Here is a 54,857-nt window from a genome sequence, read left to right on the forward strand (position 1 = left end):
CGAGACGACCCGCCGGTGCTCCAGCGCGGCGCCGTGGAACACCTCCAGGGTGTTGCCGGACGGGTCGTCGAACCTGATCAGCCCGTTCACCCGTCGTTCCGCCAGGTCCTCCGCCGTGCCCTCGACGTAGGTGACCCCGGCCGAGGCCAGGCGCTTCGCCACGTCCTCCAGCTCCGCCTCGGTGCCGGCCTCCCAGCCGGACACCTGCAGGCGGTCCCGGGTGCCGGGCACGATCACCAGCCGCGCCGGGAAGTCGTCCATGCGCAGGTGCAGTGCGCCCTCCGCCGAGCCCTTGCCCTCGACCATGCCGAGGACCTTCAGCCCGAACTCGCGCCACCGGGCCATGTCGGTGGCTTCGATCCTGAGGTAGCCCAGTGAACGGATGCCCATCACGCCTCCCCGAGGAAGTCGAGCGCCAGCCTGTTGAACTCGTCGAACTTCTCGAGCTGCGCCCAGTGCCCGCAGCCGCCGAACACGTGCAGCCGGGCGCGCGGGATCAGCTTCAGCGCCACCAGCGCGCCGTCCAGGGGGTTGACCCGGTCCTCGCGGCCCCACACGAGCAGCACGCGCTGACGCAGCCTGTACGCCTCGCGCCAGAGCATGCCCTGCTCGAAGTCCGCGCCGGAGAACGACTTGCCGAGCGCGGCCATGGCCCGCAACGACTCCGGCCTCGACGCGGCCTCGAACCGCTCGTCGACCAGCTCGTCGGTGATCAGCGACTGGTCGAAGACCATGATCCGCAGGAACTCCTCGATCTTCTCCCGCGTGGGTGTCCTGGCGAACGCGCCGAGCTTGCGCACCCCCTCGGTCGGATCCGGTGAGAAGACGTTCAACGACAGCCCGCCCGGCCCCATCAGCACGAGCCGCCCGGCGCGCTTGCCGTGGTCGAGGGCGAACCGGACCGCGGTCCCGCCGCCGAGCGAGTTGCCGAGGAGGTGGGCCCGCTCGACCTCCAGCGAGTCCAGCAGGTCCTTCAACGCCCTGGCGGCGAAGGAGAAGTACTGGTCGTGCTCGGCGGGCTTGTCCGACCGGCCGTAGCCGGGCAGGTCGACCGCCAACACCCGGAACGACTTCGCGAACACCGGGATGTTCGCGCGGAAGTTCGACATCGCCGACGCACCGGGCCCGCCGCCGTGCAGCAGGACCAGCGTCTCGGCGTTGTCCGCACCCGCCTCGTGGTAGTGCAACCGCACGCTCATCGACGCCCTCTCAGAACAACCCGTCGCGGACCTGGATGCCGAGCTCGTTCTTGCCGTACAGCACCAGCACGCGCTCCGGGTCGTTGGCCGCGTGCACCCGTGCGGCGTGCGCGTCGCGCCAGAACCGGGGCAGCGGCAGCCCCGCGTTGATCGCCTTGCCGCCCGCGCTCTCGAAGAGCCGGTCGATCGCGGAGATCGCCCGCGCGCTGCCCAGCACCTGGTCCCGCCGCGCCCGCAGGCGCAGCTCGACCGGGATCTTCGTGCCGGCGACGGCGTGCTCCCACTCCTCGGTGATGTCCTTCTCCAGCTGCCACCACGCGGTGTCGATGTCGGCGGCCGCCGTGGCGATGCGCACCTGCGCGAACGGGTCGTCCACCGACTTCTCGCCCAGGTAGGCGGCCCGGACGCGCTCGCGGGTCGCGGTGACGTGCAGCTCGTACGCGCCGGTCGCCATGCCGATCATCGGCGCGGTGATCGCGTACGGGTGGATCGTCCCGTACGGCATGCGGAACAGCGGGCCGGGGTTGACCTCCTGGCCGGGGCACCTGCACCGCGCGGTGTGCACCATGCTCAGCGCCCGGTGCTCCGGCACGAAGACGTCCTCCACGACGATGTCGTTGCTCCCGGTGCCCCGCAAGCCGACCGTGTCCCACACGTCGTTGATCAGGTAGTCGGAGATCGGCAGCAGGAACGTCCTGAAGTCGACCGGTTTGCCCTCGTCGTTCATCACCAGGCCGCCGAGCAGCACCCACGTGGCGTGGTCGCAGCCGGACGAGAAGCTCCACTTGCCGCTGAACCGGAAGCCGCCCTCGACCGGCGTCGCGCGGCCCGTCGGCGCGTAGGACGACGAGATCCGGGTGTCCTGGTCCTCGCCGAACACCTCGTCCTGCGCCTTCACGTCGAACAGCCCGACGTGCCACGGGTGCACGCCCAGCACGGACGCGACCCAGCCCGTCGACCCGCAGGCGCTGCCGATCAGCCTGACGGCGGTGTAGAAGTCCAGCGGGTGCGACTCGAAGCCGCCGTACCGGGCGGGCTGCAGCATCCGGAAGAAACCGGTCTCCTGCAACGCCTTCACCGACTCCGGCGGCACCCTGCGCAGCTCCTCCGCCTCCGCGGCGCGTTCCCTCAGGGAGGGCAGCAGCTCCCGCACCTTGCCGAGGATCTCCTCGCTCATCGGACGTTCTCCCTGCTCAGCTCCAGTGCGATGTCGATCAGCTGGTCCTCCTGCCCGCCGACGAGCTTGCGCTCGCCCGCGCGGACGAGGATCTGCGCGCCGGACACGCCGTAGCGCTCGGCCTGCGTGTACGCGTGTTTGAGGAAGCTGGAGTAGACGCCCGCGTACCCCATCATCAGCGCCATCCGGTCGAGCAGGCACTCCTCGGGCATGACGGGACGCACGACGTCCTCGGCCGCGTCCACGATCTCGAAGAAGTCGACGCCGGTGGTGAAACCCAGCTTGTCGCAGACGCCGACGAACGCCTCCAGCGGTGTGTTCCCCGCGCCCGCACCGAACCCGCGCACGCTGCCGTCGATCTGCCTCGCGCCCGCCCGTGCCGCGGCCACGGAGTTCGCGACGCTCAGCCCGAGGTTCTCGTGCCCGTGGAAGCCGACCTGGGCGTCGTCCCCCAGTTCCGCGACCAGCGCCTCGACGCGCTCGGAAACCTGTTCCAGGACGAGGGCTCCGGCCGAGTCGACCACGTAGACGCACTGGCAGCCGGCGTCGGCCATGACGCGCGCCTGCTTCGCCAGGGCCTCCGGTGGCCGCGAGTGCGCCATCATCAGGAAGCCGACGGTCTCCAGACCGCGGTCGCGGGCCAGCTGGAAGTGCTGCACGGACACGTCGGCCTCGGTGCAGTGCGTGGCGATCCGGACGATCGACGCGCCGTTGTCCTGCGACACCAGGATGTCGTCCTTCACCCCGACCCCGGGCAGCATCAGCACGGCGATCCTGGCCCGCGTGGCCGTCTCGGCCGCGACCTTGATGAGCTCCTGCTCCGGCGTGCGGCTGAAGCCGTAGTTGAACGACGACCCGCCCAGCCCGTCGCCGTGCGCCACCTCGATGACCGGCACGCCGGCACCGTCGAGCGCCGCCACGATCGAGCGCACGTCGTCGGCCGTGAACTGGTGCCGCTTGTGGTGCGAGCCGTCACGCAGTGACGTGTCGGTCAACCTGAGCTGCACGGGCGATCTCCTCCCCCACCTTCGTCGCGGCGGCGGTCATGATGTCGAGGTTCCCCGCGTACTCCGGCAGGAAGTCGCCCGCGCCCGCGACCTCCACGAAGATCGCGACGCGGCCGGGGTCGTACTGCGGTTCCCGCACCAGCCGGAATCCCGGGACGTACGACCGGATGTCGGTCTCCATCCGGGCGATCGAGTCGGTGATCGGGTCGGGGTCGGCGTTCTCCGGTACCGCGCAGAAGATCGTGTCGCGCATGATCATCGGTGGGTCGGCCGGGTTCAGGACGATGATCGCCTTGCCCTTCGCGGCACCGCCGATCGCCTCGATGCCGCGGCTGGTCGTGCGGGTGAACTCGTCGATGTTGGCCCGTGTCCCCGGTCCCGCCGACACCGACGCCACGCTCGCGACGATCTCCGCGTACGACACCGGGACCACCCGCGAGACCGCGTGCACCATCGGGATCGTGGCCTGGCCACCGCACGTGATCAGGTTGATGTTCGGCGCGTCCCGGTGCTCGCCGAGGTTCACCGGCGGGACGACGTACGGCCCGACCGCGGCCGGGGTCAGGTCGATCGCCCGGATGCCCGCCTCGGCGTAGCGCGGGGCGTTGGCCCGGTGCACCGCCGCGGAGGTCGCCTCGAACACGACGTCCGGCAGCTCGTCCTGGCGCAGCAACCAGTCCGCGCCGTCGACCGAGACCTCGAGCCCGAGGTCCGCCGCGCGCCGCAGCCCTTCGCTGGCCGGGTCGACGCCCACCATCCAGCGGGGTTCCAGCACGGACGAGCGCCGGAGCTTGTAGAGCAGGTCGGTGCCGATGTTGCCGGAGCCGACGATGGCCGCCTTCACCCAGTCACCCCTATTCGAACTTCAGGTCGACAGAACCGAGTCCGGCGAACTCGGCGTGGAACTCGTCACCGGGTCTCGCGTCGACGGCCCGCGTGCACGAGCCGGGCAGCACGACGTCGCCCGCGAGCAGCCGGACGCCGAAGCCCGCGACCTTCGCGGCGAGCCACGCCACCGCGATCGCCGGGTCGCCCAGCACGGCGTCACCCCGCCCCTCGGCGACGACCTCGCCGTTGCGCCGCAGGGTGGCGACGACCGCGCCGATGTCCACTTCGGACGGGCGAACGCGTTCGGAGCCGAGCACGAACCCGGCCGAGGAGGCGTTGTCGGCGATCGTGTCCTGCAACCCGATCCGCCAGTTCTCGATCCGGCTGTCGATCAGCTCGATGGCCGGTGCGACGAACTCCGTGGCCTCCAGGACGTCCTCGACCGTGCACCCCTCGCCGGGCAGGTCGCGGGCCAGCAGGAACGCGATCTCCACCTCGACGCGCGGGTACAGGTACGCCGACGCGTCCGCGGTGCCGGCGAGCTGCATGTCGTCGAGCAGGTGGCCGTAGTCCGGTTCGTCCACACCCATCATCTGCTGCATCGCGAGCGACGAGAGCCCGACCTTGTGGCCGATGACGTCCCGGTTGCGGTGGCGGACGTTGAGCAGCTGGATCTCGTACGCGTCGACCACGTCGATGTCCGGGTACAGCTCGACCAGCGGCTTGATCGGCACGCGGTCGCGTTCCGCGGCCCGCAGCAGCTCGGCGGCCGCCTCCCGGTTCTGGGTCGTCAGCACCTGACCTCCTTCACGACGTGGTGCCCGGCGCGGCGGCCCGAGAAGACGCAGTCGGCCAGCGCGAGACCGCTGACGTAGGACTCCGAGCAGACACCCACCGCGGACCGCCCGGCCGCGTACAGGCCGGGCACGCCCCGCACCTGACCGGTGTCCTCGTCCACGACGAGCCCGCCGAGCGTGAGCATCGGGCACGGGTAGCCGAACCCGGCGCGCACCGAGACGTTGATCAGCGAGTAGGGCGGCGTCCCGAACGGCTCGGGCGTCGCGATGCCCGCCTTCGCCGCGACCTCCTCGATCGTCGGCGCCGTGACCAGGCCGCGGCGGAGCAGGTGGCGGACCTGCCAGCGCTGGAACGGCGCGGTCTGGGTCTTCACCTGGGCGCGGGCGACCCGGAGGATCTCGTCGTCGACCAGCAGCCAGGCCCTGCCACCGCGTTCGACGATCTCGGTCCCGTTGGCCGCGCCGTACCGGGTCGCGTCGCCGAACCGCTGCCCGGCCGGGTCGACGAAGACGCCGCGCTGCAATGCGCTGGGCGGCGTGACGAACCGCCACACCGAGATCCTGTCCATCCGCGCGGTCTTCCCACCGGCCGCGACACCGAGCCGGATGCCGCTGCCGTCGTCGCCGGGCGTGCCCAGCGCGAGTCCGCCGCGGTATGCCGGAGCGTGCTCGTGCACCAGGGCGCGGTTCGCGATGAAGCCGCCGGCCGCGATGACCACGCCCTGCCCGGCGTGGACCACCAGCGGTCGGCTGAACCGTTCGAGCCGCGCTGCCAGCCCGAACAGCCTCCTGCCCAACGGCGGGTGGTAGAGCCACGGCTTGGCGCCCGCCCTGGACAGCGCCCGGTGCAGGACGCGCGGCAGTCCGGTCAGCGTCCGGCACCGCACGCCCGTGACCCGGCCGTCCTCGACCACCAGGTCGACGGCCCGCGTCTGCGGCATGATCCGCGCGCCCGCGCGCCGGGTCGCCTCGGCCAGCCGGGCGAAGAGGACCTTGCCCGAGGTGCCCTTCGCCCTGGTCCGGTGCCCGCGCGGCGCCGGGTCGGGCCAGGCGTCCTCGCTGCCGGACAGGTACAGGTAGTAGTCGTCCGTCGGGTACGAGGTCTTGAACGGCGACACGCGCGCGTCGAACGGGACGCCCTGGTCCTCCAGCCACGCCAGCGACTGGGCGCTGTCCTCGCAGAACCGCCGCAGGGTCTGCGGCGACACCGCGTCCCGGACCTCGTGCCGCAGGTACGCGACCATCGCGTCCACCGAGTCGCCGACCCCGGCCTCGACCTGCTGCCGCGTGCCGCCGCCCGCGTAGACGACCCCGCCGGACAACGCGGTCGCGCCGCCTCCGGCGAACCGGTCCAGCACCACCACCGACGCACCGGCCGTCGCGGCCTCGATCGCGGCACACGCACCCGCCGCACCGAACCCGACGACGACCACGTCAGCGGTGACCTCCACGCAACCCTCCTGGAACAGGTTCTTGCCAGAAACAGGTTCTTGGTGAGTCGACTTGCCTGGAACTCCTACACCATAGCGCCAAAGCGCCTCAGAACTATAACCTGTTCTAGTCCTGGCTTCGGGGAGGTGCGATGTACGACGTGATCGTCGTCGGCAGCGGCGCGGCGGGCATGACAGCCGCGCTCTGCACCGCTCGGCACGGCTTGCGGACCCTGGTCGTCGAGAAGGCCGCGCACTACGGCGGGTCCACCGCGCGGTCCGGCGGCGGCATCTGGGTGCCGAACAACGCCGTGGTCGCCGCCGGCGGCATCGCCGACTCGCCGGAGCGGGCCGCCACCTACCTGGCGCACATCGCTCCCGAGGTCCCGGCCGAACTGCGGCAGGCGTTCCTGGACGCCGGCCCGGCGATGCTCGCCTTCGTCCAGGACCACACGCCGCTGAGGTTCCGCTGGGTGCGCGACTACGCCGACTACTACCCCGAGGCGCCCGGCGGACAGCCGCGCGGCCGCTCCGTGGAACCGCTGCCGTTCAACGTGAAGCTGCTCGGCGAGGAGATCCGGGACCTCGAACCGCCGTACGTGCCGACCCCCGCGGGCATCGTGATCACCCAGACCGACTACCGCTGGCTGACGCTGATCGGCCGCCACCCGCGCGGCGTCCTCACCGCCGCCAAGGTGTTCGGCCGCCGGTTCCTGCCCGGCCGCCGCCTCACGATGGGCCAGGCGCTGGTCGCGGGCCTGCGCGCCGGGCTGAAGGCGCTCGGCGTCGAGGTCCGGCTCACCACCCCGATGACCGACCTGCACCACGAGAACGGCCGGGTGGCGGGGGTTCTGACCGGCGACCGGCTGGTCCTGGCCGAGCACGTGGTGCTGGCCTGCGGCGGGTTCGAGCACAACGAGCGGATGCGCAAGCGGCACCAGAACACCGGTACCGAGTGGACGGTCGGCGCGAAGGCCAACACCGGCGACGGCATCGAGGCCGGCCAGCGGGCCGGTGCCGCGGTCGGGCTGATGGACGAGGCCTGGTGGGGGCCGTCGGTCCCGTTGCCGCGCGGCCCGTTCTTCCTCCTCGCCGAGCGCTCCCTGCCCGGCTGCGTGCTCGTCGACGGGGCCGGGCGCCGGTTCGTGAACGAGGCGGCGCCCTACATCGACGTGGTCAACGCGATGACCGGCGACACCTGGCTCGTCTTCGACCACACCTACCGCGGCCGCTACCCGTTCTGCGGCATCCCGCCCCGCCGCCCACTTCCCCGGCGCTGGAAGGACTCCGTGCTGACGGCCCCCAGCCTGGAAGAGCTCGCCCGGCAGGCCGGACTCCCGGAGCTGACGGAAACCGTGCGGCGCTTCAACGCGATGGCGGTGGACGGCCGGGACACCGACTTCCGCCGCGGCGACAGCGCGTACGACCGCTACTACGGCGATCCCCGGAACAAGCCGAACCCGAACCTGGCACCGCTGACCACCGGCCCGTTCCACGCGGTCAGGATCGTACCCGGTGACCTCGGCACCAAGGGCGGCCTGCGCACCGACGCGCGGGCGCGGGTGCTGCGCGAGGACGGTTCGGTGATCGACGGCCTGTACGCGGCGGGCAACACGAGCGCCTCGGTCATGGGCCACACCTACGCGGGCGCGGGCGCCACCCTCGGACCGGCGATGACGTTCGGGTACCTCGCCGGCCTCGACATCTCTGGAGGAGAGCGATGACGCAGGACAGCGTGCGGACGATCGACGCGGGCACGCCGCCGGCACGGTTCGCGCGCGGCTGGCACTGCCTCGGGCTCGCGAACAGCTTCCGCGACGGCGAACCCCACGCCGTGGAGGCGTTCGGCACCAAGCTGGTGGTGTTCGCGACCGAGGACGGCAAGATCAACGTGCTCGACGGGTACTGCCGGCACATGGGCGGTGACCTCACCCAGGGCACGGTCAAGGGCGGCACCATCGCCTGCCCGTTCCACGACTGGCGCTGGGCGGGCAACGGCAGGTGCGTCGACATCCCCTACGCCAAAAGGGTTCCGCTGCGGGCGCGCACCCGGTCGTGGATCACGCTCGAGGAGAACAAGCAGCTCTTCGTGTGGAACGACCCGCAGGGCAACCCGCCGCCGGAGCACGTGACGATCCCGCGCATCGACGCCGCGTTCAGCGACGAGTGGAGCAACTGGACGTGGGACTCGGTGGTGATCGACGGCGCGAACTGCCGCGAGATCATCGACAACGTCGTCGACATGGCCCACTTCTTCTACATCCACTTCGCGTTCCCGACGTACTTCAAGAACGTGATGGAGGGCCACGTCGCCTCGCAGTACCTGACGACGCGCGGCCGTCCGGACGTGGCGATGGGCTCGAACTACACCGGGGACGTCGAGGTGCGGTCGGAAGCCGCCTACCACGGGCCGTCCTACATGATCGACTACCTGTGGAACGACTACAAGGGCCTCGAGATCGAGACGGTGCTGATCAACTGCCACTACCCGATCTCGCCGACGTCGTTCAAGCTCCAGTGGGGCGCGATCGTGAAGAAGCTGCCGGGCGTGGACGACGAGCACGCCGACAGGATCGCGGCCAAGTTCGCGCGCGGCATCGGCGTCGGGTTCCTGCAGGACGTCGAGATCTGGCGGAACAAGACCCGCGTCGACAACCCGCTGCTGTGCGAGGAGGACGGGCCGGTCTACCAGCTCCGGCGCTGGTACGAGCAGTTCTACGTCGACGTCGAGGACGTCACCGACGACATGGTGCGGCGCTTCGAGTTCGAGGTCGACACGAGCCGCGCGATCGAGGTGTGGGAGAAGGAGGTCGCGGAGAACCTCGCCCGGCAGCAGCCCCAGGAGCAGGCCACGTGAGCGAGCGCGACGAGTTCCTGGCCGGAGGCATGGTCCCCGTGGGCTGCGACTGCGGGAACCGGGTTCTGGTCAAGAAGAACAGCCCTCAGCACACGAGCGTGCAGTGGCTGTCCGACACCCGCGACTGCCCCGAGCTGTGCGGCGCGCGGGCCGCGCTGGTGCCGACCTGCCTGCGGCTGCGCGACAGCATCGAGAAGGCCGTGCGCGACGGGACGCTGGAGGTCGCCGATGGCTGAGGTGCACAGGCTCCGGGTGGACGCCGTGATCGAGGAGACCGCCGACGCCCGCTCGTTCGTGCTGTCCGGCGCGTCCTTCGACGTGAAGCCGGGGCAGTTCCTGACGGTGCGGGCGGGTCCTGTCGCGCGCTGCTACTCGCTGTCCAGCGCGCCCGGAGAGCCGTTGAAGATCACGGTGAAGCGGACGCCGGACGGGTGCGGCTCGGCGTGGATGTGCTCGTCGTTGAGGGCGGGCATGGAGCTCGACGTGCTGGCGCCGGCCGGGGTGTTCACGCCGTCGTCGCTGGACTCCTCGCTGCTGGCGTTCGCCGCGGGCAGCGGGATCACGCCGGTGATGTCGATCATCCGGGCCGTGCTGACCGGGGGCTCGGGGCGGGTGTTGTTGTGCTACGCCAACCGGGACGAGGCGTCGGTGATCTTCGCGCGCGAGCTCTCCGCGCTGGCCCGGTCCCACCCGGACCGGCTGACCGTCGTGCACTGGCTGGAGTCGGTGCAGGGGCTGCCTTCCGCGGCCGGGCTCCGTGCGTTCGTCCGGTCGTGCGACGAGGCGTTCGTGTGCGGCCCGGGGCCGTTCATGGAGGCCGCCCGCAAGGCGCTGCACGACGTCCCGGTCGTCCACGTCGAGAAGTTCGTGTCACTGTCCAGCGATCCGTTCGCCGAGGTGGTGCCGGTGACCGGCGACCGGCCGGACGCGGTGGTCGAGGTCTCCCTCGACGGCGAGGAGCACCGGCTGGCCTGGCCCGCGCGGATGAAGCTGCTCGACCTGTTGCTGGAGAACGGGATCGACGCGCCCTACTCGTGCCGGGAGGGCGCGTGCAGCGCGTGCGCGTGCCGGCTGGTCGAGGGCGAGGTGAAGATGCTCAACAACGACGTGCTCGACTCCGCGGACGTCGCCGAGGGCATCGTGCTGGCGTGCCAGTCGGTTCCGGTCACCGACACCGTGAAGATCACCTACGAGTGAGAGGCGCCTGATGCCGATCGATCCCGCCGTCGCGATCGGGGCGGAGCTGCCCGAGGTCGAGTTCGCCTGGACGCACTCGGACGTGCTGCTCTACCACCTGGCGCTGGGCGCCTCGGAACTCCGCTACGTCTACGAGGAAGGCCTGCGGGTGCTGCCGACGTTCGGCGTCGTCGCGCCCCGGTTCCACGAGACGGCGCCACCGGTCGTGTCGTTCCCCGGAGTCGACATCGACCTCGCGCGGGTGCTGCACGGAACGCAGGAGATCACCGTGCACACGCCTCTGCCCGCCTCCGGTGAGGCGGTCTTGCGGACGCGGATCGCGGACGTGTGGGACAAGGGGAAGGCCGCGGTCATCGTCCAGGAGGCCACGGCCGTGACCCCGGACGGGACTGCGCTGTTCACGACGCGGTCGAGCATCTTCGCCCGCGGTGAGGGCGGGTTCGGCGGCGACCGCGGGCCGTCGGGCAAAGTGGAAACGCCCTCCCGCGAGCCCGACTTCGTGATCGAGACCCCGACCCTGCCGCAGCAGGCCTACCTCTACCGGCTCTGCGGTGACCGCAACCCGCTGCACGCCGATCCCGCCTTCGCGCGGCGCGCGGGATTCGACCGGCCGATCCTGCACGGCCTGTGCACCTACGGCGTGGTGTGCCGGGCGGTGGTCGACGCGGTGCTCGGTGGGCCGGAGCGGGTGTCGTCGTTCGGGGCGAAGTTCGCCGGAGTGGTCTTCCCCGGCGAGACGCTGACGACGCGGGTGTGGAGGGACGGTTCGCGGCTCGTGCTGACCACGTCGGCCGGGGACCGTCCCGTTCTCGCGGACGCGGTGCTAACCCCGGCCGAGGACTAGGCCGCTCGTCGGGACACCGGTGCCGGCGGTGACGAGGACGTGGTCCACGCTCGCGACCTGGTTCACCGCGGTGCCCCTGATCTGGCGGACACCCTCGGCGATGCCGTTCATGCCGTGCAGGTAGGCCTCGCCGAGCTGGCCGCCGTGCGGGTTGAGCGGCAGGCTCCCGTCCAGTTCGAGCGCGCCCGTCCTGACGAAGTCCGCGGCTTCGCCCCTGCCGCAGAAACCCAGTTCTTCGAGCTGCACCAGCACGAACGGCGTGAAGTGGTCGTAGAGCACGGCGACGTCCACATCGGACGGACCGATGCCGGACCTCTCCCACAGACCCCGTGCGACGACGCCCATCTCGGGCAGCCCGGTCAGGTCGTCGCGGTAGTAGCTCGTCATCGTGAACTGGCCGGGGCCGCTGCCCTGGGTGGCGGCCTTGACGTGCGCGGGCTTGTTCGGCAGGTCCCCTGCCCGGTCGGCCGAGGTCACCACGAGCGCGACCCCGCCGTCGCTCTCCTGGCAGCAGTCGAGGAGCCGGAGCGGCTCGGCGATCCAGCGCGACGACTGGTGCTCCTCCAGGGTGATCGGCCGGTTGTGGAACCACGCGTGCGGGTTCGTGGCGGCGTGTTTGCGGTCTATCACCGCGATCCTGCCGAAGTCCTCGCTCGTGGCGCCGTACTCGTGCATGTACCTGCGGGCGAACATGGCGACCATCGCGGCCGGCGTGCCGAGGCCCATCGGGTACGACCAGCTGTTGTCGACGTTCGCGGCGGCCGCGGTCTGAACCTGCCCGAACCGGTGCCCGGAGCGTTCGTTGAACGCCCGGTAGCAGACGACGACCTTCGCGGCGCCGGTCTCGACGGCCATCGCGGCCTGCTGGACGGTCGCGCACGCCGCCCCGCCGCCGTAGTGGACCCGGCTGAAGAACGTCAGCTCCGGGATGCCCAGCTCGCGCGCGACCGCGATCTCGGCGTTGGTGTCCATGGTGAAGCTGACCAGGCCGTCCACATCGGACGGCTGGAGGCCGGCGTCCTCCAGCGCGGCTCTCACGGCCTCGGCGGCGAGCCGCAGTTCGCTGCGGCCGGAGTCCTTGGAGAAGTCGGTCGCGCCGATCCCGGCGATCGCGGCGTTCACGCGGGCACCTCGATCCTCACGGTGCCGGTGACGTGGTCGCCGTGGGCGGTCCGGCCGATGACCTCGATGGTCAGCTCTTGCTGCTCACGCCCGACGATCTGGCCGAAGAACTTCAGGGTGTCGTAGGCGAAGCAGGGCGTGCCGAGCCTGATGTCCACCTGGCGCACGAGCGCGTGCGGGCCCGCCCAATCCGTCACGTACCGCTGCACGAGGCCGGTGGTGGTGAGGATGTTGACGAAGATGTCCTTCGCACCGCGCCGGACCGCGAGGTCGCGGTCGTGGTGGACGTCCTGGAAGTCGCGCGTCGCCAGCGCGGTGCTGATCACGAACGTCGGCGTGGCCTCGACGTGCCACTCGGGCAGGGGATCACCGATCCGCACGGGGCCTCCAGCTCGGCATCGTCAGCTCGTCGTCGACCTTCGTGAACACGACCTCGACCCGCTGCCCGATGCCCGGTTCGCCGTCGAGCTCGCCCAGCATCCGCACGCCCTCGTCCAGCTCCACGAGGGCGATGACGAACGGCGTCTGCTTGCCGGGCACCTGCGGGTGGTGGTGCACGACGTAGCTGTAGACCACGCCGCGGCCGTCCGAGACGAGGTACGTCGGCTTGGTGGCGCCGCACTCCGGGCACATCGGGCCCGGCGGGTGGCGCAGGAGGCCGCAGCCGCCGCAGCGCTGGATGCGCAGCTCGCCCCGCCGCGTGCCCTCCCAGAAGTACTCGGTGTCGCGGTTGACGGTCGGTCTGATCGCCTGCGCCGCCGGCTCCTGCCTCCGCGGTCCGGGCTTCCGCTCGGGCCTGAACTTCAGCACCCGGAAGCGCATCTCCGCGACGGCCTCGTCACCGACCCACCACGTGCTCCGCGTCGTGACGAACCACCCCTCGCCGAGCCCGGTCCTCTTCGGCCCGGTCACGTCCTCCAGGCTCGTCGTCACCGACAGCTGCTCGCCCACCCCGAGGTACCGGTGGTAGGTCTGGTCGCTGTTGGTCGCGACCACGGACGTGTACCCGGCCTCGTCCAGGATCGCCATCATCTGCCCGAGCGGGTCGTCCGCCGACCGCTCGCCGTGCAGGCCGGCCATCGTCCACACCTGGACCATCGCGGGCGGCGCGACCTCGGTGTAGCCGGGGTGCTCGTCGCCGAGGGCCTCGAGCCAGTTGCGGATCATCGGCAGGTTGACCGGATCGCGCGCGAGGCGCGGTGCGCTCTCGCCCTGTTCGGCGACGCGTGCGGCTTCCTTCTCGACGTCGATCATCGCACCACCCGTGGCAGACCCAGTCCGATGTTCGCGATCAGCTCGCGCTGGATCTCCTGCACTCCCCCGCCGAAGGTCAGCACGAGGTTGCGCCGGGCCTGCACGTCGAGCCACCGCACCAGTTCCGCGTCGGCGCCGTGGCGTCCGACGAGCTCCTCCAGCAGCCGGCCGACGCGCTGGGTGCGGTCGGCGGCGAACACCTTGGTGGCGCTGGCGTCCGCGACCTCCAGCTCACCGCTCGCGACCTGCCAGTTGAGCAGCTCGTTCACCCTGACCACGGCCCGGGCCTCCGCCAGCGCCCGCCGCACGTCCGGTTCGTCGAGCAGCCCGCGCTCGCGGGCCCAGCCGTGCACGCGGTCGACCAGCGCACCGAGGCGGCCGGACGGGCCGAGCATCACGCGCTCGTGGTTGAGCTGCGTGGTGATGAGTCGCCAGCCGCTGTTCTCCTCGCCGACCCTGCGGTTCTCGGGCACCCGGACGTCGTTGTAGTAGGTGGCGTTGACGTGGTGCGCGCCGTCGCACGTGATGATCGGCGTCCACGAGTAGCCGGGGTCCTTCGTGTCGACGATCAGGATCGTGATGCCCTTGTGCCGCGAGTCCGGCGCTCCCGTGCGGCAGGCCAGCCAGACGTAGTCGGCGTCGTGGCCACCGGTGGTGAACGTCTTCTGGCCGTTGACGACGTAATGGTCACCGTCCCGAGCAGCCCTGGTGCGCAACGACGCCAGGTCGGTGCCCGCGTCCGGTTCGGTGTAGCCGATGGCGAAGTGCAGGTCGCCGCTCAGGATCTTCGGCAGGAAGAAGTCCTTCTGCTCCTGCGTTCCGTACGACTGCAGCGTCGGGCCGACGGTCTGCAGCGTCACGTACGGCAGCGGGACGTCGGCGCGCGCGGCCTCGTTGACGAAGATCTGCTGCTCGACCGGGCCGAAGCCGAGGCCGCCGTACTCGCGCGGCCAGCCGACGCCGAGCCGTCCGTCGCGGCCGAGCCTGCGCACCAGCGCGCGGTAGGTCTCGCCGTGCCGCTCGGTCAGCATCGCCTCGCGGTCGGCGGCGGTCATGACGCCCGCGAAGTACTCGCGCAGCTCGTCGCGGAGCTCGCGCTGGTCGTCGGTGAGGTCAATGAACATCGATGGCCCCCAAGCGGTGCTCCACCCCGCCGACGAACCGCGTCAGCTCCTTGGCCATGCCGTAGTAGCGGTGCAGCGGGTAGGTGATGTCGAGCCCGAGCCCGCCGTGCAGGTGGTGGCAGGTGTGCACGGCCGGGAGCGCCTCGGCCGCGAGCCAGTAGGCCGCGGTGCCGAGGTCGGCGTCGTCGAGGCTCCAGCAGGCGGTCACCGCGGCGAGGTGCAGTGTGCGGGAAGCGATGTGGACGTCGGCGACCAGGCAGGCGGCGGCCTGGAACGCCGCCAGCGGCTTGCCGAACTGGTGCCGGGTGCCGACGTGCCGGACGGTGAGGTCGAGGGCTCCGGCCAGCACCCCGTCCGCCACCGCGCAGGCCCCGGCGAGGGCGAACCGGCGGATCCCCTCCTCGGCGCCTTCCAGCAGCTCGCCCCGCGCGCCTTCGAAGCGCACCACATCGTCCGATGTGGACACCCCGGGTTGTGCCGGGTCGACGATGAACACGCCGCTGCCGGTGCTCACCAGGATCCGCCGCGCGTCGGCGGCGTGCGGCACGTTGATCTTCACGCCGAAGATGCCGTCCGGTCCCGCCGTGGTCAGCGGCGCGGCGGGCAGGGGACTCGACGGCTCGCTCAACGCCGCCGTGAACACCCCGTGCTGCTCCGTCACCAACGGCAGCAAGGCGTCCTGCTGCTCGGCCGTCCCGTACCGCGCGATCGGCAGCACCCCGAGCGCGAGCGTGGCCAGCGCCGGGACGTCCACCGCCCGCCGGCCGACCTCGGTGAGCAGCACGGCCGTCTCCAGCACGCCGAGCCCGTCACCGCCGAGCCGTTCCGGAACGGCCAGGGCCAGCAGCCCCGCCTCCCCCAGCGCCTTCCAGGGGGTGCCGCTCTCCCTGCCCAGCACGTCGGCCGCCAGGGCGGCGATCTCGCGCTGGGTCTCGTCGAGCTCGAAGTCCATCTAGGGCTCCCTCGGTAGGCCGAGAATCCGCTCTCCCGCCAGGTTCATCAGCACCTGCGTCGTCCCGCCCGCGATGCTCAGGCACCGCGACAGCAGGAACTCGTGGATCTCGCCGCCGTCCACGGCACCGTCCGGACCGAGCAGTTCGACGGCGAACTCCGCGACGTCCTGCCGTTGTCGCACACCGACGAGCTTGCGGACGCTCGACTCCGCGCCCGGCTCCTGCCCGCTCAGCACCCGCAGGCTCGCGCGCAGGTCGAGCACCGAGACGGCGAGTCCCTGCGCCACCAACGCCCCCAGCCGCTCCGCGTGGTCCGCGGCGGCCGGTGACCTCAGCACGTTCTCCAACGGCTCGCCGAGCGACGACCCCATCGCGACGCGCTCGTTGGCGAGGGTCGTGCGGGCCAGCCGCCAGCCGTCGCCCACCTCGCCGACCACGCAGTCGTCCGGCACGAACACGTCGTCCAGGAACACCTCGTTGAACCGCGCTTCCCCGGTGATCTCCCGCAACGGCCGCACTTCGACGCCGTCGGACCGCATGTCGACCAGGAAGTACGTGATGCCCTTGTGCTTGGGGACGCCGAAGTCCGTGCGGGCCAGGCAGATCGCCCAGTCGGCCTCGTGCGCGAGCGACGTCCACACCTTCTGCCCGGTGAGCCTCCAGCCGCCGTCGACCTCCACCGCCCTGGTGCGCAACGACGCGAGGTCCGAGCCCGCCTCGGGTTCGCTGAACAACTGGCACCAGGTCAGCTCGCCGCGCAACGTCGGCCGCACGAACCGTTCCTGCTGCTCGGGCGTGCCGTGGCGGAGGATCGTCGGCCCCGCCCAGCCGCCGATGACCAGGTCCGGCCTGCGCACCCCGGCGCGGGCGAACTCGGCGTCGAGAACCATCTGCCGCGCGGGACCGGCGTCCCGCCCGAACGGCTTCGGCCAGTGCGGCACCAGGTACCCGCTGTCCGCCAGGCGTTCCCGCTGGGCGGCCGGGTCGAGCCCGGTGATCTCCCGCGCGAACGCCGCCACGTCCGGGTCGGAGTCGAGCTGGACCGACAGCGAACGCCGCGCGCCGGCCAGGACCAGTTCCGCGACGCGCCGGCGCCACCGCGCGACACCGCCCGCGAGTTGCCGCAACGCGAGCGCCCGTCGCAGGTACCGGTGCGCGTCGTGCTCCCAGGTGAACCCGATGCCGCCCAGCACCTGGATGCAGTCCTTGGCGTTGCGCACGGCCGCGTCGAACGCCACCGCCCCGGCGACGGCGGCCGCCAGCGGGTGTTCGTCCTCCCCGAAGGAACGCGCCGCGTCCCACGCGACCGAGGACGCCTGTTCCGCGCGGCACAGCATCTCGACGCACAGGTGCTTGACGGCCTGGAACGACCCGATGGCACGTCCGAACTGCCGGCGCTGCTTCGCGTGCTCCACAGCGGTGTTCAGGCACCACGCGGCGACCCCGCTCGCCTCGGCGGCCATGAGCGTGATCGCGAGGTCGGCCGGATCCGCCGTCTCCTCACCGGACCCGGTGACCACCACCCGAGCGAGCGAACGTGAGTGGTCCACGGCTTCGAGGGGCGTGATCTCGGCCTGGGCGGCCGGCACGAGGAGCCACCTGTCCGTTCTGAGCAGCAGGTGCGTCGCTTCGGCCGCACCGACCACGTGCCGGGAGGTGAAGCCGAACCCGGCGACGCCCTCGAAGTCCGGGAACAGCACCGACACCAGCGCCGTCGGCAGCAGGGGCCCCGGCACGAGGTTCTCCGCCGCCCGCTCCAGCGCCACCGCGAGATCGGCGACCGTGCCGCCCTCCCGCGTGATCTCGAAGAACCCGACCCGGGCCAGATCGGCCCACTCGCCCCCGGCGGCGTCCACGCTGTCGCGCAACGCTCGCTGGTCCCCGGTCGTGGCGATCGGCATGCGGCCTCCTCCAGTACGTGAAGAAGTTTATAGAACGTGTTCTATTTCGGGCAACAGATCATGGCCGCGAAACCGATCGAGTACGATGAGCGCGCCGCTGCAACACGTTCCAGGAGGATCATCTCCGTGTCACCTTCGAAGTCGCGCGCGGACGCGCTGATGGCGGGCGAAGAGCTGAGCTCGGCCGCGCAGCGCGAACGTCGCAAGCGGATCGTCGACGCGACCATCGCGCTGGCGTCCAAGGGCGGGTTCGACGCCGTCCAGATGCGCGCCGTGGCGGACCGGGCGGACGTCGCGCTGGGCACGTTGTACCGCTACTTCCCGTCGAAGGTCCACCTGCTCGTGTCGAGCCTCGCCGTGGAGCTGGAGCGCGCCCAGGAGAAGATGGACCGCACCACCGTTCCCGGCGAGTCGCCGTACGAGCGCGTGCTGTTCGTCCTCGGCCGCATCACCCGCGGCCTGCAGCGCAACCCGCACCTCACCGAGGCGATGACGCGCGCGTTCACGTTCGCCGACGCCTCCGCGGGCGCCGAGATCGACCGCGTCTCGCTGCTGATGGAGAGCATGTTCACCAAGGCGATGAGCGACGACGAGCCGACCGACGAGCAGAAGGCGATCGCGCGGGTGATCGGCGACGTGTGGCTGTCCAACCTGGTCGCCTGGGTCACCCGCCGCGCCACCGCCACGGACGTCGCGAACCGCCTGGAGCTGACGGTCCGCCTGCTGCTGAAGTGACCCCGGTGCACCGGCCGGGTCACTAGGATCGGGGCATGGGTCTGCACGGCGACGCCGCCTTCCGGTTCCTCGTTCCCGACGCTCCCCGCCACCGGCGCACCGAGGGCGACGGCGCCCCGGCCCTGGCGCCGTCCCGCATCGGCACGCTGAACCAGCTGCGCACCACGCCCGGCATCGCGAACCCGAGCCTGGTCTCCTCCTGGGCAGGGTCGATCGACCGGGTGCTGCTCGCGTTCCCGTCCTACGGCGTGCACAGCCCGGAGCTGGCCGCGGGCTACCGCTCGGTGATCGGCGCGCTGCGGGCGGGCACCGGGTTCGTGGTGGTGCACCACGAGAGCGACCGCGAGACCGTCGAGGGCTGGTTCCGCGAGGCCGGGCACAGCGCCCAGCTCGTGCCGATGCCCGACTACGTCGACTTCACGGACTGGGCCGAGGACGGCTACCTCGCGCTCACCGACCAGGGCGAGACCGGGACGTACTTGTTGGAGCCGTGGTCGTTCCCGCGCTCCGGCGACTCGCTGATCGCCGACGCCGTGGAGGAGCACGGCCCCGTGCGCGCGACCCAGGCGCCGCTCGTGTTCCAGGGCGGCAACTGCCTGGTGGGTGACGACTTCTGGTTGCTCGGCACGGACTACTTCCTCGACACGCTCGAACTGGTGCAGAGCGGTGAGCTGCCGATCTCGGTGCCGCCGGGCCGGACCGCGGTGGAGTTCGTCGGCGAACTGTTCCGCCGGCACGTCGACAGCGCGCGTGACCTGGTTCTCGTCGGCACGAAGCGGCCGCTGGGGCTGAAGCCGTACTACGCGACCGCCGAGGCCGGCGAGTACCACCTCGACATCCCGGGCGGCGGTGTCGGTGACGTCCAGCCGATCTTCCACATCGACATGTTCGTGACGCTCGTGGGCCGGGAGGACGGGCGTTTCCGGGTGCTGGTCGGCAGTCCCGCGCTCGCCGACGCCGTTCTCGGCACCACCTCGCCGTTCGGGTTGCAGAACGCCTACGACGAGATCGCGGCGGACTTCGAGTCGCGCGGCTTCGAGGTCGTGCGCAACCCGTTGGTGCACCGGCCGCACATCTCCCAGCGGCTGTCGTTCGAAGCCCTGCGCGCGTTCGCCGACACGCCCGACGGTGCCGAACTGCGCGAGGTGGTCGGTGAGTTCGCCGCAGCGGGCGCGCAACCGGACACGACGATCAACGTGCGCGCGTGGCACCACATCACCTGGAACAACTGCCTCGTCGAGAACAGCGCCGAAGCAGGCAAGAACGTCTACCTGCCGACGTTCGGCCACGGCGAGAACGCCGACCTCGCCGCGATCGACGACGAGATGGAGCGGCTGTGGACGGGCCTGGGGTTCACGGTGCACCGGCTGGGCGACTTCAACGCCTTCGCGAGCCGCCAGGGAGTCGTGCACTGCATCAAGAAGTACCTGGAGCGCGGCGCCTAGGCCTGGTCACCAGCGCTCGTGCCGGCGCAGCATCACCGGCACCACGATGACGACGACCACCCCCATCACGACGTAGGTCCAGGGCGCCTCGACGCCCAGCAGCCCCATCGCCATCCCGAGGACCAACCCGAGCAGGACCAGGCCGAGCACTTCCCACACGCGGATCTTGCGCAGCACGGAGCCGCCCCTTCCCCCAAGGCCGGCCGCACCGGCCGACGACTCCCCAGGGGGTGCGCGACTGCGTGCCAGGTCAAACCTGACGGGTGAACGGGCGCCCCGGATTCCCGGGGCGCCCGCACGGTCAGACGTTGTCGACGTGCGTGACACCGGAGTTGCGGTAGTCCTGCACCGCCGTCCTCACCTGGGCCGGGCTCAGCACCTGGTCCTTGGCGAAGTAGACGTAGTCGACGTCCTGCTGGTAGGCGCGCTCGGCCGAGCTGCCCTGCAGGCCGCCCGAGATGAACCACAGGTTGAAGTTGATCGACATCGGCGTCTCGGGGTAGTACTTGTCGCCGTGGTCGGCGACGAGGGTGCCGTCGATGTAGTACTTCACGCGGCCGTTCGACACCTGGAACACGAGGTCGTGCCAGCCGTTGTAGCTCTGGCGCTGGGAGTTGTGGATGTTGTCCGCCACCCACGGCTCGTTCTGGTAGGTCTCCCAGGTGGTCTCGAACATGATGTTGCCCTGCTCGCCCCAGCCGCCGTTGGGCAGGTACTCGAAGTCGATCTCCCCGTAGTTCGGGGCCATCGGCGCGTCGAGCGGCGTGATGGTGAAGAACGTCTGCACGACGTGGTCACCGTCGGGGCCGAAGACCGGCGCGTCGCTGAACCTGACCCTGGCGGCGTAGGTGCCCTCGAAGAACTTGCGCTGGTGGAACAGTTCCGTCTGCTTCGCGGCGGAGCCGTTGTTCCACGAGTCGAGGCGCAGGACCTTCTGGCCGTCGACGGTCGGGAACGTCACGCGCGACGCGTCCCACTCGGCTCCCGGCACACCGGGGCCGCCCGCGCCCGAGCGGACGGTCCAGCCGCGCTGGCTGATCCGCGAGTCGCTCGAGTTGTTGTAGGCGAAGTCGTCGAACATCTTGGGGCCGTTGGGGTTCGGCGGGGTCGACGACGTCGTCGTGGTGGTGGGCGGGGTTCCGCCGGGTGCGGTGCCCCACAGCAGCGTGCCGCCGCGGTGGACCGTCACGCGGTTCCACGCCGTGTACGAGCTGTCGGCGCGGAACGAGTAGTCGTCGGTCTGCGTGATGGGGCCCCAGTTCGTGCGGTAGAACCGCAGCTGGAGGTCACCGGAGTCCCGGCCGGGGGCCAGGGTGCCGGCGCCGGAGGTGAAGCCGACCTCCAGGTAGCGGTCGGCCGGGCCGCCGGTGAGCGTGCCGAACTGGCCGGTGACGTTGCCGCAGCCGCGCACCGCCCAGGAGCAGGCGAAGCGGTAGCCGACGTCGGGCGTCTCGCTCTTGAAGTAGTAGCGGACCTTGATGTCGGACAGCGGCACGCTGGTCGTGCCGGAGTTGACCAGCTTGAGCCAGGGCTCGACCTGGTCGGCGGTCGCACCGGACGCGCTGGTCCGGTACTGGGCGGTGATCGCGTCGGCGGCGAAGGCGTTCGGCGCGACGGCCAGCGCCCCCACGGCGAGCGCCGCGCAGGACGCGGCTAGGAGTGCTCGCAACGTTCTCTCCTCATTTCGGCAGGGATGGACAGGGCGGCGAGCCTGGAGGAGTGGGAGCGCATCCGGGTGGTGAAGCCCTCCCACTCGGGGCGCTGGGACCAGAGGGTGTCGGCCAGCGCGGCGAGGCGGGGAAACGCCAGGTACTCGAGGTGGTTGCGGGTGCGGACGTGCTCGGTCCACAGCTGGCACTGGGCTCCGAGCACGCCGTCGGGCAGCGGCACGTGGTAGACGTCGCGGGCGGTCACGACGTAGCCGGGCTGGCCGGGCGGTTCGTGCGTGCCGTCCGACTGCGGGTAGTCGAGGTAGGTGGAGGTGTGCGGGGTCATCACGACCGGCTGGCCGCGTTCGAGGGCCTTCTCCGCCTGGGTCTCGTCCTTCCACGGCATCACCACCGAGCGCGGGTCACCGGTCGGTTCCCAGGCGGCGGGGACGCGGCCGTGGTCGAGCAGGTACTGGGCGGCCTGGCGCAGGAAGCTGCCGTGCACGTCCTCGGGCAGCAGGCACTCGTCGCCGCCGAGGTGGACGTGCTCGCCGGGGAAGACCGACAGCACCTCGTCCAGCACCTCGCGGACGAACCCCAGGGCGTGCAGTCCGAACGCGGCGTCGCTGATGCCCCAGCGAGTCCAGACGGGCAGCGGTTCCGGCGCGACACCCAGGTCGGGGTAGGCGGCGAGCGCGGCGCGGGCGTGACCGGGCATCTCGATCTCCGGCATGATCCGGACGCCGCGCTCGGCGGCGAAGGCGACCAGGCCCTCCAGCTCGGTGCGGGAGTAGGTGCCGCCGTGCGGGACGCCGTCGCCGTTGGTCTCGGTGCGCCAGCCGCCGACCGAGGTGAGCAGCGGGTGCCTCGGGACCGGCATGCGCCAGCCCTGGTCGTCGGTCAGGTGCAGGTGCAGGACGTTGAGCTTGTGGAACGCCATGAGGTCGATGAACCGGCGCAGCACGGGCACCGGCTGGAAGTGCCGGGCGACGTCGAGCATGAACCCGCGCCACGGCAGCCTCGGCACGTCCCGGATGTCGGCGCCGGGCAACGTCCAGTCCACATCGGACACGCGTTGCGACCGGAGCGCCTCGACCGGCAGGAGCTGGCGGATCGTCTGGACGCCGTGCGCCAGGCCGGCCGCGGTGCCGGCCCGCAGCAGGACGCCGTGCTCGGTGACGGTCAGCGCGTAGCCCTCCGCGCCGAGCCCGACGAGCTTGGCGTCGAGGGTGACGAGGACCTGGCCGTGGTCGGTGATGGGCAGCGGCAGGCCCGTGGCGGGCCGCAGCAGCGTGCGCAGCAGTCTCGCGGCGGGCTCGGCGCCCGGCGTCACCCGGACGCCGGTGCCGGCGTCCAGCGTGAACCCCTTGCCGCGGCGCACGATCCTGCTGGGAAGCGGGACGATCACCCCTTCACCGCCCCTCCGACGATGCCGGTCGTCACCCGGCCCTGCAGGACGATGAAGATCAGCAGCACGGGCAGCATGAACAGCGTCGACGCGGCCATGGTGGCCCCCCAGTCGGTGCCGAAGGTGTTGTTGAACGAGGACAGCCAGACCGGTAGCGTGCGGTCGTCCTGGTCCTTGATGATCAGCACGTTGGCGAAGGCGAACTCGTTCCAGGCCGTGATGAACCCGAACAGCGACGTCGCCAGCAGCCCCGGCGCGAGCAGCGGGAACACGACCTTGCGGAACGCCTGCCCGCGTGAGCAGCCGTCGACCTGCGCCGCCTCCTCCAGGTCGACCGGGATGGCCGCGAGGAACCCGCGCAGCGTCACGATCGTGAAGGGCAGCGTCATCATGAAGTAGACCAGCGTGAGGATCCAGAGCGTGTCGAGCATGCCGGTGTCCCTGGCGATGACGTAGATCGGGATCAGCAACGCCTCCCACGGCGTCATCTGCGCGATGAACACCATGAGCACGAAACCCCTGCGCCCCTTCCACTGCAGCCGGGCGATCGCGAACGCCGCCAGCAGCGCCACGAGCAGCGCGAGCAGCACCGCACCGCCCGCGACCAGCAGGCTGTTGCGCCAGAAGGAGAAGAACCCCTTCGCGGCGACCGCGGTGCCGAAGTGGTCGAACGTGATCGGGATCGGGAGGAACGTCGGGGTGGCGCCCTGGATGTCCCTGGTGGGCTTGAAGGCCGTGAGGACCATCCAGTACACGGGGAACACCGAGACGGCGAACACCAGCAACGCCGCCGTGGTGCGGGAGATCCGTCCGATCATGCTTCCCGCTCCTGCCGGTAGAGCTGGCGGAAGTACGCCAGCAGGGCGAGCACGAGCAGCAGCACCATGAGCATCGACACCGCGGCGCCGAGGTCGTAGCGCTGCAACGACTGCGCGACCTGGAAGGCGTAGACCGGCAGCGTCGTCGTGGCCTGGCCCGGGCCGCCCTGGCTGATCACCCAGATCTGCACGAACGCCTTGACGACCCAGATCACCTCCAGGCACGTGATCAGGCCGAACATGGCCCGCAGCAGGGGGAAGGTGATGGTGGTGAACACCCTCCACGCCCCGGCGCCGTCGATCCGCGCGGACTCGTACAGCTCCTGCGGCACGGTGATCATCGCCGCGTACAGCGACAGCGCGGCGAACGGGATCGACTGCCACACGATCAGCGCCACGAGGATGCCGAACGTCGCCTCGCCGTCGGCGAACCACGTGTAGTCGCGGTACTCCTCGAAGCCGAGTGCGACCAGCGCCCAGTTCACGACGCCGAGCCGGGACTGGAAGAGCCACTGGAACACCGTGGTGGCGGCGATGACCGGCGTTGCCCAGGTGAGCACGAGCCCGCCCATCACCAGCAGCCGCAGCCACTTCCCGAGGCGGGTCAGCAGCAGGGCGACCAGGGTGGACAGCACCATGATCAGCACGACGTTGATCGCGGTGAACCACAGCGTCCGCCTCACCACCGCCCAGAACTCGGGGTCGGACAGCACCCGCGCGTAGTTGGCGAGGCCGACGAACCTCGCGTCCCCGCGCACGAGCTGCGGCAGCCCGAACTCCTGCAGCGAGATGACCACGTTGCGGACCAACGGGTACAGCAGCAGGTAGGCGGTGGTGAGGACGGTCGGTGCGATCAGCAGGTACGGCAGCACCGGCCGCTTGCGGCGTTTCGGGGCGGCCGGTGCGGTCTCCCGCACCGGCCGTTCGGCGAGCAACGTCATTTGCCCGAGTTCAGCGCTTGGGTGATGACCTCGTCCGCCTTGGCGGCCGCGGTCTTCGGGTCGGCGCCCGTCAGCACGGCGGTCTGGAACTCCTTGATCGGGTTGCGGGCCTCGACCGCCGTCCAGTTGGGCGAGTTCGGGGTGGCGAAGCCGTTGGCCGCGCCGACGGCCATCGCCGCCGTGCCGGGGTCGTCGCCCACCGAGGACGCCAGGGACTTGCGGTTCGGCACGTAGTTCATCGCCTTCGCGAGCTCGACCTGCCACTTGTCGCCGGCGAGCGCTTTGACGACCTCGTACGCGCCTTCCTGCCTGCTGGACGCGAGCGGCACGATCAGGTCGGAACCGCCGGTGAACACCGCGCCGGGCTTGTCCGCGGTCTTGCCGGGGATCGGGAAGAACCCGATCTTGCCCTCCAGCTCCGGGTTGGCCTTCGTGACGAGCTTCGCCGCACCGGGCACCGCGATGAACTGGGCGACCTTGCCGCCCGCCACCACGTCGGTCTGCTGCGGCTTGGCCTCGTCGGAGTCCTTCGGGCCGTCGCCGAGCGCCTGCAGCTGCTTGTAGAAGTCCATGCCCGCCAACGCCTCGGGCGTGTTCAGCGAGCCCTTCCAGCCGCCGCCGTCCTTCTTCGCGAGGTCACCGCCCTCGTCCCAGACGAACCCGGACAGCGTGTACCAGTTCTGACCGGGCAGGTAGATGCCCTGCTGGTCGCCCTGGTCGAGCTTCGCGGTGGCGGCGAGCCACTCCGCGCGCGTCTTCGGCGGCGTCACCTGCGCGGCCTCGAACAGGTCCTTGCGGTAGATCACCACCCGGTTGGCCGCGTAGAACGGGATGCCGAACTGCTTGCCGTCGACCGCGCCGGGCTCGGCGAGGCCGGGGATCCAGTCCTCACCCCGCAGCTCGGCCTTGCGCGCCGACAGGTCCGTGACACCCTTGCTGGCCACGTACTGCGCGACCTGGGTGTTGCCGACCTCGATCACGTCGGGCGGATCCGTGCTGGCCAGAGCACTGGTCACCTTCTGCGTGATGCCGTTCCACTCCTGGATCTGGATCTTCAGGTCGAGGTTCGCGTGATCGCGTTCGAACTCGCTCTCGAACCTCGACACGAACTCCTCGGTGGCCGTGTCCTTCATCAGCCACACGGTGATCTCCTGCTTCTCACCCCCTCCCGCGGACGTGCCGCAGGCGGACAACGTGAGCGCGAGGACTAACAGGGCAGCGGAGCGCGGCACGACTCACCTCTCGCTGGGATGTGACCAATTGGTCATGTCTCGACGGGTGAAGTAGAAAGTGGCATAGACCACTTCTCAGGTCAATCCCCTGCTCGGCTACGTGAGAGCGCTTCCTCTCTTCATCAGTCTGGTTACTTACCAGTGGTATGCCATACTGGCCGCCGACGAAGCGGGAGAGGCATGGGCGAGGCGATCCTCAAGCGTGAGCGGGTCCGCGACTACCTGCTCGAACTCATCGAGACCCACCCGGCGGGCGCCCCCATCCCGGCCGAACGCGTGCTGTGCCAGCAACTCTCGGTCTCGCGCCCGACCGTCCGCTCGGCCGTGGAGGAGCTGGTCAACACCGGCCTGCTCGTCCGCCAGCACGGCCGCGGCACCTTCGTGGCCCGCGCCAAGATCACCCAGGAGATGGTGTCCGGCACCGGGTCCATGTCCCTGCCCAGGGCTTCGGGCACCTGGGCGTCGCGCGTGCTCGAGCACGCCCGCATCCCGGCGGGCGCACGGGTGGGCCGGCGCCTGCGCCTCTCCCCCGCCGCCGAGATCCACTACATCGCCCGGCTGCGCCTCGTGGACGACGAGCCGATGGCGTTGGAGCACCTGCACGTCCCCGCCGCCGTCGCGCCGTCGTTGACGTTGCACGACATGGAGTCCGGCGACTTCTACGACCGGCTGCGGGAGCACGGGGTGCACGTCCTCGAAGCCGTGCAGTCGATCGAGCCGACCGTGGTGAACGAGTCCGAGGCCTCGCTGCTCGGGGTGCCCGTGCTGGCGCCCGCGCTGTTGTTCGAGCGGCTGACCACCGACGCCGACGGGCGGCAGGTGGAGTACGTGCACTCGATCTACCGCGGGGACCGGTACCGGATCATGTCGCGGCTGACGCTCGGGGCGTCGCCGCGCGGCACCGTGGACGTGCAGGCGCGGATCGGCGGCTCGGACCCGTTCTGATCACGTGAAGCGGGCGCTCTGGCTGTCGATGAAGTTCTGCGCCTTCTCCAGCGTGTGCGAGGCGTAGGTCCCGCTCGCCCGCGCGTCCAGCAGGGCGTTCTGCTGCGCGTCCAGCATCAGGCGCTGCAGCTCGAACCGCTGGTGCAGCCGGCTGTCCCCGTCCTGCTCCACCAGCTTCTTCTCGATGCTCTCGCTCATCGCGATCGTCCGCTCCAGCGTCTGCTCCAGCAGTTCGTCGTCGAACGGCTCGCCGTTCTCGCGGCACAGCGCCGAGCTCTCCAGCAGCGTCCTGCTGGCCGTCACGAGCTCCCCGGCGAGGCGGGCGTACTCGCGGCGCTCGTGGTCGGCGTCGTTGCCGCGGATGCCGAGCCAGCGGATCACCAGCGGCAGCGAGCCGCCCTGCACGACCAGGGTCAGGATCGCGACCGTGAAGGCGATCAGGACCAGCTCGGAGCGGAACGGCAGGTCCTCGGGCAACGTCTGCGCGGCGGCGACCGTCACCACCCCGCGCATGCCCGACCAGGCGAGCACCGCGCCACCGCGCCAGCTCAGGCCTTCGCTCGCGTAGAAGGCGACGTCGGCCTGCTTGCGCCGCAGCATCCGGATCCCGCGGTCGTACCTGCGCTCCTCACCGGGCCGAGGCCCGCGGGCGGTGAAGCGGTCCACGAAGGAGTCGAGCTTGCCGGTGAACGCGTCGGCGCGGCGTTGCTGGCGGCGCAGCAGGGCGATCAGCGGAACCATGAACGCGACACGCAGCATGACGAGGACGACGGTGGCCACGACACCGATGACGAGGGCCCTCGTCACGCCGTCGCCGGCCGCGGCACCGACGACCGAGGTGAGCTCGAAACCCATCAGCAGGAAGACGCCGTTCTCCAGCAGCAGCTGGACGGTGCGCCAGTTCGTGCGTTCGGAGATGCGGTCGTGCGCGCTGAACCGGCGGGCGCTCAGGTGACCGGTGATCAGTCCCGCCACGACGACGGCGATCACGCCCGACGCGTGCAGCTCCTCGGCCGGGATGAACGCGAGGAACGGGACCACGAAGGAGATCGCGGTCGTGAGGACCGGCTGGCCCTGGATCCTCGACCTCGCCCACACCGACACGAGTCCGACGGCGGCGCCGACCACGACACCGACGGACACCGCGTACGCGAAGTCGCCCAGCGCGCCGCCGAACGTCACGCTCGCCGTGATCGCCAGGACGGCCGTGCGCAGCAGCACGAGCGCGGTCGCGTCGTTGACCAGGCCTTCACCCTCCAGGATCGTGACGAGCCTGGGCGGCAGGCCGAGCTTCTTGCCGATCGACGTCGCGGCGACCGCGTCCGGCGGGCTGATCACCGCGCCGAGCGCCAGCGCCGCCGCGAAGCCGATCTCGGGCAGCAGCCACCAGATCAGCAGGCCGGTGCCGAACGCCGACACCGCCACCAGCAGCACCGACAGCGAGCCGATCGTGGCGAAGTCGCGCCGGAAGTCGACCACCGGCACGTTCACGGCCGCCGAGTAGAGGATCGGTGGCAGCACGACCACGAGGATCCACTCGGGTTCCACGACCAGGGGCGGCGCGCCGGGCAGCTGGCTGCACCCCATGCCGACGAGCACCAGCAGCACGGGCGCCGCCACACCCAGCCTGGGCGCGGCGTACGACACCACCACGATGATCAGCACGGCCGCGACCGCGAGCAAGGCCCACTCCTGCATGACGTGCAGTTTGTCCCATCAGGACGGACCTGCCCGTGGAGCCACGCCGGTCGGGGAGCGGGGAGCACGTGGCGGCCGTCACGATCGGTGCTCAGGCACAGCGAGCAGATCTCCCCTCCCTCCACGCTGGCCGCCACGTCCGGCCGTTCGCAGGACTCGCGGCAGACGACGCACTCGTACCGCGTGCCGCTCGGGTTGCCGTCCGCGTCGAGCACCGGTTCCGCGATGCCGTCGTCGGTGCGCCGCAGGTGGAACCGGCCGCGCGTGAGCACCGCCGGCGACGGCGCCAGCACGACCGCGATGCCGACGGCGACCAGCGGTGAGTACGACCGGACCGCCGCGCCGAACAGTCCGAAGTAGACCGAGGTGGACAGGACCGACGACGCGAGGAACGAGCCGACGCCCACCGGGTTCACCGCGTGCAGCATGCCGCACCGGAACTCGGGCTGCCTGGGCGAGAGCTTCAGCACGTACTTGTCGATCGCGATGTCCGCGGCGACCGCGCCGACCGCGTCGAGCACGTGGACCGCCATGAACGCGCCGATCGCCTGCTTGACCGCGCCGAACACCACCCAGCCCGGCCCGGCCAGCACCACCGACGTCCACCACGCGCGCCGGTTCGCGTCGGTACGTGGCGGCATGAACCGCAGGTAGTCGATCTGCTCGCCGATCTGCCCCATCAACGACAGGCACACGCCCGCCCCGAGCATCACCGCCGCGGCGCCACCATCAGCAGCAGCCACAACGGGTTCGTCCAGCTCTGCGGCTTCGCCAGCACCTTCATCCCGTAGACCACCAGCGGGATGATCACGATCGTCGAGGCGAGGTAGCCGAGCCACAGCGGCATTCCCAGCGCGTGACGCAGCCCCTGCGCCATGATCGAGCCTTCGAGCGCGAAGACGATGCGAAGATGACGACGGCCGCGAACGCGATGGCCGGCAACGCGTTCCCGGTGCCGTGGGTGAGTCCGATGCCCGCACCGATCGAGAAGTCCGCCAGGTAGGCGATACCCCCCAGCGCGGACGCCCCGACGACGGCCGGCGGCCAGCGCCGGTACGTCCTCGGGGCGAACCGCAGGGTGTAGTCCTCGAGCGTCTCCCTGGACGCCGCGGGGACCGACGCGCGATCCACAACCTGGTCAACGGTCATGGGCCTCGACGCCAGGAAGCGCTCGTTTCGCGCGGTCGCACCATTTGTGTCCGGACGATGACGCTGTGTTCACCGGCGTCCAGGCGTTGCGGCTTCCCGGCGTCCAGATCCGGGCGACCTCGTCGTTCCCACCGGCGGCGACTCTCCTGCCGTCCGGCGCGAAGGCCACCGGTCTGCAACGGACCTAGCGGGCCGTCGCGACCTCGATGCCGACCTCGCCGAACAGCCGCAGCCGGTGCCGCGCGGTGGGCTCGACGGAGAACCCGGCGGCGGCGATCCGCTTCGGCACCGCGTCACCGACGTTGTCGCGCAGGTGCTCCCTCATGTGCCCGTGGTCGTGGAACACGGCGTCGGCGAGCACCAGCACCCCGCCCGGCCGCAGCACGCGGTGCACCTCGCGGAGCATCTCGTCCTTCGACGACGTGTCCAGGTGGTGCAGCATCAGGCTGGAGAACACCGCGTCGAACGAGTCGTCGGGGAAGTCCAGCTCCTGCGCGAAGCCGCGGTCCAGCCGCACGCGCAGGCCGGCGCGGCGCAGCTTGCTCTCCGCCCTCGCGAGCATCTTCAGGTCGGGGTCCACGCCGGCGAGCTCGACACCGGGGTGCTGCTTGCCGATGGTGCGCAACAGGTTCCCCGTGCCGCAGCCGACGTCGAGAACGCGCTGCCCCGGCCGCAGTCCCGCCGCCGCGGCCATCTTGCCGTGCACGCGTCCCAGACCGGAGACCCGGTGCACGACCTCGTAGAAGGGCAGCAGGTAGTGCTTGCCCATACCGGGGAGGTAGTCCCGCTCCTGGGACGATGTTTCGGTCATGAACCCATTCTGGCGCGCATGACAGCAAGGTTTCTGCGTCGATTGACGGTTTGAGTGGGATGATTTGACGGTGCGCACCCGACGGACGGCACCGAACGCCGACGAGCCCGCCACCTACACCTGGCAACCCGCCCCCGGCGAGCTGGCGGTCGCGGCCATGCGGCTCGGCCACGGCGCTGACGTCAACGGCGCTCACGAGGCGCACGCCCACGACTTCCCGGGCCTCGCGTACTTCGCCGAGCCGGGTGGTGTCGTGCGCACCGGCAAGCAGGTCCGCCACGTCGAGGCGGGCGACCTGTTCGTCATCGCGCCCGGCGACGTGATGGGCCGGGCCCACCGCGACGACCTGCTCGACGCGCACGGCTGGGGCGTCTTCTTCACCGCCGACGCGCTCGGCCCCGACACCCCCGGCGCGCACCTGGCCTGGCGCACGCACCCGTTGCTGTTCCCGTTCGTCCACGGCCGGGCGGTCGACGCCTTGCGGCTCAAGGTTCCCGAGCGGCAGCGCGACGAGTGGACCGCCCGCCTCGAGGCGCTGCACGACGAGCTGCGGCACCGCCGCGAGGGCTACCGGGAGGCGGTCTCGGCCCACCTCGTCCTGTTGCTGGTCGCGGTGTCGAGGCTCGCCGCGGACGTCGTCGGCGACCTGCGCGAGAACGCGGAACCGCTGCTGGCCGAGGTGTTCGACGTGATCGAACGGCGCTACCCGGAACCGCTGTCGCTGCGCGAGGTCGCCGCCGCGGTGCGCCTCTCCCCCGGTCACCTCACCTCGACGGTGCGCAGGCGGACCGGCCGCACGGTGCAGGAGTGGATCACCGAGCGCCGGATGGTGCAGGCGCGGCGGCTGCTCGCGGTCACGGACCTGCCGATCGGCGACATCGGGCGGCAGGTGGGCTTCCCGGACGCCGGCTACTTCGCGCGCACGTTCGGCAAGGTGCACGGGACGAGCCCGACGCGGTGGCGCGGGTCGAACCAGCTGAACGGGCGCTGAACTCCTGGGGACGGCCTGTCGATCACCCGTGGTTCGCCGGATTCGTCCCGCTGCGGCATGGCACTGTCGGGGACATGACCGGCACCACCACCGTGCACGACGGCCGACGAGACCTCGGTGCGAGGTTCCACGACCTGATGGAAGCCGTCGTGAGGTGGCTGCCGTTCGGCCTCTCCCGCGTCGTGGCGCCGAGCCTGCTCGGGTTCGCGTTGATCAACGGGTTCACGTTCGGCGTCGACCTGCTGCTGCTCACGTTCTTCCGCGGCGGGCTCGGCCTGCCGGTGCCGATCGCGTTCACCGCCGCCTACGTGATCGCGTTCGGTCTGAGCTTCGTGCTCAACCGCGCGCTCAACTTCCGCTCGCACGCGCCGGTCGGGCCGCAGGCCGGGCTCTACGCGGTCGCGATCCTGGTCAACTACCTGGCGTTCGTCCTCGGTGTCGGCAGCGCGCTGACCGAGCTCGGCCTGCAGTACCACCTGTCCCGGATCGTCGCCGGGGCGTGCGAGGCCGCGTTCATGTACGGCGTGATGCGGTGGGTCGTCTTCCGCGACGCCAAGGCCTGACCTACTGCAGGTAGCCCTCGACCTCGCCGACCGAGCGGGCGGGGACGTCGTCGGCGTCCTCGCCCCGCGCCCGTGCCGACCGGCGCCGGCGCAGCAGGTCCCAGCACTGGTCCAGGGCCTCCTCGACGGACCGCAGCCGGGCGTGCTCCTCGTCGGACGTGATCTCGCCGGCCGCGAGCTGCTCGCGCAGCCTGTGCTCCTCGTCGACCAGCTCGTTGATGCGGCCCAGCACGTTCTCGTCGCTCATCTGCCCGACTCTACGACGATCCCGCCGCGCTCGCGGGGGGACGGGCGCGGCTGCGGCCGGTCGTCGAAGCACCTCGGCTCGCCGCACACCGCGAGTGCGTTGTGGACGGTGCCCGAGCGAGGGCGATTCGTCCGGTTGGTGCAGTGAAATGGTTCAACCACCTCCTTACACTCGTGAGCAGGGCCGCCGAACCCGACGCGCGACCACCTCCCCGTGGGGTGTTCGCCACCTCCGCCTGCCAGGAGGCGTTGTGAGAACACGGAATCGGCTTGCCCTTGCGAGCCTCACGGCCACCACCGCCGTGGTCGTCGCGTTCATCGTCCCCACCACCCCCGCCATCGCGCACGGCACCATGTCCGACCCGGCGAGCCGGGTCTACACGTGCAAGAACGAGGGACCCGAGACGCCGAAGTCCGACGCGTGCAAGGCGGCCGTGGCCGCCGGTGGCACCCAGGCGTACTACGACTGGAACGAGGTGTCGCTGCTCGAAGCCGGCGCCCGGCACCGCCAGCTCATCCCCGACGGCAAGCTGTGCAGCGCGGGCCGCGACAAGTACCGCGGCCTCGACCTGCAACGCGCCGACTGGCCCGCGAAGCGGGTCTCCGCCGGGCCGCTCACGGTGACCTACCACGCGTCCGCGCCGCACTCGAACAGCAACTTCGAGTTCTACATCACCAGGGACGGCTGGAACCCGACGCAGCCGCTGCGGTGGTCGGACCTCGTGCACCTGCAGACGTTCAACAACCAGAACCCCGGCACGTTCACCAACTGGACGCTCACCCTGCCGCAGCGCTCCGGCCGCCACGTCCTCTACTCGATCTGGCAGCGCGTGGTCGGCAGCAACGAGGCCTTCTACACCTGCTCGGACGTCGACTACGGCGGTGGCGGCACGCCGCCCCCGACCACGACGACCACCACACCCCCGCCGGGCACGACCACCACGACGACTCCCCCGCCCGCCGGGGGCACGTGGGCCGCGGGAACGACGTACTCGGTCGGCAACCGCGTCACCTACGGCGGCGTGAACTACGAGTGCCAGCTCGCGCACACCGCCCTCGCCGGCTGGGAACCGCCGAACACGCCCGCCCTGTGGCGACGCCTCTGATGCGGTTGTTCCTGCTGGTGCTCGCCTTCGTGGCGTCCGGCTGCGCCACCACGCAGCCGGACGCCGTGTTGCGCGGCGATCCGCTCGACGTGATGTTCCTGCAGATGATGCTCCCCCATCACCGGCAGGGAGTGGAGATGGTCGCGCTCGCCCGCGACCGCGCCCGGAACGAGGAGCTCCGCATGCTCGCGGCCGCCATCGAGAAGACCCAGGTGGCCGAGGCCGACACGATGAGGAACTGGCTCACGTCGTGGGGAGAGCCGCTGACGGCACCACCGGATTCCCACGCGGGCCACGGCGGCATGCGGCAGTCGGACCCGGAGGAGGTCGCGCGGCTCTCGGCGCTGCGCGGGGCGGAGTTCGACGAACGCCTGCTCAACGTCATGATCGCCCACCAGGACGACGCCGTGCAGATGGCGCGGTGGGAGGTCGGCAGCGGTGCGAACCAGGAGGTGAAGGACCTCGCGGACCGGATCGAGAAGTCCCGCACGGCCCAGATCGGCATGATGAAGAAGTTCCTCGGCACGATGTGACGGGTACTCGGTGGGCACGCCACCGAGGAGGTCGGGCCATGATCAGCCGCTCACTGCTGAGGCAACTGCCCGTGCGGGCCGTCACCGGGGCGTTCGTGCTGCACTCGGGACTCGGCAAGCGCGGCGCCGACCGGGAGACGGCCGAACGCATGCACGGCTGGGCGTCCAGCACTTACCCGGTGCTGCGCGGGATCGACGCGCAGCGGTTCGCGAAGCTGCTGTCCGCGGGTGAGATCGCCGTCGGCGCGGTCCTGCTGGCGCCCTTCGTCCCGGCGGCCGTCGCGGGCCTGGCGCTCACCGGCTTCGCCGGGGCCCTGCTCGGTCTCTACGCGAAGACGCCCGGGATGCGGCAGGAGGGCAGCATCTGGCCGACCGACGAGGGCATCGGGCTCGCGAAGGACGCGTGGTTGCTCGGCATCGGCCTGTCCCTCGTGATCGACGGCATGCCGCGCTCCGACCACCGCTGAGCCCCGACACCACCAGCCTGATCGAGGAGGCCGACATGCAACCCGTCCCGTTCATCCCGTGGGTCTGGCGCGACCCGTCCTGGGTGGACCCGCCGGAGCACGACCAGGACGAACTCGCCGACCGCCCCGACACCGGCCTGATCGGCTACGAGGTCGAGGCCACCGACGGCGGCATCGGCAAGGTCGACGAGGACAACGCGAAGGTCCCGCACGACTGCCTGATGGTCGACACCGGTCCGTGGATCTTCGGCCGCAAGGTGGTGCTGCCGGTCGGCACCGTGCGGCACGTGGACCACGCCGAGCGGAAGGTCCACGTCGACCGCACCAAGGAGCAGATCAAGAACGCGCCGGAGTACGACGCCGACGACCACGACGGTTACCGCAGCCGCACCGACGAGTACTACGCCGACAGCTACCGGCTGATGCCGCCGATGCTCTAGTCCTCCGCAGGAGTTCTAGGCTGTCCCGCATGGTCTCGGTCTTGCAGAACGTGGCGATCGACTGCGCCAACGCCTACGAGCTGGCCCGGTTCTGGAGCGAGGTGACCGGCCGCCCGATGCACCCGGACGACGAGCCGGGTGACGCGGAGACCGAGGTGCTGCTCGCCGAGGGCCCGGTGCTGTACTTCAACCAGGTTCCGGAGCCCAAGCAGGTCAAGAACCGCCTGCACCTGTGCCTGCGGCCCGAGACCACGCGGGACGAGGAGGTCGAGCGGTTGCTGGGCCTCGGTGCCACGTTCGTGGGCGACCACCGCAACCCCGACGGCACCGGGTGGGCGGTCCTCGCCGACCCGGAGGGCAACGAGTTCTGCGTGCTGCGCAGCGCGGAGGAACGGGCCAGGACCGAGGCCTGACGTCCTCGCCACCCGGAACCACGGCGGGGATGCCGGCCTCCTGAGCGCAGGGGAAGAACGCCGAGCCCGACGGGATCAGGCCACGGCGGGCGGCAGGAGCGCGTCCCTCACGGACGACCGCACCCCCAGCACGCCGGTCAGCTCCAGCGCCCGCAACGGCCGCAGCACCGCGGCGGAGTTCGCCACGACCACCAGCGCGCTGCCGCGGCGCAGGCTCAGGTCCTGGTGGTCGAGCAGCAGGCCGATGCCCTGGGCACCGAGGAACGTGACGCCCGTCAGGTCCACCACGACCGGCGCGGGCGGCACGACGGCACCCACCGCCTCGGCGAGGCACTCCGACAGGTGGTCGGCCGTCGTGCAGTCGACCTCGCCGGCGACGTGCACGAGGACGGCGTCGCCCACGCGCTCGCGGGTGGCTCGGAACGGGACTTCGCCGTCGGTGAGCACGAGGCAACCTCCAGTCGGACCGGCGCGAACGGCCGGGCTGGTCGCTCAACCCGCCCCGACCGTAGCGCAGTACCCGTGTGCACGCGGTGCGACGGATTCCCCGGCGTCGGTCGCACCGCGGCTGCCGCGATTGGACCGCCCGATTCCGAGGTAACATCGGTCGTCGTGACCGGTTTCTTCCACGAGACCGCCTTTTACGGCTCCGACGACGACTTCCTCGCGCATGTCGTTCCGTTCCTCGAGAGCGGGCTGCGCGCGGGAGAGCCGTCGGTGGTGGCGTGCGGCGAGTGGAACACCTCCCTGGTGCGCGGTGCTCTCGGCCGTGACACGGCTGTCCTCTACCTGCCCGGTGCCGACCAGTACTCGCGGCCGTCCGAGGCCATCTCGCAGTACCGCGCCCTGTTCCGCGAGCACACCGAGGCGGGCTCGCGGCAGATGCGCGTGGTCGGCGACGTGCCGCACCCCGGCGTGGGCGTGCGGTGGGACTGGTGGGCCCGGTACGAGGCCGCCGTGAACCAGGTCTACGCGGAGTTCCCGGTGTGGGGCCTGTGCCCCTACGACACGAGGACCACTCCGCCCGAGGTGCTGGCCGACGTCACCAAAACGCACCCGAACGTGGCCACCGCACCCGGCACGCACGAGGTCAACCCCGGCTACCGCGAAGGCGTCCCCGGCTCGGCGCAGGTTCCCGACCTGTTGGAACGGCGCAGTCCGCTGGTCGAGCTCGTCGACCCGACCGCCGGCGCGGTGCGCGAGGCCGTCGGCTCGGTCATCGGTCGGCTGAGCCTGGGCCAGGACGAGGCGCACGACGTCGTCTACGCGTCCAGCGAGATCGTCACGAACGGGCTGACGCACGGCGCCGCGCCGGTGAGGTTCCGCCTGTGGGCGGACGAGAAGCGCGTGGTGGTCTCGGTGACCGACCAGGGAAGCGGGCCGTCCAACCCGGCGGCGGGCCTGGTGCCGACCACCGAGACCCTGACGGCCGGTCTCGGTCTGTGGATCCTGCACCGCACGTGCGACTACGTGTCGATGGGCCGTGACGCCGACGGGTTCACCGTTCGGGTGAGCGTGGGCGGCCAGACGTAGGGCAGGTCGTCGGGCACGTCCGGGAAGAACCGGCGGTAGTGCCCGGGGTCCTTGCGGACCAGCGCCGACTGGTGGCTGCGGTGCACCGCCTCGTCGCCTAGCCACCCCGGCAGCTCACCCGCGGCGGCGAGCTCGGCCTGCGTGCGCACCACCGCGATGCCCCTGGCCTGGGCCAGGTCAGTGCGCATCGTGGCCTCGCAGGTGTCGGCGAACCCCTGGGCACGCCATTCCGCGCAGATCTCGACGCCGTACCGGACGAGCGCCTCCTCGAACCCGACCCACATCTTCACCGCGGGGTGGTGGCGCCAGCCGTGACCCGGCACCACCAGCGCCCGCTGCACCTGCAGGGTCTCGACCCGCTGCTTGCCGAGCCTCCGCCGGTCCAGCACACGGGCTGAAGCGGCGAAGTCGGCATACGGCAAGAAGGTCTGCACGGCTCAGAGCACGTAACGCGCCGCCTCCGCGGCCCGCTCCCGGTCGACGTGCACCTCGTACCGCTGGGCCTCCAGCGTCATCACGCTGGAGAAGTCGCGCTTGCCGCGCGTGCTCCAGTGCGCGACGAAGCCGAACACCGCTCCCCAGAACGCACCGATCACGAGGCTGATGAGCACGAACCACACCCAGGTGGTGTCGGCGGAGAACAACCCGAACAGCAGGCCGATGAAGACGCCGAACCACGCACCGCTGGCCGCGCCGGCCAACGCCGCGCGGCCCCTGGTCAGCCGTCCGGTCACCTGCTCGACGGTGCGCACGCCGTCGCCGACGATCCGCACGCTCTCCACGGGGAAGCCGTCGTCGGACATCCTGTCGACGAGCCGCTGGGCGCCGAGGTAGTCGGCGAAGGTCGCGAGCAGGCTCGACTCGGTCCTGGTCACTTCGTGCTTGATGTCCACGCGGACCGGGTTCCCCCGATCACGCACAGCAAACGGCGGCGGGGCCGCGCCCCGCCGGGCGGACGAGGCGACGCCCGTCCCGCCCGGCGCTGTCGGGCCGGGTCCGTCCGGGTGGTCAGTTCCCCCGGCCGGTCTTCTCCTGCAGCTGGTCGATGAGCTGCGACGCCTCGACCTTGGTGAGCTCGGCGGGCACCTCCTCGCCCGCTTCCTGGGCGAGGGTGTGCAGGTACGACTCCTGCGGACCGGTCATCGGCTCGTCACCGGTCGTCCAGTCCTGCGGGTCCTTCTCGGGCGTGCGGTTCACTGCCGTCCCCTTTCACTCGAACGCCCGTTCGAGATACCCGGGGTGACGGCGGCTCAATCACCGGCCGAGGACGACGTCTCCCGGAGTGGACGGACCGGGCACGACCACCGCGGGCCGCACATCGGCCAGCAGGCGGTGCGCGACGGTCAGGAGCATCCGCGCCTCCATCCGCTCGTTGTAGCGCAGGTGCTCCTCCGCGGCCTCGACACATCCCATGACCTGCGGGGACACCTCAGCCCCGGCAGCGGCGCACGCGGCCGCGGCCTCCCTGAGGCCTCTTCGCGCATCGTCCCCCTCGACGTCGGCCAGCGCCGAGCAGACGGCGTTGTCCAGCTTCTCCAGCGCGGTCACGCGAATCCGCCGCAGTGATGTGTCGTCGAGTTCCGCGGTCACGGTCATCGCCCGCCTTCACAGTCGTGGGTGCGCGCCGACTGCTTGACGCAATTGGACCGGATACCCCCTTCGGAGCACCCCGAAACCGGCGCTGGAGGAACTTTGGCTACCGTGGCGGGATGCGTGCGACCTGGCGTGAGAAGAACGCGCGACAGTGGATCTCGGAACTGTCGGGCCGGATCGGGCTGGCCGGGTGGACGGCGCTGGCGATGACGCCCGCGCTCGCCGCCGAGGTGGACCAGCACGGCGCGGCCGTGCGCGACATCCTGCTGCTCGGCGTCGAGGGCGCCGGCACCGTGGGCGCGGTCGTGCTCCTGGCGGCGTACGGGCGTGGTCTGCTCGACGACGTGACCGACGCGGACTGGACCCCGACGTCGTGGCTCGGTGTCCGGCTCATGGCCATCTGCCAGCTCGCGCACCTGCACGACGTGAAGCCGCTGGACGACGGCGTCGTGGCGCTCCCCCGCCTCACGTGAACGACGAGGCGCACCCCGAGCGGGATGCGCCTCGTCCGGTGAACCTCGGTCAGCGGTCGTCAGGCCTGCGCGTGCCGAGCACCGGGTCCTCCGCCGGCACCTGACTGCCCACCGCCGGAACCGGCTCGGTCATGGGCTCAGCCGGGACCGGGGTCGGCTGGACCCCACCGCGCACGGCGTCCTCGCGCCCGCGCTGGTAGGCCTGCGCCTGCGCTTGCGCCTGGGGCAGCTCCTGCTCCGCACGACCCAGCCAGCCTTCCCAGCGCTGCTGCATCGGCCGCACGAGACCGCCACCCACACCGACGACGAGGATGCCGCCGACCGTCGCGAGCACCGCGATCAGCACCGGCGTGGTCACCGTGGTGGCGACGCCGATCTGGTTCAGCGCGGCGATGATGCCCAGCGCCCAGATGAACACCGAGGCGATGTTGGCGAGGATCCGGCCGTAGGACAGGCCGCCGAGCGCGCCACCGATGAAGTCCTTCACCGCGGTGGCCACGGCACCCGCCACGACGACGATGATGATCGCGACCGCGGCCCTGGGCAGCCACGCCACGATGCCCGTCAGCAGTACGGAAACGGGGTTCGGACCCCACACGCCGAACGCGATCTGCAGCGTGATGAGGATCAGCGCGTAGTAGACGAGCTTCGCGAGCAGGTCGGACGCGTCGTACTTGCTGCGCGCCAGCATCTGCTTGACACCGCCGCGCTCCACGAGCCGGTCGAAGCCGACCCGTTCGAGAACCTTGTCGACGAGCTTCGAGACCGCTTTGGCGATGAACCAGCCGATCAGCAGGATCAGCAGGAACGCCGCGAGTTTCGGCACGAAGGTGGCCACGGCGCGCCAGGCGTCGGTCAGCCCCTGTTGGAAGTCCATGTCGAGCTCCCTTCGCACGGGCGCCCGGCAGGGCCACCCTCACCAGGCAGTACCCGGCGAGGGTGGACTTCACACGGTTTTCACGAGACCTGGCGCAGCTCGCGGTCGCTCGCCACGAGGTGCTCCCAGGTCCGCCCGCGCTGGCTGGGCGGCGCGGAGCCGTCCGCGGTGCACACGGGGTACACCAGGCCGAAGGGAACCGGCTGATCGAACTCGTCACCGGTGCGAACGTCGACGAGATGACGCACGTGTGCCATGACAACCACTCCTCACGACCGACGGAGGACACACGCGTCCGGGCAGCTACCCGAACGGGGGACCTGGGGTTTGGGACCATCGAATACCCCGTGAGCTGCGCGAACATTCCTCCTGCCATTGCGACATCAGAGTGAACCTATCCGTCCACAATGGACTAACGCGCTGTGGTCGCAGGAGCGGAGGTCCCGCTCGCCCCGAGGACGCGTCCTCGGGTGAACGTGAGCCGGACGGCGTGCGGCAGCGGAACCGGTGGGGCTCACCGCCGAGGACTTCGACCGCCGTGGCTTGTCCGAGTCCGGAGCCCGGCCGGGGGAACACAGTTGCCAGCGCCCGCAGCTGTTGTTGTTCACCCCCGCACGGACGTCCTCGTCACCGCTGCCTGCCGGGCGGGACCGCGGAACTCTCCCTCCCGCCACCCGCGCCCGTCAAGGTGCTAATTCGAATTATTACAGGGTTGACCGCCCACGGGGTGGTGTCGCAGACTCCGTGCCAATTCGAATTGGCAGGTGCTCATGGCCAAGAGGCTCACCCAGCAGGACATCGCCCGGATGGCAGGCGTCAGCCAGGCCACGGTGTCGCTGGTGCTCAACAACCGGACCGACAGCGGCGTCCGCATCGCGCCGGAGACCCGTGCCCGCGTGCTCGAGGTCATCCGCAGGACGGGCTACGTCGCGAACCCGATCGCGCGCAGGCTCCACGACCAGCGCAACCGGATCCTGGGCGTGTTCACCTACGAGGCCGTCTTCCCGAGCACCCGCGCCGACTTCTACCAGCCGTTCCTGGAGGGCATCGAGGAGCAGGCGGAGGAGGCGGGCTGCGACCTGCTGCTGTTCACGAGCGCCAAGGCAGCGGGCGGCCGGCGGCGGATCTTCAGCGACGACAGCAGGATCCGCCTCGCGGACGGGTGCGTGCTGCTCGGTCGCACGGTCGACCGCGACGACCTCGCTCAGCTCGTGAGCGAGGGCATCCCGTTCGTCTCGATCGGCCGGCGCGACGACGCGGGCGGCCCGGTGCCGCACGTCGGCGCCGACTACGTCTCGGCCGTGCGGGACCTGGTGGACCGCGCGGCCGCCCTCGGCCACCGCCGGTTCGCCTACCTGGGCGCCGGCGTGGGCGCGGAGTCCTCGGCCGACAGGTTGCGCGGCTTCGAGCAGGCCGTGGCCGCGCACGGCGTCGAAGGGACGCACGTGCCGTTCGCCGAGCTGGACCAACTGCTCGACGCGGGCGTCACGTGCGTGCTCACCGAGGAGGTCTCCGACGGTGCCGCGCTCGTGCTCGCCGCCCGCCAGCGCGGCCTGTCGGTCCCCGGTGACCTGTCCGTCCTGATGCTCGGCGCCGCCACCCGGCCCGCACCGGACGACGTGGACCTCACGGGGTTCCGCATCCCGCGCCGCGAGATGGGACGCAGGGCGGTGCAGGCGCTGACCGAGGTGCTGGAGAACGGCACCACCCCGCAGGAGCTGCTGTCCTGCGAGCCCGTCGCCGGCTCGACGCTCGGCTGATCAGGAGGAACCTGTTGCTGCACAACACTGACGTCGTCGTCGTGGGCGGCGGACTCGGCGGGGTCGCCGCCGCGCTGGCGCTGCTGCGCGCCGGTCGCCGGGTCGTGCTCACCGAGGAGTTCGAGTGGCTCGGCGGTCAGCTGACCAGCCAGGCGGTGCCGCCGGACGAGCACAGCTGGGTCGAGCGCTTCGGTGTGACGGCGAGCTACCGGGCGTTGCGCGACGGCATCCGCGACCACTACCGCCGCCACTACCCGCTGACCCCGCGGGCGCGGGCGTGGCGGGAGCTGAACCCCGGCGCGGGAAACGTGAGCAGGCTCTGCCACGAACCCCGCGTCGCCGTCGCCGTCATCGACGAGATGCTGGCGCCGTACCGGGGCAGCGGCAGGCTCACCGTCCTGCAGCCCGCGAGGCCGGTGGCCGCGCGCACCGACGGTGACCGGGTCGTGTCCGTCACCGTCGAGCACCACGGCGAGCAGGTCGAGCTGCACGCGCCGTACGTCCTCGACGCCACCGAGACCGGTGAGCTGCTCCCGTTGTCCGGCGCGGAGTACGTGACGGGCTTCGAGTCCACCCTGGACACCGGTGAGCCCAGCGCGCCCGAGGTCGCCCAACCGGCCAACATGCAGGCGATGTCGGTGTGCTTCGCGATCGACCACGTCGACGGCGACCACACGATCGACAAGCCCGCGCGGTACGGCTTCTGGCGGGAGTACCAGCCGGACTACTGGGGCGACCGGATGCTGTCGTTCCGCTCCCCCGACCCGCGCACGCTGACCACCGCCGAGCGCACCTTCACCCCGAACCCGGACGACGACCCGCTCGGCGTCGTCTCCGACCAGCGGGTCAGCGCGGGCGACAGCAACCTGTGGACGTTCCGCCGCATCGCCGCGCGGCGCAACTTCGTCGAGGGCGCCTACGACAGCGACATCTGCCTGGTGAACTGGCCGATGATCGACTACTTCGAGTCGCCCGTGATCGACGTCCCGGACGCGGACGCCCACGTCGCGGCGGCGCGGGAGCTGTCGAGGTCGGTCCTGTACTGGCTGCAGACCGAGGCGCCCCGCGCGGACGGCGGCACGGGCTTCCCCGGCCTGCGCCTGCGCGGTGACGTGACCGGCAGCGCGGACGGCCTCGCCCAGGCGCCCTACATCCGCGAGTCGCGGCGGATGAGGACCGAGTACACGATCGTCGAGCAGGACCTCTCGCTCGCCGTGCGCGGCGACAGGGGCGCGGTGCGGCACGCGGACGCCGTCGGTGTCGGCATGTACCGCATCGACCTGCACCCCTCGACCGGCGGCGACAACTACCTCGACATCGCGAGCTGCCCGTTCGAGATCCCGCTCGGCGCGCTCGTCCACCAGCGAGTCGAGAACCTCCTGCCCGCGGGCAAGAACATCGGCACCACCCACATCACCAACGGTTCCCACCGGCTGCACCCGGTCGAGTGGAACGTCGGCGAGGTCGCGGGCGCGCTCGCGGACTTCTGCCTGGCGCACCGGGTCACCCCTCGCGCGGTGCGCAACACCCCCGGCCTGCTCGCGGACTTCCAGCACCGCCTGGAACGCGACGGGGTCGAGCTCCGCTGGCCGGACGTGTCCGGCTACTAGCCCTGGGAGACAACGATGTCCCGACTTCTCGCGCTCGTCATCACCGCCGCCCTCGCCCTCACCGCGTGCGGCGGCGGGTCCTCCGACCGGTCCGGTCCGAAGTCGCTGCGCATGACCGTGTGGACCGCCAACGAGGCACACCTCAAGCTGCTCGGCGACATCGCCGCCGAGTACAGGGCGTCGCACCCGGACGTCGCCGAGATCAAGTTCGACACGATCCCGGCCGACGGCTACACCACCACGCTCACCACGCAGATCGCCGGGGGCAACGCGCCGGACCTCGCGTGGATCCTGGAGGAGTCGGCACCGGACTTCGTCTCCTCCGGCGCGCTCGCCCCGATCAGGGGCGAGGTCGAGAAGGCCGACGAGCTGGTGCCGTCCGCCACGAAGCTGTGGGAGTCCGACGGCGAGCTCTACGCCTATCCGTTCTCCACCTCGCCGTTCGGGCTGTTCGTCAACACCGACCTGGTGAAGGAGCTGCCGGCCACCTGGGAGCAGGCGGTCGCGGCTGCGGCCGGCAAGAACCTCGTGCTGCCGGACTTCAAGTACCAGAACTGGGCCGTGCTGTCGGCGATCTGGCGCGGCTGGGGCGCGAACGCGTGGAGCGAGGACGGCAGGCGGTGCGGCTTCGCCGACCCCGAGATGAAGGACGCGATGGCGTTCATCCACAAGGCGATCTTCACGGACAAGGCGATCCCCGGCCCCGGCACGACCGTCGACTTCTTCTCGGGCGACGCGGCGATGGCGATCAGCCAGATCTCGCGGGCGGGTGCCTTGAAGGACGCGAAGTTCGGCTGGACGCTCCTGCCGTTGCCGAAGGGTCCGAAGGGGGACTACGCGGTGATCGGGCAGGCGGGTGTCGGCGTGCTGAAGCGCTCGAAGAACGCCGAGGCCGCCGCGGACTTCCTCGGCTTCTTCACCAACGCCGCCAACTCCGCGAAGCTCGCGCAGTTCTTCCCGCCCGCGCGGCGGTCCCTGCTCAACGCGGACACGCTCGCGAAGAGCAACCCGCTGATCAAGCCCGAGCAGCTGCAGTCCGTGGTGGTCGACGGCATCGGCAAGGGCGTCGTGAAGCCGAGCCACCGGGGCCAGGAGGAGCTGAACCAGACGATCCGCGCCGCGCTCGACCCGTTGTGGAAGCCGGACGCGAACGTCGGCGAGGTGCTCGACGGGGTGTGCGCGAAGATCAAGCCGCTGCTGGAGCGCTCGTGACGTTCTGGACGCATCGCAGGCGCGACACCCTGGCCGGGTACTTGTTCGTCACGCCCGCTCTGCTCGGCAGCCTCGCGTTCGTGCTGGTCCCGCTGGCGATGGTCGGCTGGTACAGCCTCAACGAGTGGAACGTGCTCGGCGGGACGTTCGAGTTCGTCGGTACCGGCAACTACAAGCAGCTGCTCGACGACGAGAAGCTGCGCGAGTCGCTCGTCGCCACCGCGTGGTTCGCGGCCGGGCTGGTGGTGCTGAACCTGTCGCTCGCGTTGCTGCTCGCGGTGCTGCTCAACCAGAAGCTGCGCGGCACCACGCTGTTCCGCACGTTGTTCTTCTCCCCCGTGCTGGTGTCGCTGGTGGCCTGGACGCTGGTCTGGCAGCTCATGCTGCAGCCGGAGGGCAGCGTGAACGGGCTGCTCGGGTTCTTCGGCGTCGACGGGCCGAACTGGCTGCGTGGCGAGTCGACCGCGATGATCTCGGTGGTCGTGGTGCAGGTGATCAAGAACGTCGGTCTGAACATGGTGCTGTTCCTCGCGGCGCTGCAGGGCGTTCCGGCGCCGCTGCACGAAGCGGCGAAGATCGACGGTGCCGGCGCGTGGACGCGGTTCCTGCGGATCACCATCCCGTTGATCAGCCCGACGATCCTGCTCACGTCGATCATCACGATCGTCGGCTCGCTGCAGGTGTTCGCGCAGATCGCCGTCCTCACCCAGGGCGGCCCCGGCACGTCCACGACCGTGTTGATCTACTACCTGTACCAGCAGGCGTTCCAGTTCCACCACTTCGGCTACGGCGCGACGATCTCGGTGCTGCTGTTCGCCATCGTCGCCGCGCTGACCCTGCTGCAGTGGCGGATGCGCCGGAAGTGGGTGCTCCATGAGTCGTAGCGCCTCGAAGCGGAAGGTCGCGCTCTACGGGCTGCTGTGCCTGCTGTGCGTGCCGTTCGTGTTCCCGACGTGGTGGATGGTCACCTCGTCGATGAAGCCGATCAGCGAGATCTTCTCGGAGTCGTTGCTGCCGTCGGAGTGGACCTTCTCCACCTACGAGCAGGTGTTCCGCATGCAGCCCTTCGGGCAGCAGTACTGGAACAGCCTCTACATCGCCGTGATCGTCACGGCGGGGACGATGGCGGTCGCGGCGATGGCGGGGTACGCGTTCGCCCGCATCCGGTTCCCCGGCCAGAACGTGCTGTTCGTGGTCGTGCTGACCGGTCTGCTCATCCCGAGCGAGGTCACGATCGTGCCGCTGTTCCAGCTCTTCCAGACGCTGGGGCTGACGAACACGCACTGGCCGTTGATCGTCGTGCCGGTCTTCGGTGCGCCGTGCGTGCTGGCGATCTTCATCATGCGCCAGTTCTTCATCGCGCTGCCGCCGGAGCTGGAGGAGGCCGCGCGGATGGACGGCCTCGGCCGCGCCGGGATCTTCTACCGGATCGCGCTGCCGCTGTCCCGGCCCGCCCTGGGCGCGGTCGCGATCTTCACGTTCCTGCACTCGTGGAACCTCTACCTGGAACCGATCGTGTACCTGTCCACACCGGACATGTTCACGCTGCCGCAGGCGCTCACCCAGTTCGTGGACATCTACGGCGGCCCGATGTGGAACGTGCAGCTGGCCGCCGCCACGATGACGGCGGTGCCGATCCTGGTCGTGTTCGTGCTGGCGCAGCGGCAGTTCATCGAGGGTCTCGCGCACACGGGCGTGAAGGGGTGATCGATCCCGTCGCGCAACGGTGAGCCTCCGGGCGGGTGGTCACCGACGCCGGGCTGCCCCGGGGTGGCGCGGCGACGTTCACCGAGGGCATGCGAACGGCGTGCCGGTGCTCGTGCGGCCGGCCGGTGCGTGGGTCTGCTCGCTCGCCCGAGCCCCTCGCGGGCGGATTCCGCGAGGGGCGTGGCGGCTACCGGTAGCGCGGGTGGGTGGTGTGCCACTCGAAGCCGCCGCCCATCCATGCCTTGACGCCCTTGAGGAACCGGTGCAGCTCCGGCGACGGGACGGCGAGCAGCGCCCTGTGCCCGGCCTCGAAGTCGCGCACCAGCTGGTTGTGCAGCTCGACGGTCCGCGCGGTGGCCTCGGCGATCGAGCAGCCCCTGTCCGCGGCGATCTGCAGCACCATGTTGCAGACCGGCTTCTCGTCGGCGGCGTCCTTCTCCACCGACACCAGGTCGTTCACGACCACCGACGCCGTGCCCGCGGCCGTGAGCAGCTGCCGCACGCGCGGGTCGTAGTACAGCGGCGCGGGCAGCTCGTAGCCTCCGACGGCGTCGATCAGCGTCATCGACGTGTAGAAGGTGTCGTGCTGCCTTGTCGCGAGGTACTGCCACGCGGGCGGGTAGTTGCCCGTGTGACGCCAGGCCGCGTAGGCGCCCCACGACACGAACATCGCGAACGTGGAGTAGCAGACCCTCTGCACGACGGTCGCCGTGCTGCGCGAAGCCAGGTGCGCGATGCCCGATCTGAGGCCGACCAGCACCGGGTCGGACCCGATCCTGTCCTCGAGGTCCTCGGTGAACTCTGCGGCGGGCGCCACCGGGTCCATCGCGGCCATCGCCAGTGCCAGGCGCGGCGGCAGCTCGGCCGGGACGGCGCCCATCTCGGTGTCGTCGGCGTACAGGTCGTCCGCGGCCCACCAGGCCGCGTTCAGCTTCGCCGCGATCAGCAGCTGGCCGACGTCGTCGGTGTCCACGTGCGTGAGCACCGCGAGCCGGCCGAAGAGGCCGGCCAGGAACCGTTCCGGCTCCTCGAAACCGCACTCCCGCGCCCAGGTGACCAGCCGTTCGTCCACGGCGGCCGCCAGCAGGGCGTCCTCGCGCTCAGGCACCGGCACGTACAGCGGTGGCGCCGTGCCGTCACCCCACGGGCGTTCGGCGTAGCCGGCGTCCGCGGACAGCTCGACGGCCGCGGGCCGTCCGAACCGGGCAGCGGAGGTGCCCAGCCCGGACGGCCTGGTGAGGAGATCCCTCAAGTCGGACACGGTGGCGTCAGATCCTGTCGGCGACGATCAGCAGGTAGTGGAACGACCCCTCCCGGTAGGCGGTGAGGAACGGGTCCTCCACCCCGGTCGCGACCGACGACTGGGCGCGCAGCTCCCAGTACGGGATGGTGTCCGGCGTCAGGTCGACGACGCTGATCGGCACGAACCCGTTGTCCGCCAGCGCGCGGAAGTACTCGCTGCGCGGGTGGATGTTGCAGATGTAGTGCTGGTCGATCTGGCTGACCGCGCGCGACCGCAGGCCGGTCAGGTCGTTGGAGCAGCCGGTGATGCAGACGTACCGGCCGCCGGGGGCGATGAGCCGCGCGAATTCGCCGTACAGCTGCTGGAGGTCCACGTACATCGTGGTCTCGTTGGTCCAGATGCCGTCGAACGAGCCGGTCTCGAAGCCCGTGTCGAGCATGTTCCTGAAGTGGAACTTCACCTGGTCGGCGACGCCGCGCTCGACGGCCTGCCTGTTGGCGAACGCCACCTGCTCCTCGGAGATGCTGACGCCGTCGATGCGGGCGCCGAACCGGGCGTTGGCCATGAAGCTCGTGCCGCCGCGGCCGGAGCCGCCGTCCATCAGGTGGGGGTTGGCCGGGAGGTCGCCGAACGCGTCGAGCAGCACCTCCGCCTGGGCCGTCTCCAGCCGGTGCATCTCGGCGATCATCACCTGGTCGCGCACCGAGAGCGGAGCCTCCAGCACCGCGGGGTCGTACTGGCCGAGCCCGTAGTGGTGGTGGTAGAGCCCGTCCACCTCGCCGAGCTTGATGTTGACCGGGTCCTTCTCCCTGTTCCAGTAGTCCGCGACGGAACGCTGGTAGTCGGTGCGCAGGACCGGCTTCACAGTGGGGCTCGCCATACCTGGGTGGCTCCTGTTCGTTGTAACGCTCACTGCCGAACAGCAACTGACCTTTGCAGCTTCCGGCCCAACGGGCGATCCGCCGTTCAGGCTTGGTTCGGACACGAACGGGTAGGCCGGAATGCTTCTGCGTACAGGGCTCTTAACCTGGCCGACGGGTCTCGGAGACCCACTTTCGTGGGGTTCCCGCGCTCCACCGGATGACAGGACGGGCGGGGAACCGGCGCCGGTTCGAGAAGAACGGGCTCCCGGCTCCTAGGCGTTCTGCCGGATCGCCCGCACCTCCTCCCTGAGCGCGCGGACCTCCCGCAGCAGCAGGTCGTCGTGCGACGCCGACCGCGGCGCCGGCACCGTGATCTCCTCCTGCATCGCACTGCACACCACCGCGATGAACAGGTTGAGCACCGTGAACGAGCCGACCACCAGGTAGACCAGGAAGAAGATCCACGCGAACGGCTTCTGGTTCATGAGGTCGCGCAGGACGTCGGACCAGCCGCCGCCGGTGGTGATCTGGAACAGGGTGAGCAGCGTCGGGCCGAGGCCGGAGAAGCGCGGGTCGCCGGTGTCGCCGAACAGGTTGCTCGCGATGACGCCGCCGACGTGGACCAGCAGCACCAGCAGGCCCGACAGCGACAGCAGGCCGGGGACGGACCGGACGAGCGCCGCCACCACGCGGCGCATGCTCGGCACCATCGCCACCAGCCGCAGCGCGCGCAGGATCCTCAGGCTGCGCAGCACCGACAGCGGCCCCGCGGTCGGGATCAGCGCGATGGCGACGACCACGAAGTCGAAGACGTTCCACGGGTCCTTGAAGAACCTCCAGCCGGACGCGTACAGCCTCGCCGCGAGCTCGAACGCGAAGATCGCGAGCGCCAGGTGGTCGATCGTCGTCAGCAGCGGCCCGGACTCCACCTGCAGCACGGTCGACGTCTCGGCTCCCAGCGTGATCGCGTTGACCACGATCACGCCGATGACGAACATCTGGAACCGGTTGCTCTCCACGAGCTCACCGACGCGGGCGCGCACCATCTTCACTTGCTGCTCCTATGACAGGGGTTTTGCTCCCTGTCGGCGGTGGGAGCGGCCCCACTGTTCACCCGGTCGAGTTGATCAGCTCCAACCGGCTGGCGGTGCGGGCGAGGTCGAGGGCGTCGCCGCCGATGATCTCGGCGAGGGCGTGGTCACTCACCAGTGTCAGCCGCACATCGGCGTCCACGAGGACGTCCACGACGTTCGCGAACCGTTGCTGCGCCTCGCGGCCGCACGTGCTCATGCGCGGTACGCCGACGAGCACCCAGTCGTCGAAACGCGCGGCGAGCGCGAGGTAGTCGTGCGTGGACGTCGGCTTCTCGCACAGGTCGCCGAAGCCGAACCAGACCCGCGACCCCTCGACGCCGAGGGCGGTGATCGCCCGGCCGTGGACCCCGAGCGCGACGGGTGCGGCGGGGACCGCGGCGTGCCCGCGGATCTCCCCCGTCTCGAACCGCGACCGCGGTGTCCCGTGCAGGTGCCGGTAGTCGGTGGGGCCGTCGAGCTCGACGACGTCCGCCAGTTCCTTCAGCAGCGCGATGCCGGGCAGGAAGTGGTCGTGGTAGAGCGCGTTGGGCAGCAGGCCGTCCGGCGGGTGGTTGGAGGTGGCGATGACCATCACCCGCCGCCGTCGCAGTACCTCCAGCAGGCGGGTCATCAGCATCGCGTCATCGACGTCGTGCAGGTGGAACTCGTCGAACGCCAGCACCTCGGCCTTGCCGACGAGCTCCTCCACCGCCTTCTCGACGGCGCCGCGCCGGTGCAGCCGTTCGGAGATCCGCGCGTGCAGCTCCCGGAAGAACGCGTGGAAGTGCACCCGCTTCTTGGGTCCCGGCACCACGTCGAACAACGCGTCCGCGAGGAAGCTCTTGCCCCGCCCCACCGGGCCGTGCAGGTAGACGCCCCGGCGGCGCCGCCCCAGCTCCTCCAGCCGCGCGACCACCGCCAGCTGCGCCTCGTCGAGCACGTACCCGCTGCCCGACACGTGTGCCCGAAGATCCACAGCCACCCCCGCGCCAGCTTACGATCGGACCCGTGAGCAATGTCGAGGCCGAGCCCGCAGAAGTGACGTGCACCTCCACCCCCGGTGGCGTGGAGGTCCTGGGCCCCCGCGACGTTCCGCTGGGCGGCCCGCGCGCGATGAGGGTGCGCCGGACGCTGCCGCAGAAGCAGCGCTCGCTGATCGGCGCCTGGTGCTTCTGCGACCACTACGGCCCCGACGAGGTCAGCATGGACGTCGCCCCGCACCCCCACACCGGCCTGCAGACCGTGAGCTGGCTCTTCGCCGGGGAAATCGAGCACCGCGACAGCCTCGGCGTCCACGCGCACGTGCGCCCCGGCGAGCTGAACCTGATGACCGGCGGCCACGGCATCGCCCACTCCGAGGTGTCCACGCCGTCCTCCACCGTGCTGCACGGCGTCCAGCTCTGGCTGGCCCTGCCCGACGCCCACCGCGACGCCCCGCGCGACTTCCAGCACCACGTCCCGCCGGCCGTGGAGGTGGACGGCGCCGCCGTCCGGGTGTTCCTCGGCTCGCTCGCGGGCTCGACGTCCCCCGTCCGCACGTTCACGCCGCTGCTCGGCGCCGAGGTCGTCCTGCCCGCCGGGAGCACGCTGACCCTGGACGTCGACCCGGCGTTCGAACACGGCGCCCTGCTCGACACGGGTGACGTGGCGGTCGGCGGGACCGCTCTGCGGCCGGGAGACCTCGGGTACGTCGGCACGGGCCGCTCCACGCTCACCCTGTCGTCGGCCGCGGGCGCGCGGATCGTGCTGCTGGGCGGCGAGCCGTTCGGCGAGGAGATCGTCATGTGGTGGAACTTCGTCGGCCGCACGCACGACGAGATCGTGGTGTTCCGCGACGAGTGGCAGGCGGGAGGAGACCGGTTCGGCCGGGTCGAGGGCTACCCCGGTGACCGGCTGCCGGCGCCGCCGCTGCCGGGCGGGCGGTTGCGGCCGCGCGGTAACCCGGCCTGACGGAGGGGTGCAACCGCCCGCCGACGGCCTGTCGGCGCCACCTGAGCACCCCTCACTTTCCGTGCCGAATCACCTACGGAAAGCGTCGAATTGCTTGAGTCGAATTTGAGGTGGCGTCATCCCGTGGTCTCGACATTCGGGCAACCGAGGCCGTGACGCCATCCACAGATGACCGAACCCCACCAGCGCAAAGTGATGAAAATGCCAGGTCAGACCGGGTGAGCCGACCCGTCTCACCCGGCGGCCGGCCCCGGTTGTCAAAAGTCATACTTCGGGACCATTGAAAATCACGTTCCGATCGCTTTTCCTGATCGAGGCATCCACGGAGGGTGCCGCGCGTCCAAGGGGGCATGACGAACGTGACACGAGTGGGTGCCGAGTCGGTCTTCGCCTTCATCGCCCCCTCCGGGCGCCCCATGCCCGTCGAGGTCGAGCTCGGCTACCGCGCCGACGACCCGCACGCCGTGACCATGACGTTCCGCATGGGCCGTCAGGAGACCGTGTGGCTCGTGAGCCGCGACCTGCTCGCCGACGGATTGATCACCACCAGCGGCGCGGGTGACGTGCGGCTGCGTCCGCACAACTCGACGACCGCGGTGCTCGAGCTGCAGTCCGACGTGTCGCACGCGGTGTTCCACGTGCGGTCGTCCGAGCTGCAGGAGTTCCTCAACTCCACCTACGACGTGGTCGCCCCCGGTTGCGAGAACGACTTCGTGGACTTCGACGCGGAGCTGCGCAAGCTGCTCGACTAGGGCGTCACGGAGCCCGTTTTCACCCGAACGAGCGCGTACCTTGGACTGTTTCCAACCCATACGTTCGAGGTCGTGACCGTGACGACTTCCACCGCGTACAGCAGGGATCTGGGCGACGAACTGCGCCGGCTCCGGCAGAGGTTCACCGGGCTGAGGGGCCGCGGGCTCGCCGTGCAGCTCGGCTGGGATCCCAGCAAGGTGTCCAACATCGAGCACGGCAAGGTCCGGGCGAGCGAGATCGACCTCGTGCAGTACCTCACGGCCTGCGGCAAGGACATCGACTTCATCGAGGACTTCTTCCGCCGCTACCGCAACGCCTTCGACCCCTACCTCGCCCAGGTGCCGGACAACCCGCGCACGCTCGTGATGACCGAGGCGATGGCCACCAAGATCACGGCGTACGACGTGCTGACCGTGAACAGCCTCCTGCAGACACCCGCTTACGCGCAGGCCCTGCAGGCGGCGACGGGGGCCACGCCCGACGACGTCGACCGGCAGGCGGTGCTGCGCCGGCCGACGCGGCCCGACTGCGTCTTCTACCTCCACGAGCTCGCGTTGCGGCTGCGGCTCGGGGACGCCCACGTGATGGCGGAGCAGTGCGCGTGGCTGATGGCGAACTCGAACCTCGTGCGCATCGTGCCCGCGGAGGCCGCGACGGCCGCGTTCCAGTCGACGTGCACGCTGTTCGAGTTCGAGAAGGCGACGCCGCTGGTCTACGCGGAGTCCGACCTGGCGAAGGTGTTCGCGCAGGACGAGGCGGCCGTGGAGCGGACCAGGAACCTCTTCGACCTCCTCGACGCCGTCGCGCTGGACGAGAACCAGTCGCGGCGCAGGCTCGCCGAGTACCGCGGGCCCACGCCGTTGCGCGCCCTGGCCGGGACTCGGTAGCCGCCCGCGGCCACCGAGTCCCCCGCCCGCAACGCCCGCACCAACGCGCGGTGCTTCGTGCAGCGGTCGAGCCCGTCCCGGTGGTCCGCGAGCACCCGTTCCACCGTCCGCGTGCGGCGTTCCGCGCGGGTGAACACCCTGGTCCGGTCGAGGAGCCGGACCAGGACGGCGTTGCCCGCGCACTCCGCCACGGCGTCGTTGAAGCGCTGCACGGTGTCCAGCAGCGCGTCGAGGTGCTTCTCGACGGGCCGGCCTCGGCGTCGCGCTGCTTGATGACGACCAGCAGGTCGTCGGCCTCGTCGAGGACGGCGTCGAGCGCGTCGAGCTGAGCGGCCGTGGCGTGCCGGGCCGCGAAGCGGGCGATCAGGCCGCGCAGGGCGATCTCCACCTCGGCCAGGTCCTCGACGGCGGACGTGCCCATGTCGGCGACGACCACCGTGCGCGGTCCCGTGCGCCTGATCAGGCCGTCCTGCTCCAGGCGCCGGATCGCCTCGCGCACGGGCGTCGGGCGCATCAATCAGTCGCAGGTGGCCCTTGCAGGTGTTACCGGAGCTGGTCGGACCGGGTCTAGTACTTCGTCAGGATCGAGGTGTTCCACCACAGGCCGAGCTTGTCGAGGACGTTGATGTCGCCCGGCTTCTTCAGCGCACCGATCGTGAGGGTCTTCGAGTCGACCCACCACACCTGGGCGGTGCCGGCCTCGAGGAAGCACGTCGTGAACTCGCCCGGCAGCGGGCCGGACGTGTCGCGCCAGAAGAGCGCGTAGTGGACGGGGTCGTCCTGCGGCCGGCAGCCGCCGCGGTCGTCCCTGCGCGGGATGCCCCGGCTCGTCACCAGCGCCTGGAAGTACGCGTCCTGGGCGGCGCGGTCGGCGAAGAGGCGGAACTCGGCCACCTCGGGGGTGGCGAGCCTGGGGTCGTCGGCGGTGTTCGGGTTGCCGCAGCGGACCGCGGCGGCCACGCCGTTCTCCGGGGCGGCGGACACGCACGAGTTGGCGGTCTTGTAGACGCCCGGCAGGGCGCTCATCAGGGTGTCGTCCTGGGGTGAGCGGGTCGTGGTGGTGGTTTTCGACGCGGTCGTGGTGGTCGTGGTCGTCGTCGTGGAGCTGGTCGGGGTGGTGCTGGAGGTGCCGGAGCCGAGCTTCTTGTCACGGTTCGCGGCGATCACCAGCGTTGTCACGACCGCCGCCACGACCGCCAGGGCGCCGCCGACGAGGGCGAGCTGCTTGGCCCGGGAGCGGGAACCGGGCTGGGACCGGGCCGGCGGGTACTGGGGCCGGGGGCCGGTCGTGGTGTGCTGGAAGCCGGGCGGGGGCCACGAGGGCTGGTGCTGCGGACCGGTCGTCGCGGGGTGCGGCGGAGCGGTCAGCGGGGGTCGGCCGGCGGGCGGGAACTGGCCGCCGGGCGGGGTGGCGAGTCCCGCGGGCGGGGTGCCGGGGCCGCCGGGCATCGGCTGACCGCCGGGCGGGGTGCCGAGGCCATTGGGCATCGGCTGACCGCCGGGTGGGGTGCCGGGGGCCGACGGGCCACGCGATCCGGCGGGAGCACCGGGCCGGCCGGGAGCGGAAGCGCCGAACGGTGCCGCCGCGCCGAACCCCGGTGGAGTCCCGGGAGCGCCGAACCCCGGCTGCCCACCGGGCGGAGTCACCGGCGCGCCCGGCAGCCCGAACCCCGCGGCCGGAGCCGTCAGGGCGAGCGCCGCCGCACGGGCGAACTCCCCGGCCGTGGCGTACCGGTCAGCCGGGTCCTTCGCCATGCCCTTCGCGATGACGTCGTCCAGGGCCGCCGGGACCGCCGGGTTCAACGGCGAGGCCTTGGGCGGCTCCTCCTTCATGTGCGCCCAGATCTGCGCCGCCGTGCCCTCCGCGGTGAACGGGCGCCGCCCCGCCACGCAGGCGAACAGCACGCACGCCAACGCGTAGACGTCGGCGCGGCCGTCCACCGGCACGCTCTCGAAGCGTTCCGGGGCCATGTAGTCGAGGGTGCCGACGACGGAACCGGACGCCGTCAGGCTCGTCGCGGCCGGCGAGGCGCTGCGGGCGAT

The 54,857-nt window shown here is 70.9% G+C and carries 62 protein-coding genes and 1 pseudogene (2 of these 63 cut by a window edge); 26 read left to right on the top strand and 37 right to left on the bottom strand.

Translation table 11 applies throughout. The features are described from left to right. The 7 genes in view from hsaC to L6E10_RS32095 are tightly spaced (at most 10 nt apart) and all read right to left on the bottom strand, a layout consistent with a single transcriptional unit that may run on beyond the window. Positions 1-390, bottom strand: partial view of an iron-dependent extradiol dioxygenase HsaC gene (hsaC, locus tag L6E10_RS32065; protein WP_236223894.1) — the start only. 513 nt of this gene lie to the left of the window's left edge; the window shows 390 of its 903 coding nt (coding positions 1-390); it begins with the start codon at positions 388-390; the stop codon falls past the left edge of the window. After that, complete coding sequence (gene hsaD, locus L6E10_RS32070) at positions 390-1,199, bottom strand: 4,5:9,10-diseco-3-hydroxy-5,9,17-trioxoandrosta-1(10),2-diene-4-oate hydrolase (RefSeq protein WP_236223895.1); 810 nt, start codon at positions 1,197-1,199, stop codon at positions 390-392. Before hsaD ends, hsaC begins: the two co-directional genes overlap by 1 nt. 10 nt (positions 1,200-1,209) lie before the next feature. Next, positions 1,210-2,376, bottom strand: coding sequence for a 3-hydroxy-9,10-secoandrosta-1,3,5(10)-triene-9,17-dione monooxygenase oxygenase subunit (hsaA, locus tag L6E10_RS32075; protein ID WP_236223896.1), 1,167 nt, complete (start codon positions 2,374-2,376; stop codon positions 1,210-1,212). Then, a complete protein-coding gene (gene dmpG, locus L6E10_RS32080) occupies positions 2,373-3,383 on the bottom strand; it encodes a 4-hydroxy-2-oxovalerate aldolase (RefSeq protein WP_236223897.1) in 1,011 nt (336 codons plus the stop codon). Before dmpG ends, hsaA begins: the two co-directional genes overlap by 4 nt. Then, positions 3,349-4,227: an acetaldehyde dehydrogenase (acetylating) gene (locus L6E10_RS32085; RefSeq protein WP_236223898.1), complete on the bottom strand. Its 879-nt coding sequence runs from the start codon at positions 4,225-4,227 to the stop codon at positions 3,349-3,351. The genes dmpG and L6E10_RS32085 overlap by 35 nt, the downstream gene beginning before the upstream one ends. Before the next feature lie 10 nt (positions 4,228-4,237). Next, positions 4,238-5,008 (bottom strand): 2-keto-4-pentenoate hydratase, encoded by a 771-nt coding sequence (locus tag L6E10_RS32090; protein ID WP_236223899.1) that lies wholly within the window; start codon positions 5,006-5,008, stop codon positions 4,238-4,240. Next, complete coding sequence (locus L6E10_RS32095) at positions 5,002-6,459, bottom strand: FAD-binding protein (RefSeq protein ID WP_236223900.1); 1,458 nt, start codon at positions 6,457-6,459, stop codon at positions 5,002-5,004. Before L6E10_RS32095 ends, L6E10_RS32090 begins: the two co-directional genes overlap by 7 nt. Positions 6,460-6,590: 131 nt before the next feature. Here L6E10_RS32095 and L6E10_RS32100 point away from each other — a divergent pair, with 131 nt between their 5' ends. The 5 genes from L6E10_RS32100 to L6E10_RS32120 are packed head-to-tail and all read left to right on the top strand — an operon-like array spanning position 6,591 to position 11,336. Beyond that, the gene (locus tag L6E10_RS32100) at positions 6,591-8,162 is read left to right on the top strand and encodes an FAD-dependent oxidoreductase (RefSeq protein ID WP_236223901.1); all 1,572 of its coding nucleotides are present in this window, start codon (positions 6,591-6,593) and stop codon (positions 8,160-8,162) included. Then, on the top strand, positions 8,159-9,295 hold the full coding sequence (locus L6E10_RS32105) for a Rieske 2Fe-2S domain-containing protein (RefSeq protein ID WP_236223902.1): 1,137 nt from the start codon (positions 8,159-8,161) through the stop codon (positions 9,293-9,295). The genes L6E10_RS32100 and L6E10_RS32105 overlap by 4 nt, the downstream gene beginning before the upstream one ends. A gap of 29 nt (positions 9,296-9,324) precedes the next feature. Continuing rightward, a complete protein-coding gene (locus tag L6E10_RS32110) occupies positions 9,325-9,531 on the top strand; it encodes a hypothetical protein (RefSeq protein WP_090096755.1) in 207 nt (68 codons plus the stop codon). Then, positions 9,524-10,492: a ferredoxin--NADP reductase gene (locus tag L6E10_RS32115; protein WP_236223903.1), complete on the top strand. Its 969-nt coding sequence runs from the start codon at positions 9,524-9,526 to the stop codon at positions 10,490-10,492. Before L6E10_RS32110 ends, L6E10_RS32115 begins: the two co-directional genes overlap by 8 nt. Positions 10,493-10,502: 10 nt before the next feature. Further along, positions 10,503-11,336 (top strand): MaoC/PaaZ C-terminal domain-containing protein, encoded by an 834-nt coding sequence (locus L6E10_RS32120; RefSeq protein ID WP_236223904.1) that lies wholly within the window; start codon positions 10,503-10,505, stop codon positions 11,334-11,336. Here L6E10_RS32120 and L6E10_RS32125 read toward each other — a convergent pair. Genes L6E10_RS32125 through L6E10_RS32150 form a run of 6 tightly spaced genes read right to left on the bottom strand, consistent with a single transcriptional unit; the run spans position 11,316 to position 17,690 of the window. After that, positions 11,316-12,458 (bottom strand): lipid-transfer protein, encoded by a 1,143-nt coding sequence (locus L6E10_RS32125; RefSeq protein WP_236223905.1) that lies wholly within the window; start codon positions 12,456-12,458, stop codon positions 11,316-11,318. The genes L6E10_RS32120 and L6E10_RS32125 overlap by 21 nt on opposite strands. After that, the gene (locus tag L6E10_RS32130) at positions 12,455-12,838 is read right to left on the bottom strand and encodes a MaoC family dehydratase (RefSeq protein ID WP_236223906.1); all 384 of its coding nucleotides are present in this window, start codon (positions 12,836-12,838) and stop codon (positions 12,455-12,457) included. Before L6E10_RS32130 ends, L6E10_RS32125 begins: the two co-directional genes overlap by 4 nt. After that, positions 12,825-13,709 (bottom strand): bifunctional MaoC family dehydratase N-terminal/OB-fold nucleic acid binding domain-containing protein, encoded by an 885-nt coding sequence (locus tag L6E10_RS32135; RefSeq protein WP_236223993.1) that lies wholly within the window; start codon positions 13,707-13,709, stop codon positions 12,825-12,827. Before L6E10_RS32135 ends, L6E10_RS32130 begins: the two co-directional genes overlap by 14 nt. After that, a complete protein-coding gene (locus L6E10_RS32140) occupies positions 13,709-14,836 on the bottom strand; it encodes an acyl-CoA dehydrogenase family protein (protein WP_236223907.1) in 1,128 nt (375 codons plus the stop codon). Before L6E10_RS32140 ends, L6E10_RS32135 begins: the two co-directional genes overlap by 1 nt. Continuing rightward, on the bottom strand, positions 14,826-15,788 hold the full coding sequence (locus L6E10_RS32145; RefSeq protein ID WP_236223908.1) for an acyl-CoA dehydrogenase family protein: 963 nt from the start codon (positions 15,786-15,788) through the stop codon (positions 14,826-14,828). The genes L6E10_RS32140 and L6E10_RS32145 overlap by 11 nt, the downstream gene beginning before the upstream one ends. Next, positions 15,789-17,690: an acyl-CoA dehydrogenase family protein gene (locus L6E10_RS32150; protein WP_236223909.1), complete on the bottom strand. Its 1,902-nt coding sequence runs from the start codon at positions 17,688-17,690 to the stop codon at positions 15,789-15,791. It lies immediately after the preceding gene. Positions 17,691-17,849: 159 nt separating this feature from the next. Between L6E10_RS32150 and kstR the strand changes: the two genes are divergently transcribed. After that, positions 17,850-18,425: a cholesterol catabolism transcriptional regulator KstR gene (gene kstR / locus L6E10_RS32155; protein WP_236223994.1), complete on the top strand. Its 576-nt coding sequence runs from the start codon at positions 17,850-17,852 to the stop codon at positions 18,423-18,425. A gap of 35 nt (positions 18,426-18,460) precedes the next feature. Beyond that, positions 18,461-19,870 carry a hypothetical protein gene (locus L6E10_RS32160; protein WP_236223910.1) on the top strand — a complete coding sequence of 470 codons (1,410 nt, stop codon included), beginning with the start codon at positions 18,461-18,463 and terminating at the stop codon, positions 19,868-19,870. Positions 19,871-19,876: 6 nt separating this feature from the next. Here the strand turns inward: L6E10_RS32160 and L6E10_RS32165 are convergent, their stop codons facing one another. The 6 genes from L6E10_RS32165 to L6E10_RS32190 all read right to left on the bottom strand — a co-directional run bounded on the left by L6E10_RS32165 (position 19,877) and on the right by L6E10_RS32190 (position 25,918). Continuing rightward, positions 19,877-20,047, bottom strand: a complete 171-nt coding sequence (locus tag L6E10_RS32165; RefSeq protein WP_236223911.1) for a hypothetical protein — start codon at positions 20,045-20,047, stop codon at positions 19,877-19,879. Positions 20,048-20,171: 124 nt separating this feature from the next. Then, a complete protein-coding gene (locus L6E10_RS32170) occupies positions 20,172-21,539 on the bottom strand; it encodes a cellulose binding domain-containing protein (RefSeq protein ID WP_236223912.1) in 1,368 nt (455 codons plus the stop codon). Further along, positions 21,524-22,927, bottom strand: a complete 1,404-nt coding sequence (locus tag L6E10_RS32175; RefSeq protein ID WP_236223913.1) for a beta-N-acetylhexosaminidase — start codon at positions 22,925-22,927, stop codon at positions 21,524-21,526. Before L6E10_RS32175 ends, L6E10_RS32170 begins: the two co-directional genes overlap by 16 nt. Then, a complete protein-coding gene (locus L6E10_RS32180; protein WP_236223914.1) occupies positions 22,924-23,745 on the bottom strand; it encodes a carbohydrate ABC transporter permease in 822 nt (273 codons plus the stop codon). Before L6E10_RS32180 ends, L6E10_RS32175 begins: the two co-directional genes overlap by 4 nt. Beyond that, on the bottom strand, positions 23,742-24,686 hold the full coding sequence (locus L6E10_RS32185) for a carbohydrate ABC transporter permease (protein WP_236223915.1): 945 nt from the start codon (positions 24,684-24,686) through the stop codon (positions 23,742-23,744). Before L6E10_RS32185 ends, L6E10_RS32180 begins: the two co-directional genes overlap by 4 nt. Beyond that, positions 24,683-25,918 (bottom strand): extracellular solute-binding protein, encoded by a 1,236-nt coding sequence (locus tag L6E10_RS32190; protein ID WP_236223916.1) that lies wholly within the window; start codon positions 25,916-25,918, stop codon positions 24,683-24,685. The genes L6E10_RS32185 and L6E10_RS32190 overlap by 4 nt, the downstream gene beginning before the upstream one ends. A gap of 180 nt (positions 25,919-26,098) precedes the next feature. On the opposite strand from L6E10_RS32190, the gene L6E10_RS32195 reads away from it, so the two are divergent. After that, positions 26,099-26,863, top strand: a complete 765-nt coding sequence (locus L6E10_RS32195) for a GntR family transcriptional regulator (protein ID WP_236223917.1) — start codon at positions 26,099-26,101, stop codon at positions 26,861-26,863. On the opposite strand, the gene L6E10_RS32200 is transcribed toward L6E10_RS32195, so the two are convergent. Genes L6E10_RS32200 through L6E10_RS40990 form a run of 3 tightly spaced genes read right to left on the bottom strand, consistent with a single transcriptional unit; the run spans position 26,864 to position 29,438 of the window. Further along, a complete protein-coding gene (locus tag L6E10_RS32200) occupies positions 26,864-28,561 on the bottom strand; it encodes a sodium:proton antiporter (protein WP_236223918.1) in 1,698 nt (565 codons plus the stop codon). Continuing rightward, positions 28,522-29,304, bottom strand: coding sequence for a hypothetical protein (locus L6E10_RS40985; RefSeq protein WP_308102925.1), 783 nt, complete (start codon positions 29,302-29,304; stop codon positions 28,522-28,524). The genes L6E10_RS32200 and L6E10_RS40985 overlap by 40 nt, the downstream gene beginning before the upstream one ends. Further along, complete coding sequence (locus L6E10_RS40990; RefSeq protein WP_308102926.1) at positions 29,271-29,438, bottom strand: hypothetical protein; 168 nt, start codon at positions 29,436-29,438, stop codon at positions 29,271-29,273. Before L6E10_RS40990 ends, L6E10_RS40985 begins: the two co-directional genes overlap by 34 nt. 337 nt (positions 29,439-29,775) lie before the next feature. Between L6E10_RS40990 and L6E10_RS40475 the strand changes: the two genes are divergently transcribed. Then, positions 29,776-29,898, top strand: a complete 123-nt coding sequence (locus tag L6E10_RS40475) for a hypothetical protein (protein WP_275677231.1) — start codon at positions 29,776-29,778, stop codon at positions 29,896-29,898. Here L6E10_RS40475 and L6E10_RS32210 read toward each other — a convergent pair. Then, a complete protein-coding gene (locus tag L6E10_RS32210; RefSeq protein ID WP_236223919.1) occupies positions 29,895-30,521 on the bottom strand; it encodes a class I SAM-dependent methyltransferase in 627 nt (208 codons plus the stop codon). The genes L6E10_RS40475 and L6E10_RS32210 overlap by 4 nt on opposite strands. Positions 30,522-30,591: 70 nt before the next feature. Here L6E10_RS32210 and L6E10_RS32215 point away from each other — a divergent pair, with 70 nt between their 5' ends. Continuing rightward, the gene (locus L6E10_RS32215; RefSeq protein WP_236223920.1) at positions 30,592-31,512 is read left to right on the top strand and encodes a helix-turn-helix domain-containing protein; all 921 of its coding nucleotides are present in this window, start codon (positions 30,592-30,594) and stop codon (positions 31,510-31,512) included. Between the two features lie 74 nt (positions 31,513-31,586). Further along, positions 31,587-32,075 (top strand): GtrA family protein, encoded by a 489-nt coding sequence (locus L6E10_RS32220; protein ID WP_236223921.1) that lies wholly within the window; start codon positions 31,587-31,589, stop codon positions 32,073-32,075. A 1-nt stretch (position 32,076) separates the two neighbouring features. Here the strand turns inward: L6E10_RS32220 and L6E10_RS32225 are convergent, their stop codons facing one another. After that, on the bottom strand, positions 32,077-32,322 hold the full coding sequence (locus L6E10_RS32225) for a DUF2630 family protein (RefSeq protein ID WP_236223922.1): 246 nt from the start codon (positions 32,320-32,322) through the stop codon (positions 32,077-32,079). A 250-nt stretch (positions 32,323-32,572) separates the two neighbouring features. On the opposite strand from L6E10_RS32225, the gene L6E10_RS32230 reads away from it, so the two are divergent. The 5 genes from L6E10_RS32230 to L6E10_RS32250 are packed head-to-tail and all read left to right on the top strand — an operon-like array spanning position 32,573 to position 35,280. Beyond that, complete coding sequence (locus tag L6E10_RS32230; protein WP_236223923.1) at positions 32,573-33,427, top strand: lytic polysaccharide monooxygenase; 855 nt, start codon at positions 32,573-32,575, stop codon at positions 33,425-33,427. After that, on the top strand, positions 33,412-33,960 hold the full coding sequence (locus L6E10_RS32235) for a DUF305 domain-containing protein (RefSeq protein ID WP_236223924.1): 549 nt from the start codon (positions 33,412-33,414) through the stop codon (positions 33,958-33,960). Before L6E10_RS32230 ends, L6E10_RS32235 begins: the two co-directional genes overlap by 16 nt. Before the next feature lie 38 nt (positions 33,961-33,998). Beyond that, a complete protein-coding gene (locus L6E10_RS32240; RefSeq protein WP_236223925.1) occupies positions 33,999-34,427 on the top strand; it encodes a hypothetical protein in 429 nt (142 codons plus the stop codon). 35 nt (positions 34,428-34,462) lie between these two features. Then, positions 34,463-34,867 (top strand): PRC-barrel domain containing protein, encoded by a 405-nt coding sequence (locus L6E10_RS32245; protein ID WP_236223926.1) that lies wholly within the window; start codon positions 34,463-34,465, stop codon positions 34,865-34,867. 29 nt (positions 34,868-34,896) lie between these two features. Beyond that, positions 34,897-35,280 carry a VOC family protein gene (locus L6E10_RS32250; protein ID WP_236223927.1) on the top strand — a complete coding sequence of 128 codons (384 nt, stop codon included), beginning with the start codon at positions 34,897-34,899 and terminating at the stop codon, positions 35,278-35,280. 75 nt (positions 35,281-35,355) lie between these two features. Here the strand turns inward: L6E10_RS32250 and L6E10_RS32255 are convergent, their stop codons facing one another. Further along, positions 35,356-35,727, bottom strand: a complete 372-nt coding sequence (locus L6E10_RS32255) for an STAS domain-containing protein (RefSeq protein ID WP_236223928.1) — start codon at positions 35,725-35,727, stop codon at positions 35,356-35,358. A gap of 165 nt (positions 35,728-35,892) precedes the next feature. Between L6E10_RS32255 and L6E10_RS32260 the strand changes: the two genes are divergently transcribed. Further along, positions 35,893-36,813 carry a sensor histidine kinase gene (locus L6E10_RS32260; RefSeq protein ID WP_236223929.1) on the top strand — a complete coding sequence of 307 codons (921 nt, stop codon included), beginning with the start codon at positions 35,893-35,895 and terminating at the stop codon, positions 36,811-36,813. Here L6E10_RS32260 and L6E10_RS32265 read toward each other — a convergent pair. The 4 genes from L6E10_RS32265 to L6E10_RS32280 form a co-directional block, all read right to left on the bottom strand. Next, positions 36,747-37,247: an MSMEG_6728 family protein gene (locus L6E10_RS32265; RefSeq protein ID WP_236223930.1), complete on the bottom strand. Its 501-nt coding sequence runs from the start codon at positions 37,245-37,247 to the stop codon at positions 36,747-36,749. The two genes, L6E10_RS32260 and L6E10_RS32265, sit on opposite strands and share 67 nt — an antisense overlap. Positions 37,248-37,250: 3 nt before the next feature. Then, the gene (locus L6E10_RS32270) at positions 37,251-37,688 is read right to left on the bottom strand and encodes a general stress protein (RefSeq protein ID WP_236223931.1); all 438 of its coding nucleotides are present in this window, start codon (positions 37,686-37,688) and stop codon (positions 37,251-37,253) included. A 133-nt stretch (positions 37,689-37,821) separates the two neighbouring features. Further along, positions 37,822-38,010, bottom strand: a complete 189-nt coding sequence (locus L6E10_RS32275; RefSeq protein WP_308102927.1) for a DUF3072 domain-containing protein — start codon at positions 38,008-38,010, stop codon at positions 37,822-37,824. Positions 38,011-38,067: 57 nt separating this feature from the next. Beyond that, the gene (locus L6E10_RS32280) at positions 38,068-38,409 is read right to left on the bottom strand and encodes a hypothetical protein (RefSeq protein ID WP_236223932.1); all 342 of its coding nucleotides are present in this window, start codon (positions 38,407-38,409) and stop codon (positions 38,068-38,070) included. Positions 38,410-38,522: 113 nt separating this feature from the next. Between L6E10_RS32280 and L6E10_RS32285 the strand changes: the two genes are divergently transcribed. Beyond that, positions 38,523-38,879 (top strand): DUF6401 family natural product biosynthesis protein, encoded by a 357-nt coding sequence (locus L6E10_RS32285; RefSeq protein WP_236223933.1) that lies wholly within the window; start codon positions 38,523-38,525, stop codon positions 38,877-38,879. Between the two features lie 49 nt (positions 38,880-38,928). Here L6E10_RS32285 and L6E10_RS32290 read toward each other — a convergent pair whose 3' ends face one another. Together L6E10_RS32290 and L6E10_RS32295 are read right to left on the bottom strand one after the other, a co-directional pair. Beyond that, positions 38,929-39,756, bottom strand: a complete 828-nt coding sequence (locus L6E10_RS32290; RefSeq protein WP_236223934.1) for a hypothetical protein — start codon at positions 39,754-39,756, stop codon at positions 38,929-38,931. 80 nt (positions 39,757-39,836) lie between these two features. After that, the gene (locus L6E10_RS32295) at positions 39,837-40,013 is read right to left on the bottom strand and encodes a hypothetical protein (RefSeq protein WP_176959647.1); all 177 of its coding nucleotides are present in this window, start codon (positions 40,011-40,013) and stop codon (positions 39,837-39,839) included. Between the two features lie 513 nt (positions 40,014-40,526). On the opposite strand from L6E10_RS32295, the gene L6E10_RS32300 reads away from it, so the two are divergent. From L6E10_RS32300 to L6E10_RS32320, 5 genes are read left to right on the top strand one after another with little or no spacing between them, the layout of a single operon-like run. After that, positions 40,527-41,516, top strand: coding sequence for a LacI family DNA-binding transcriptional regulator (locus tag L6E10_RS32300; protein WP_236223935.1), 990 nt, complete (start codon positions 40,527-40,529; stop codon positions 41,514-41,516). Positions 41,517-41,530: 14 nt separating this feature from the next. Beyond that, a complete protein-coding gene (locus tag L6E10_RS32305; protein ID WP_275677233.1) occupies positions 41,531-43,126 on the top strand; it encodes an FAD-dependent oxidoreductase in 1,596 nt (531 codons plus the stop codon). Positions 43,127-43,141: 15 nt separating this feature from the next. Then, positions 43,142-44,338, top strand: a complete 1,197-nt coding sequence (locus L6E10_RS32310; RefSeq protein WP_236223936.1) for an ABC transporter substrate-binding protein — start codon at positions 43,142-43,144, stop codon at positions 44,336-44,338. Continuing rightward, entirely contained in the window at positions 44,335-45,222 is an 888-nt protein-coding gene (locus tag L6E10_RS32315) for a carbohydrate ABC transporter permease (RefSeq protein ID WP_236223937.1), read from the top strand. The genes L6E10_RS32310 and L6E10_RS32315 overlap by 4 nt, the downstream gene beginning before the upstream one ends. Further along, positions 45,212-46,045 carry a carbohydrate ABC transporter permease gene (locus tag L6E10_RS32320; RefSeq protein WP_236223938.1) on the top strand — a complete coding sequence of 278 codons (834 nt, stop codon included), beginning with the start codon at positions 45,212-45,214 and terminating at the stop codon, positions 46,043-46,045. Before L6E10_RS32315 ends, L6E10_RS32320 begins: the two co-directional genes overlap by 11 nt. A gap of 187 nt (positions 46,046-46,232) precedes the next feature. Here L6E10_RS32320 and L6E10_RS32325 read toward each other — a convergent pair whose 3' ends face one another. From L6E10_RS32325 to zapE, 4 genes are all read right to left on the bottom strand, one after another. After that, on the bottom strand, positions 46,233-47,297 hold the full coding sequence (locus L6E10_RS32325) for a family 2 encapsulin nanocompartment cargo protein terpene cyclase (protein WP_236223939.1): 1,065 nt from the start codon (positions 47,295-47,297) through the stop codon (positions 46,233-46,235). Positions 47,298-47,313: 16 nt separating this feature from the next. After that, positions 47,314-48,168 (bottom strand): geranyl diphosphate 2-C-methyltransferase, encoded by an 855-nt coding sequence (locus tag L6E10_RS32330; protein WP_236223940.1) that lies wholly within the window; start codon positions 48,166-48,168, stop codon positions 47,314-47,316. A 255-nt stretch (positions 48,169-48,423) separates the two neighbouring features. Next, positions 48,424-49,197 (bottom strand): ion transporter, encoded by a 774-nt coding sequence (locus tag L6E10_RS32335; protein ID WP_236223997.1) that lies wholly within the window; start codon positions 49,195-49,197, stop codon positions 48,424-48,426. Positions 49,198-49,261: 64 nt separating this feature from the next. Then, positions 49,262-50,206 (bottom strand): cell division protein ZapE, encoded by a 945-nt coding sequence (gene zapE / locus L6E10_RS32340; protein ID WP_236223941.1) that lies wholly within the window; start codon positions 50,204-50,206, stop codon positions 49,262-49,264. A 26-nt stretch (positions 50,207-50,232) separates the two neighbouring features. Here zapE and L6E10_RS32345 point away from each other — a divergent pair, with 26 nt between their 5' ends. From L6E10_RS32345 to L6E10_RS32355, 3 genes are all read left to right on the top strand, one after another. Next, positions 50,233-51,174 (top strand): pirin family protein, encoded by a 942-nt coding sequence (locus L6E10_RS32345; RefSeq protein ID WP_236223942.1) that lies wholly within the window; start codon positions 50,233-50,235, stop codon positions 51,172-51,174. 350 nt (positions 51,175-51,524) lie between these two features. After that, positions 51,525-51,926 (top strand): SsgA family sporulation/cell division regulator, encoded by a 402-nt coding sequence (locus L6E10_RS32350; protein ID WP_236223943.1) that lies wholly within the window; start codon positions 51,525-51,527, stop codon positions 51,924-51,926. 72 nt (positions 51,927-51,998) lie between these two features. Further along, positions 51,999-52,814: a helix-turn-helix transcriptional regulator gene (locus tag L6E10_RS32355; RefSeq protein WP_236223944.1), complete on the top strand. Its 816-nt coding sequence runs from the start codon at positions 51,999-52,001 to the stop codon at positions 52,812-52,814. Positions 52,815-52,879: 65 nt separating this feature from the next. Here the strand turns inward: L6E10_RS32355 and L6E10_RS41290 are convergent. Together L6E10_RS41290 and L6E10_RS32365 are read right to left on the bottom strand one after the other, a co-directional pair. Continuing rightward, positions 52,880-53,341 (bottom strand): annotated as a pseudogene (locus L6E10_RS41290) (hypothetical protein); the annotation flags it as partial. A gap of 40 nt (positions 53,342-53,381) precedes the next feature. After that, positions 53,382-54,857: the 3' portion of a serine/threonine-protein kinase gene (locus L6E10_RS32365; protein ID WP_236223946.1), read on the bottom strand. Its footprint extends 453 nt past the window's final position; only the last 1,476 of its 1,929 coding nucleotides appear in the window; its start codon lies off the right edge, out of view; it ends in the stop codon at positions 53,382-53,384.

The sequence above is a fragment of the Lentzea sp. CC55 genome (genome assembly GCF_021056325.1).
Taxonomy (GTDB): Bacteria; Actinomycetota; Actinomycetes; order Mycobacteriales; family Pseudonocardiaceae; genus Lentzea; species Lentzea jiangxiensis.

Coding starts and splice junctions, on each gene's coding strand:
- L6E10_RS32140 (WP_236223907.1), bottom strand. CDS start 14,836: ATGTTCATTGACCTCACCGACGACCAGCGCGAGCTCCGCGACGAGCTG.
- L6E10_RS32185 (WP_236223915.1), bottom strand. CDS start 24,686: ATGACGTTGCTCGCCGAACGGCCGGTGCGGGAGACCGCACCGGCCGCC.
- L6E10_RS32330 (WP_236223940.1), bottom strand. CDS start 48,168: ATGGCGAGCCCCACTGTGAAGCCGGTCCTGCGCACCGACTACCAGCGT.
- L6E10_RS32115 (WP_236223903.1), top strand. CDS start 9,524: ATGGCTGAGGTGCACAGGCTCCGGGTGGACGCCGTGATCGAGGAGACC.
- L6E10_RS32110 (WP_090096755.1), top strand. CDS start 9,325: ATGGTCCCCGTGGGCTGCGACTGCGGGAACCGGGTTCTGGTCAAGAAG.
- hsaA (WP_236223896.1), bottom strand. CDS start 2,376: ATGAGCGAGGAGATCCTCGGCAAGGTGCGGGAGCTGCTGCCCTCCCTG.
- L6E10_RS32285 (WP_236223933.1), top strand. CDS start 38,523: ATGCGTGCGACCTGGCGTGAGAAGAACGCGCGACAGTGGATCTCGGAA.
- L6E10_RS32150 (WP_236223909.1), bottom strand. CDS start 17,690: ATGCCGATCGCCACGACCGGGGACCAGCGAGCGTTGCGCGACAGCGTG.
- L6E10_RS32245 (WP_236223926.1), top strand. CDS start 34,463: ATGCAACCCGTCCCGTTCATCCCGTGGGTCTGGCGCGACCCGTCCTGG.
- L6E10_RS32295 (WP_176959647.1), bottom strand. CDS start 40,013: ATGGCACACGTGCGTCATCTCGTCGACGTTCGCACCGGTGACGAGTTC.
- L6E10_RS32120 (WP_236223904.1), top strand. CDS start 10,503: ATGCCGATCGATCCCGCCGTCGCGATCGGGGCGGAGCTGCCCGAGGTC.
- L6E10_RS32105 (WP_236223902.1), top strand. CDS start 8,159: ATGACGCAGGACAGCGTGCGGACGATCGACGCGGGCACGCCGCCGGCA.
- L6E10_RS32300 (WP_236223935.1), top strand. CDS start 40,527: ATGGCCAAGAGGCTCACCCAGCAGGACATCGCCCGGATGGCAGGCGTC.
- L6E10_RS40990 (WP_308102926.1), bottom strand. CDS start 29,438: ATGGCGCAGGGGCTGCGTCACGCGCTGGGAATGCCGCTGTGGCTCGGC.
- L6E10_RS32335 (WP_236223997.1), bottom strand. CDS start 49,197: ATGGTGCGCGCCCGCGTCGGTGAGCTCGTGGAGAGCAACCGGTTCCAG.
- kstR (WP_236223994.1), top strand. CDS start 17,850: ATGGCGGGCGAAGAGCTGAGCTCGGCCGCGCAGCGCGAACGTCGCAAG.
- L6E10_RS32290 (WP_236223934.1), bottom strand. CDS start 39,756: ATGGACTTCCAACAGGGGCTGACCGACGCCTGGCGCGCCGTGGCCACC.
- L6E10_RS32100 (WP_236223901.1), top strand. CDS start 6,591: ATGTACGACGTGATCGTCGTCGGCAGCGGCGCGGCGGGCATGACAGCC.
- hsaD (WP_236223895.1), bottom strand. CDS start 1,199: ATGAGCGTGCGGTTGCACTACCACGAGGCGGGTGCGGACAACGCCGAG.
- L6E10_RS32180 (WP_236223914.1), bottom strand. CDS start 23,745: ATGATCGGACGGATCTCCCGCACCACGGCGGCGTTGCTGGTGTTCGCC.
- L6E10_RS32280 (WP_236223932.1), bottom strand. CDS start 38,409: ATGACCGTGACCGCGGAACTCGACGACACATCACTGCGGCGGATTCGC.
- L6E10_RS32220 (WP_236223921.1), top strand. CDS start 31,587: ATGACCGGCACCACCACCGTGCACGACGGCCGACGAGACCTCGGTGCG.
- L6E10_RS32320 (WP_236223938.1), top strand. CDS start 45,212: ATGAGTCGTAGCGCCTCGAAGCGGAAGGTCGCGCTCTACGGGCTGCTG.
- L6E10_RS32225 (WP_236223922.1), bottom strand. CDS start 32,322: ATGAGCGACGAGAACGTGCTGGGCCGCATCAACGAGCTGGTCGACGAG.
- L6E10_RS32350 (WP_236223943.1), top strand. CDS start 51,525: ATGACGAACGTGACACGAGTGGGTGCCGAGTCGGTCTTCGCCTTCATC.
- L6E10_RS32250 (WP_236223927.1), top strand. CDS start 34,897: ATGGTCTCGGTCTTGCAGAACGTGGCGATCGACTGCGCCAACGCCTAC.
- L6E10_RS32195 (WP_236223917.1), top strand. CDS start 26,099: ATGGGCGAGGCGATCCTCAAGCGTGAGCGGGTCCGCGACTACCTGCTC.
- L6E10_RS32160 (WP_236223910.1), top strand. CDS start 18,461: ATGGGTCTGCACGGCGACGCCGCCTTCCGGTTCCTCGTTCCCGACGCT.
- L6E10_RS32210 (WP_236223919.1), bottom strand. CDS start 30,521: ATGACCGAAACATCGTCCCAGGAGCGGGACTACCTCCCCGGTATGGGC.
- L6E10_RS32310 (WP_236223936.1), top strand. CDS start 43,142: ATGTCCCGACTTCTCGCGCTCGTCATCACCGCCGCCCTCGCCCTCACC.
- L6E10_RS32200 (WP_236223918.1), bottom strand. CDS start 28,561: ATGCAGGAGTGGGCCTTGCTCGCGGTCGCGGCCGTGCTGATCATCGTG.
- L6E10_RS32240 (WP_236223925.1), top strand. CDS start 33,999: ATGATCAGCCGCTCACTGCTGAGGCAACTGCCCGTGCGGGCCGTCACC.
- L6E10_RS32145 (WP_236223908.1), bottom strand. CDS start 15,788: ATGGACTTCGAGCTCGACGAGACCCAGCGCGAGATCGCCGCCCTGGCG.